Raw genomic sequence first — 57671 nt, 5'->3', positions numbered from 1 at the left:
AAAGCCAGTATGCGCGCATGATGGTTGCGAGGCGCAGTTCGAGTTTGCGGTAGTACCGGCAGGGGTGGCTTGATGGGAGGGCGTTCAAAACCCGTGGAGCTGGCGACGCGCTGCTTCGAAAAGCAAGGCGACGCCACGGCTTTCTTCAAGGCCATGCTTAACCGCTACCGGCCCGGAGAGCGGGTGAGTGACGAGGATGGCCTCGACGTTGCGGCCCTTCTCGAACGCCACACTGAATATGTCACCAAGGTGGGCTGTGGCGTCAGCCATTTCCAAGTCATGATGACCGAGCATGGGACGCAATGCTTCCGGATCATCCGCAGGGATGGCAGCGGCACGGATTTCTCCTATCCACACTGCATCTCCCAGCGACCACCAAGCCGTAAGCAGGAGGTCGCCCAAGCCTTTCGACGTACGGTGCGCTTCGATCTCTACAAGGCCCGCGATAATTTCTTCGCTATCCGTAGCGGTTCTGACGGTCTGGTTTCCTGTGCCGTTACGGGCGAACGCATCGCGCGGGACGAGGCGCATATGGATCACCGTCCGCCAATGACCTTCGAGGTCATCGTGACGACGTTTCTCTGCGGGCGCGGCCTGTCGCTCGATGATGTGCCGCTCACGACAGGCAAGGATGATCAAGTCTCGCCTGAGGTGACGGATGACGCCTTGAGCGAGGCGTTCCGAGCCTACCACGCTGGGATCGCGCGGCTCGATTTTGTGCGGAATACGGTCAATTTGGCCCAAGCCAGTCGGCATCGGCTGAAGGACGGTCGGATCACGCTGACAGGATAGCCACTACCGGCCACGAGAGTTTCGCCGCGGTTTCTTGTCTCATCGGTGCACTGAGAAAATACGAGGTCGGGCGACGACGGTGTCGCCCAGCACTTCTCGGCCAAGCTTCGAGAAGGACGGTAATGGGCGAAACTTGGGGATTTCCAAGCCAACGATTTGTGATAAAACCTCTGCTATATATTTCTTGGTCAGAGGAAACGTCACCGTCCATGCCATCCACCAGCGGCCAGCGGCTTCGTGCGCTCGATCTCCTGAAGACCCGGGGAATGCTCCGGCTGAAGGACTTCGTCGCCGAAGGCATTGGCCCGGAGACACTGGCCCGTCTTGTCAGGGAGGAGGTAGTCGTCCGCCCGGCACGTGGCCTCTACCAACTCCCGGACGCCCACGTCGAGGCTGCTCATACACTGGCTGAGGCGGCGGTTCTGGTTCCAAAGGGTGTAGTCTGCCTGACCTCAGCCCTCCAATACCACGAACTGACGTTGCAGATGCCATCGGCTGTATGGATGGCGATCGACCGTGTCGCCTGGCGGCCCAAGATCGATTATCCCGCTATTCGATTCGTGCGCTTCACTGGATCGGCTCTGACCGAAGGAGTTGAGCGTCACCGCATCGAGAATGTTGACGTTCCCATCACGAATCCGGCGAAGACAATTGTCGATTGTTTTCGCTACCGGACCAAGATTGGCCTCGACGTCGCGATGGAGGGGCTGCGCGAGGGTCTCCGCCGTCGCCGATGCAAGCCGGATCAGCTCTGGCGTTACGCGCGCAAGGCGCGGGTCTGGTCGGTCATGCGCCCTTACGTCGAAGCAATGGTGTCCGATGGCGCGTGAGCCGCGCAACATCGGCGCATCAGTGCGAGCGCGACTCCTCGATCGGGCACGTGCCGAACGGTCGGATTTCCAGATTCTGCTGACGCGCTATGCGCTTGAGCGTCTGCTCTATCGGCTGAGCGTGTCACCACACCGCGACCGCTTCATCCTCAAAGGTGCGATGCTCTTCGTGACCTGGGTCGCCGATCCGTTTCGGCCTACGCGCGATCTGGACCTGCTTGGCAATGGCGACAGCGACGCCGAGGCCATTGCCGAAACCTTCCGGGCCATTTGTGCGCAACCCGTCGCCGACGACGGGGTGGCGTTCGATGTCGCCGCGCTGATGGCGGCCCCGATCCGTGAGGAGGTGGAATATGGTGGCGTGCGGGTCCGCACAACGGCAACCATCGCCGGCGCGCGTATTCCGATCCAGGTCGACATTGGTTTCGGCGATGCCATTACACCCGCGGCGGTCGAGATCGACTATCCCACCCTGCTGGACGCCCCAACGCCGCACCTTCGCGCATATCCGGTCGAAACGGTGGTGGCCGAGAAATTCGAAGCGCTTGTAACGCTCGGCGTGGCCAATAGCCGGCTCAAGGATTTCTATGATCTTTGGGTGATCTCCCGAACATTCGAGCTTCGCCGGGCTGCCCTTGTCGAGGCAATTCAGCGGACCTTCGAAAGACGCGGAACGGTCCTCCCATCCGTTGTGCCGGTGGGTCTGACCGATGAATTTGCAGAAGCATCGGCCGCTCAGTGGCGCGCCTTCCTAGGCCGCGACCGTATGGCAGCAGCACCAGACGTTTTCGCCATTGCCGTCGCCGATCTTCGCCTCTTCTTGATGCCGCTGGTCGTCGGCTTGGAGGAAGAACGAATTTGGCCGCCGAGCGGGCCGTGGTCGCCGGGAGCAGCAATCGATGAGGCGTAGCGGGACGATAGAATTCCTCCGTTCCGCATGGCGCGATTGACGAAGAAGAGCCGTGATCGCGGTTGGGGGACGTATGGATAAGAAGCACTTTTATCGCGTGGAGGTGGACGAATTGCCTGATGCGCAGTGGCCACAGTCGGCAGATCCAGATTTCTGGAACGTTTGGACGCTGGCCCAAGAGCGGAGCGTCGATTGGGATGCAGTTTCGAAAGCATGGTCGGGTGCTGCTCCGGCGCGACTGCTGGAGGAAGAATGATCCGTATTCTGCACACGGCTGATTGGCATATCGGTCAAACTTTACGCGGGTTCTCTCGAGAGCATGAGCACCGCAAAGTGTTTGAGCGGCTCGAAGAGATCGTCGTAGAGCGGGATGTCGATGCTCTCGTCATCGCCGGCGACGTGTTTGACAGCCAAAATCCCTCCGGGGAAGCGCAGCAGCTCTTCTATAATACGCTCGTGCGCCTGAGCCGCGCGTATCCGCGCATGGCTATGGTGATCGCTGCCGGCAACCATGATGCAGCTGGTCGGTTGGAAGCGCCGCGGCCTCTGTTGGAGGCATTCAACATCCGCGTCGTGGGCAATGTGCGGCGGCGTGAAGGGCGGGTCGAGGCCGCACGTCATCTCGTTCCTATCGCTGACACAAGCGGTTCGGTGGCTGCTCATGTGCTTGCAGTCTCCTACCCAACCGCAGCCTGCCTTCCGAACTTGACGCGGCTGGATGATGAAGCAGGCTCGCCCGTCATCGCCGGCGTGCGGAGCCTCTATGCCGAATTGGTCGATACGTTACGGGGACCGATAGATGGTCTACCGTTCGTTCTAACGGGACACCTCCACGTCGCGGGCGGCATCGAGTCGGAAGGCGCGGAGCGAAGAATTCTGGTCGGTGGCCAGCATGCCGTGCCGCACGACGTGTTCCCGGCGGAAGCAAGCTACGTGGCGCTTGGCCACTTGCATAAGGCTCAGGCTATCGGTCGTGATACCGTCCGCTATTCTGGTTCACTGATCCCTTTGTCGGCGACGGAGTTGCCTTACACACATGGGGTCACTCTTGTGAGCCTCGACGGCACAACGGTTCTATCCGAACATATCTCGATTGACCGGCCAGTCCCCTTCGTCCGCCTTCCTGAAGCGGGCGACATGCGGTTGAGCGAGTTTGGCGATCATCTGACAGCAATGGACCTCTCATCGGACCTGCCGGTTCATGAACGGCCATTCGTCCAGGTTAGGCTTGCCCGCGAAGGGCTATCGCCTGGGTTCAGAGAGGAGGTCGACCGCATCGCCGAGAGCTTTCCGGTGCGCATCGTCGATACCCGTGTCGCGGCAATCCCCGGGGCGTTAAATGACGTGACTCTCGCCGATCCTATGATCCGGCTAGCGGAAGGAGATCCCGAGGATCTGTTCAAGCTTGCATTCGAACGCGCCTTCGGCGTGGCCCCGGGTGCCGCGCATCTAGATGTCTTCCACCGGGCACGGGCGGAGGCATAGCCATGCGGATCTTGGCCATCCGCGGCGAGAATCTGGCAAGTCTTGGTGCTCCCTTCGAGATCGATCTTGGCGCAGAGCCTCTTGCCGGTTCCGGCCTCTTTGCCATCACTGGCGAGACCGGCGCCGGGAAATCGACCATCCTCGACGCGCTCTGCCTTGCGCTCTATGGCGAATATCCGCGCGTCTCAGTCGGTCGGCGGGAGAATGCGCCCGATCCCAGCGGGGAGGCGATTTCAATTCATGATGGCCGGGCGATCCTGCGCCGAGGCGCCGGCAGCGGATATGCCGAGGTAGACTTCGTCGGGCAGGATGGCGAACGCTACCGCGTCCGTTGGGAGGCCAATCGGGCGCGGGGCCGAGCAAATGGACGGCTTCAGAATGAGCAACGCTCGCTGTATCGACTTGACGACGGCAGCGCGGTGGCGACTGGCAAGACTCAGGTCCGTGAGGCGGTGGAGACGAGAACCGACCTCACATTCGATCAGTTCCGGCGAACGGTGCTCCTCGCTCAGGGCGAGTTCGACGCCTTCCTGCTCGCCGCCGAGAGCGAGCGCGCGGAATTGCTGGAGAAGATCACAGGTACTGAAATCTACGCAGCGATCTCGATCCGCGTTCATGATGGCACGGAGGCACGACGAAGAATTGTCGAGCAACTGGAGCAGCGCCGAAACGACATCGGGCTTCTTGATGACGAAGCCATGCAGGCGCTGCTGGGCGAGCAAAGTCAACTTGCCTTAACCGTCGCCCAAAAAGGCGCGGAGCGCGATCAACACGGCGAGCGGTTGGATCATTTCAAGCGCGTCGCAGCAGCTCGCAGCGATCTCGCACGGGCCGAGGCTCAGGCGGTCGCAGCGCGTGCGACACGCGACGCAGCCGCTGATGAGTATCAATCCCTTGCCGAGTTCGATCTCGTCGAGCCGCTTCGTCCGCTAGCGGGTGATTTGCAAAACGCACGGCGGACGGCAGCAGAGGCCAAGACCCGTCTCGACGGTTTGCTTGTTGCACGCGAGGAAGCGCGGACACTGGACGCGACGTCTACAATGCAACTGGCGGACACAGTAACTGCCAATGTAGCGGCAGAAGGCGTCCTCAAGAACTTCAGCCCCCTTTGGAGCGAAGCCGAAAGGCTTGACACCGAGCTGGCGACAGCCCGGATCGAGTTTAATGATGCGATAGAAATATCGCAGCAAGCGGAAGCGACACTGCGCGATAAGGCCGATGCGCTGGCCAGGATTGATCTGACTCTCAATCAGACATCAGAGTTACACCGTACGACGGTTGCGCAGCTAGACAGTCAATCAGATCGCCTTCTGCTCGTTGATCGTCTTAGCGATGCGATGGACTTGTTGGCGAAGCGGGGAGCGCTCAAACAGGAGCACGCCGCAGCCACGTTGGCGGTCGTTGGAGCGGAAGAAACAGCTACGCGATTGCAAAGTGAAATTTCCGTGCTGTCGGAAAGGCTCACCGAGGATCGCGAGCGAAAGGATGGCCTAAGTCGTGAAATCGGTGATCGTAGAGGCCGTCTTGCGGGCATCGACGAGGCGGCGTTGGACGAACGGGACATCAGTCTGCAACGCGCGCTTGAGACTCTGCGTGAGGCAAGTGCCGTCTGCGAACAGCACAATCGGGCGTCGGCAGATCTAACGCGCCGGCTGACCGAACACACGCTAGCGACCCAGGAGGTGAGCGCGGCGAAAAGCCAAATCGTTGAGGCCGAAGCGGACCAGCTCCGTGATCGGACTGCGCGTGCGGAAGTTGTTCCAATCGCAGAGCTCGCCGATGAGGCGGTCTCATCTGTGGCCATCCATCTGCGCAGCCTGCTGGCCCCAAATTTGGCCTGTCCGGTGTGCGGCAGCACCAATCATCCGCACCTTGCACACCCCAACGCACTAAACGAAATGGCTGCCAGGCTTCGCCGCCGGCGGGAAGAGCTTGATACGGCGCTGGCTGCAACTGGCCACCGTTTAGACGCGGCCACGCGCGCGCTCTCCGCCGGAGAGGCGCGCCAGGCGGAGACCAATCGCGGAATCGATATGGCGCGCGGACAAGTTCTGGCTGCCAACAGCGCTTATGGCGAACAGTGGTCATCGCTGAACGATCTCTGCACGAAGGCTCAGATCGAGGGGGGTGCACCTCCCGTTCTCGATGACCAGACTGTGTCGAAACTGGCTGCCCTCATCTCAGTTGCGATCGCAGAACGGCTGGCCGTTGCGTCTCCGATCGCAGACGCCCGGCGTCTTCGGACAGAGATCGACAGTTTGCAGCGGGAGCATGACGCGCTCGGTGAGGCGATCGAGACGATTACGCAGTCCATCGACCAAAGACGTTCTGAGTTCCACGCTGCGGAATTGAAGACAACTGAGTATACGGTCCAGACGGCGGGCCTTGCTGAGCGCCTCATTTCAATTCGCCGCGAAATCACGCCGTTTCTTGCTGCCGCGGGTCTGGCAGTCGATGATCTCGATGTCGATGCCGCCGCTGTTGGCGTTACGTTATCAACAGTCGCGGCGGAGTACGCCCGCCTGCGCGAACAGGTTGGCCAACTTGAAATGACGCTCCAGCATCTGGCGCCCGAGCGTGCAGCGGCGGGCGCCTCGCTTGAGCACGCGCGGGCACAGGTGACGGCAACCGCACTTCTTCTCGATCAACGTCGCATGGCCGAGGGAGAGAAGACGCGTGCCAGAGCTGAACTCCTCGATGGCGAGGCGACAGCGAGCCACCGGGCTAGGATCAATGAGGCTTGCCGGATCACTCGTGAGGCGCTCGCTCGCGCGCGCGAGACGAGATCTGCCACCGATGCAGCGTTCCAGGCGGCCGGGGCTCGTTGCGACGAAGCCGCTACTGGATTGGAGATCGCCAACGGCCGTAACGCTCTAGCCGAAGAAGCATTCAACGCGGCCTGCCTGAATATTACTCGCTCGTCGGATCAGGTTGCCGCGCTGATCGCAATCGACCCATCATTCGGCAGAGCGTTGCGGCTCCGAATTCAGGAGATCGACCGAGGCGTGAACGATGCCGGCATCGCAGTGCTTACGCGCCAGAATGACTTGCACCGGGCGTTGGAAGGGTTCGACGCGACTACTGATGCCGAGGCGTTGACCGCATTCATCGCGGCGTTGGCAACTGAAATCGGAGACTTGCAACAACGGACCGGCGTACTTGCCGCTGCGCTCGCGCGAGACGACGAGGCCCGCCGCGCCGCGGCGAGCCTATCTGCGGAAGTCGACACTGCGAAAGCGGAGCTCGCAATCTGGCAGGCTGTCGACGATGCTGTCGGCTCGGCCAGCGGTGATCGTTTCCGTCGCTTGGTGCAGGGCATCACGCTCGACCACATGGTGCAATTGGCGAATGATCACCTCCATGCATTGACCCCGCGCTATTGGCTCGCGCGGGGGGCCGCATCCGATCTCACGCTGCATATCATTGATCGCGACATGGGCGACGAGGCCCGCGCCTGCAAATCGACGCCAGCGCGCCACGCCTTACGAAGGGTGTCGGTGGCGGCCCCGACCATGCCTGGCAGCGATTTCAGGCTATCAAGCTCGCCCAGCACGATGCTCGGCAGAATCGCCTGAACGGTGGAACGCAGGGTCTCGTCATCGACCGGACGCGCCAGACCGCCCGCGAGGCGTGCGGCGACTTGTTCGAAGGTCATGATCTGGAGGCCGTGATGGCGCTCGCGTGCGGCGGCGAGTCGAAGCTCTCTCATCGCCAGCCGCCCGTGGGCGATAATGGTCCGCCTTCCTGATACTTCCATCGGTCCCCAGCCCCGTGCGCGCAAATCGCCAACTTTCTTAGAAGGAGCCCGTGCCCCTGGCGCCGCCGCCGCTTTACGCGCTTGACCCAAACGCCCCTCACGAATAGAAAATGTATGGGTCGTAATGATATGTCCAGATAGTTTCTATCTGCATCGTCTTGGAGGCGAGCTTGATGGCGCAGGCCGGCGCGGGACTGAAGTGGGGAGTGGAGCGACGGCTCGAATTCATCGAATTCCGGCTGTTCTGGGAAGGCGGCGTCAATCGCGCCGACATCATCGACATGTTCGATGTGTCGGTGCCGCAGGCCTCGAAGGATCTAACCCTTTATCAGGAGCGCGCGCCCCGTAACGCAATCTATGACAAGAGCGCCAAGCGCTATGTCGCCAGCGAAAACTTCACGCCCTGTTTCCTCAAGCCCGATCCTGACCGGTATCTAAGTCAGCTTCGCTCGGTCGCCGACGGCATCGTTGACCGCGCCCATGCATGGATTGGTCACTTCCCATCGTTTGGAGTGACACCCAGTCCAGCGCGGGGGATTAGGGCAGAGGTGCTTCGGTCGGTGCTGTCTGCCATCCGCCAGTGCGAAGCCGTGGAGATACGCTATCAATCTCTGTCCACCTCCGAGCCGAGATGGCGCTGGATCACGCCGCACGCGCTCGGCTTTGACGGATTTCGTTGGCACGCGCGGGCGTTCTGCGGTGCTGATCGGACATTCAAAGACGTTTTACTGTCTCGCATATTGGAGACTAGAGCGACGAAGCCCGGCGAAATCGAGGCTAGCGCCGACATTGATTGGCAAGATGAGGTCACGCTTGAAATTGGTCCGCATCCGGGCCTTTCCGACGCTCAGAAGAAGGTCATCGCGCTGGATTACGGCATGCGCGACGGAAAGGTGCGGGTGAAGGTACGCAAGGCCCTTCTTTACTACACACTCAAGCGACTGGGATTGGATATCGATCCGAACTCACGCGCTCCACAAGATCAACAAATCGTCCTTCTGGAACCGCTGGCTACTCGCAGCGGGGGCCATACTAACGGGCTGACGGGGACAGTGAATGCCTGGGCTTAATCTCAGACAGGAATTTAGGGGGCGGCATCAAGGTCGGTCGGTTGTCGTTATTGGCGAGCGCGGCCTCGGCAAGTCGCCAATTACACGGGACCGCATTGTGCCGGTAAGGCCCCGCACTGTTACGACTTGGGCAACGATCCTGGGTGATAAACGGACCTCAGACAGTGCCCGGCCAGTCAGTGCTCACGCGGCACGTAAGCTAGCCGGATTCAACATCATCCGCGCGCGATTGCGATGCCGCCGCTCTTCGATGTCCACATCCGGTTGTCAATCAGCGGCTTGACCGACGGGCTTTCCACGGAATCCGCATCATCGACATGCCGTACCGGCTCTGCCTGCGCGAGAACCAACTGGCCGTTCATTGGTCGAGGGAATCATCCGTAAATCCCCGACGCCGATCATGACCGCTGCCGGGGGCGGAAGTGTTTAACCGGCATCATGCCCAACAAGGACGGTTTCACCACATACCTCCAACCAAAGCCAGCGGATGAATGTCGTGAGTCGACAGAGGTTCACGAATGCTCCTAAGATGTCGAGGAAGTAAGTTCGCGGAAGCCGGGTACGGGTGGGGCAGTGAACTTCCAGGTGACGGTTCTCAAGGTGCTGGTTAGCTATCCAGACGGGTTCGCCGCCATGGCGGACCTGAAGCGCGATATGGCGATCCTAGCGACCAGCGGACGGGACTGGGCCGAACGCACGAAGCGATTGGCGGCCCGTTTGCCCGACCTGGATATCTTCTCCCAAGGTCTCGTCGAGCGGATGAACGGCGGCTGGCGTATCACCGACAAGGGACGCTCGGTTCTCGAGATCATGGAGGCGCGGCCCACACCCGCCCAAGCAACGGAGCTGCCTCCCATCCGCGCGGTCGAGGAGTCGACGCCGGCCACGACGCTGCCACCGATGCCTTCGATAGCGCCAGTTCGAGGCAAACGGGAACGAAGGCGGCGCCAACGCGACGCTGCCCGGCGAAGACAAGCGAGTGCGTCGTAACAAACCTCGGCTAGGGGCCAACCAGCGAGTTTCGGTTTTCGTGAATAGGAATATATTCCACAATCTATGTTATGCGAAGTGTAATGCTGTCGGCGCTACAATGGGATATAGTCTACATATTCCATAACTGTCTTCCAGAAGTACGCATGCGACGAAGGCCGCCCGATTGACACATGCGCGCGGGGGCCGGGTCGGCTATGATGGCGCTGCGTGGAGGTTAGGCAGCTTGCTGATCGTTGGGTTCGTCGGCTTGGCGCGGGAGCTTCCATTCCCAGGGCAGCAGTTCGTGCAGACGCGATGCGGGAAGATCGGCGATATGGGCGACGATATCGGCGAGCCAGGCCTTGGGATCGACGTCGTTGAGGCGACAGGTCGTGATCATCGTCAGCATGATGGCGGCGCGTTCGGCGCCGCGCAGGCTGCCGGCGAAGGTCCAATTGCGCCTTCCCAAGGCGATGCCGCGCAACGCTCTTTCGGCGGCGTTGTTGCTGAAGGCAGATCCTGCCATCGTCGAGGAAGCGGGCAAAGTCGCCCCAGCGCCTGAGCATGTAATTCATGGGCTTCAGGACCTCGGAGGAGCGTGAGAGGGTTTCTCGCTCGCGCAGCAGCCAGGTGTGCATGTCGTCGAGCAGCGGCTTGCTTCTCTCCTGGCGTACGGCGCGCCGCTCGTCGGCGCCGCGGCCGTTGATGGCGCGCTCGATCTCGAACAACGCATCGAGGCGTCTGACCGCCTCCAACGCGATCGGAGAGACCGGTTTGCCCCTGGGGCCTTCCCGGGCGTTCTTCTCGATGTCGGCCAGCTCGAAGAAGCCCCGCCGCGCATGGGCGAAGCAAAACGCCGGCGTAATCGGCAGCACCTTCTTCTGCGGATCGAACAGCGGCTCGAAGCCGTTGTAGCAATCGGCTTGCAGGATACCGGCGAAGGCGGCCAGATGCTTCTGTGGATGCTCGCCTCGACGGTCGCTCGAGGCGTAATAGACCGCCGCCGGCGGCGCAGGTCCGGCGAAGGGCCGGTCATCCCGCACATATGTCCAGATCCGACCGGTCTTGCACTTGCCCTTCGCCAGGATGCGGATGGTGGTGTCGTCGCCATGCAGGCGCTCGGCAGCAAGCACATGGCGTTCGATCAAGTGGAAGAGCGGCATGACGGCGAAGGTCCCGTGGCCGACCTGGTCGGCCAGTGTCGACAACGGCAGGTCGATCCCCTCGGCCTTAAAGCGCGCACTCTGGCGATTGAGCGGGATGTGCATGCCAAACTTGTCGAACAGGATCGTCGCCAGCAATTGTGGGCCGATGAAGCCGCGCGGTGTGGCATGGAACGGCGCGGGCGGCTGGCTGATCTTCTCGCAATCGCGGCAGGTGAACTTTTCCCGCACCGTCTCGACGACCTTGAAGCGACGCGGGATCTCCTCCAGCGTCTTGGTCACATCCTCGCCGATCTTCGCCAGCCGCGATCCACCGCAGCAGGCACAGGTCGTCGGAGCCTCGATAACGACGCGCTCGTGTTCGATGTCATCCGGCCATGGCTTGCGCACCGGCCGCTTGCGCATGAAGGGGCGGACGTTCTGCGTCTTCGCCGCTGCGGCCTGCGCGGCAAGCTCATCCTCGCTCGCCGTGGTGACGAGTTCTTCGAGCTCCAATTCCAACTGCTCGATCAGCCGCGCCGTGCGCTCGGAGCGCTGCCCGTACAGTTCGCGTTTGAGCTTCTCGATCCGCAACTCGAGATGCGCGATCAGCGCCGCGTTGTCCGACAGCTCCGCTTGCGCGCTGGCAGCCATCGCCTCGGCTCGCAGCCGGGCCTCACGCTCGGCCTGCAGCGCTGCCAGGGCACTGACAAGATCCGATGGAAGGTCGTCCGGCTTCGATATCATGAAGCTATTGAATCAGATCAAGCAGCAGATTCAAACCCAAAACGGCTATCCGACCCGCGTCGGACGCTGGGTTTCTTGCGGGTTGCGCCAATCGATTCCGGACAACAGGTAACTCATCTGCGCCGGCGAGATCGTCACTGCATCGCCCGCAACCGAAGGCCAGATGAACCGCCCTCTCTCCAGTCTTTTGGTGAACAGGCATGCTCCCTGGCCATCGTGCCAGATCACCTTCACAAGATCGCTTCGGCGACCGCGGAAGACAAACAGATGACCGCTGAGCGGGTCCTTGCGCAGCACCTCCTGGACCTGGAGTGCCAGCGACGGAAAGCCTCGGCGCATGTCCGTGTAGCCTGTCGCAAGCCACACTCGTGCGCCCGTCGGAACCGGGATCATCGGCGTACCAAAGCATCGAGAACGCGACGTAGTGCGTCTCCATCAACGTCGCCATCGACCCGGATGCGGTGCCCGCTACCAAGATCTATCTCGATAATGCCCAGGCTCTTCCGTCGACGCGCCGCTGTCGTCGTCAGTGGCGCTTCGGCCACCTCCCGCGCCGGCACAGACGGCCCAATCTCGACCGGCACGAACGGCGCTATACTCGCTTCACCGTGCTTGCAAAGCTCTTTGCGCCACCTGAACAGCTGGCTTACATGAAGGCCAGCCATGCGAGCCACCTCGGAAACACTGGCTCCGGGCTCGAGCGATGCTGCAACAAGCTGTTCCTTCTCATCCTGCGACCACCGGCGCCGCCGCTCGACCGATGTGATCACCTCCGCCCTCGAAATCGTCATAGCGCTACAATTACCCCAGGACCTGCAGCGTTCGCGTCCGTCAAACAAGGCGGCCCTCAACGGAGGAATACTTCCAGAAGACCTCTCATCAAGCGCACCTCGCTCTTGAGCAGCGTGCGATGCCGCACGACCTGGTGCCGCCTGCAGAGTGGCGAGCGTGCCAGCATCGATCTTGTCGGCTCTGACGTGAGGCTGGGCCCTGCCTTCACCTACAGGGGATGGGCGATCATCCCCCGCGCCAGAAACAGGGCCAGAACCCGCGACACCGCCATGCTGTTGGCAGTCGCTTCGAGCACCACCTCATCACTGGCCCAGCAGAGTCTTGCCAATCCCTCGAGCGCAGTCCGTGTCATATCAACCCGGCCCGCATGTCGGAGCTTGCCGTCTTCCCAAAACACCACCCCCCGAAAGTTCGGTATACTTCGATGCCAATCACCCGTCGTATTTGCACCTCCTGCTTGATATGACGGGAGCTGCGGGTGACACGACAACTACGGATCCGCGCTTCCAGCGCAACCGGGCGAGTCGCAGAGGCGGCCAGCTACTAACTCGAGCTCTCGGCTCATCGTATGCATCGGCCTGCCCGCACATCGTGCTCCCGGTGCCTCTGTCCCGATGGTCGCACCATACGCCACGACGCAGAACACCGCAGCGGAACGTTGGCGCCGAGAAATCTCATCACCAACCCCATCGAAAGCACCTTCGCCACCGTGCGCCACCGCACCATCCGATCGAAGGGCTGCCTGTCCAACAAGACGGCACTCGCGATGGTCTTCAAACTGCTCGAGGCCGCGCAGAAAAGCTGGCGTCGTCTCGATGGCCACAACCAGTTGCCAAAACTCGTTCTGGGTGTGACATTCAACGATGGCATCGAGGTCATCGCCAAGCCGACGACCGTCAGCCCATGACCGCCGCTTCCTGACCGGCTCCGGCCATCACCAAAATTTAGCGATAGCTCTCGACATGATTGCGGCGCGTCTGAGAGATAGAGGCTTCGTATTGCGGCGGAGAGATGGACATATTCTTGTTCGTACGGCTAAAGTACACCCGACCTTGCCGTGAAGCCGATCGATGCAGGCTGCTTACTCTCGAATTGAACTCGATGCCATTTTGCATTGCTGCGCTTCAACGCACTTCCGTCCATCGCCTTCATTCGAACTACCAACTTTGACAGGTTGTCGTCCGGCGTTTCACATGAGAGAGCTTGTTATGTGGCTCGACAAAGCTCTCGGTCACTTCCTTCGGCTTTTTCTGACGTCTAGGATGTCAAGACACCATGCAAGTGTGTCCACTCAGGAACGGTCTTGAAACTCACCGGCCCCGGACGGGACCGCGTTTTCTTGCGTAGGATCGCATCCGTGACGGAGACCTCAGGATCCTGCCTCACCAACGAAACCAAACGACGGAGCAACAGACATGGCCGATCTACGCCAGGACGAAAAGTCCGCCCAAAAAAAGGAAAGCGCCGGCGAGAAGACGGCCGAGCAGACCAGACAGGCCGGCGAGGAAGTCGCCCAAGCCAGCACCGATTTGCTGCAACAGAATTTAGAGTTGGTGCAAAACTCGTGCCGTGTCGGGGTCGAGGTGGCGACCGCCATGATGGGCCGCTCCACTGACCAGCTTGGTCGCACGTTCGGTTTGTTTGAAGCGCAACGAGCGACGGAACGCTCGGCCCGAAACGTCGGAGCAATCATGTATTCTGCGAGTGCCGTCGCCAAAGGGATGAACGGGGCCTCGCGCGAGTACTTTGAGTTCGTTCGACAGCAGATCGATAGGAGCATGGACAGAATGAACGAACTCTGGCGCTGTCGAACTCCTCACGATTTGGCAGCCGTGCAGACCGATTCGGTGCGCGACGCAATCCGCAGCGCAATGGAAACCAGTCGCCGGATCGCCGATATGTCCCTCAAGGTAGCGGACGATGCGGGAAACCACATAGCTCAGAGTGTCGAACGTATGCAGCGCGCTTCATAGCTGAGCCTCTCGCCACGAGGGTCAACGTGAGCTGGGCGGCATCTGAGCCGCTCACGGAATTGTTGCGCCGATACGCGGAAGTCCGAAATGGCGGCCGGGTGCGGCTGAACAAGAACCCAGCGGGCGCGAACTGTCTCGTACTGCGAGCACGCGGCCCTCGCACGTTGCAAGCGCGATCTTCTGGGCCACATGACGTCTCCGATCGGCAGATCGCCCTGCGGCAGGAAACATAGGCCAACCTTCGGTTGATCGGTTTCGTCGACTGCGCAGACGTTTGTCGCGGATCCCGTATAGAACCTGTACCGGTTGCCGGTGTCGCCGGCGCCAACGAGGTCTGGCGCGGCACACGCCTCGCTAGGTCTATTCCGCCACGAAACCGACCTGGCTTGAACGTCGCGAGCCGCGCGGCGCCTGAGCGCGGCCGCGTTCATCCGGCTCGCGTCTGCATTTCGTGCATGCCGACAATGATCGGTGAATTGAGGGAACGGTCACATGAAAAGACAGGCTCACACCAAGCACGGTAGAACATCGATCAGCTCTTCCGCGAGAGCTCTGGGCATCGCAGCCCTGGCCGCAATCGCGATCCTATGCGCGGCCCGTGGGGCGCGAGCGCAGACCTGCAATGAGATCCTCGGCATGCCCTGGAGCGAGGCAATCAAACATCTCTATGCGGTGCACGCCATCAACAAGGGAGGGTTGACGATCGACCAGATCTTTACGGCGCGCGGGACCATCGCCTCCCATATGAACTTGGGGCCGATCGAGGTGAGCACCACTGGAAAGTACCCCAATGTGGAGCCCGATTTTCGCGACCGGCCGACGTTGCACATCACGTGGAACCATCTGGTCCAGTCACCCGGCCCCGCCGGCACCTGGGAGAACGCCGAAATCGTGATCCTCGAGCCCCTGCAGGACTTCGACAACGAAATGTGGGCCGCCACGCCCTACGACACCATCACCCTCGGGCCCCACCAACTTGGGGCCAAGACGTTCATTCTCGCCAACGGCGACACCCTTGCTGGCGATATACGCAAACGCATCACCGATAATGCTGGCGTCACGGTGGAGGCCTTCACCGGCACCGGCGCCCGCGCGACGCGCGATACCGTCGACAGGAAGCTCGCCACGATTGCGGGACTCTGGCGGCTGCACGACGCGCAACCGTCGTCATCCAATCTCAAGGCGACTGATCTATCGAAACAGCAGAAGACCCGAGCCAGCATGCCGGTATGGGTGACGTCGACCGGCTGCACGGCCGGCGTGCAGATCCTCGGGGACAAGGGTGCGCAAATCAACTTTGCCTCGCGGGCCAATCCAGAGCCGCAGTTCATGAGAGAGCTCTGGTATCGGAACTTGTACTTGGGGCTGCACATGGGAACAGCGGTCGAGGCGCTGCACGGCGCACTGTCGCCAGGCGGCGAAGCCAACGGCCTGTGCGCGCGGCTGAGCCTTTGCGCCCAGTCATATCCCGGCAATCTCGACCTTCCCGGTGAGTGGGTGATCGATCCAGACAATGCGAAGTATGTGGAAAATCCCGTGACACATGAGTACGACGAGGTGATCCCTATGAAACAGGAGACGATCCGTTGCTCGAGCTGGGTCGGCGCTAGTGCGTCGGCAGCGGTCGCAGCGCGCCTGACGTGTCGCGCTCTCTGGACCAAGGACGAGATCGTGAGCCGCACGCTATCCGACTATGCCTGGCAGCTCGCGACCCATATCCTGACCTATGCGATGTACGTCCATGCGCGGGTCGCCAACGCGTCTGAGGACGGGCTCACTCCCATGCGGATGGGAGGGCGTCTGTGGTGGAACATCTACGGTCCGCTGGCCGCGAACGCGCACAAGAAGCCAAACGAGATCGCCTCCAGAAATCCGGAAGCGCTGGCGCGGAAGGCTTGCGCTTTGACGGCGGCGTCAACGCACTGGAACGCGTATATCAACGCCCTCAAGCCGCTGATGCCCAAATCGTGAAACGAAGTGCCGCCCGTGTCGGTCGTAACAGCGACCGTTGATTCAAAATCGTGATTCTGATCGAACTCTGCGGCGCGCGTTCACATCGCGCTTCACGTTGGCTCAACCCGTGAACTGGTGCCCCTGTCCGTAAGGACGTGGGCCATGTCCTCCCCATGCTCGACGGTTACGTCGCCGCGATCGTGGCCGGACCAGTGTCGATGAGCCCGCTCGACTGGATCTGTCCCTGCTCGCCATCGATGCCGATGCTTTCAACCACGGCGGCACTCCGGAGTTCGCAGCGATCTCCGCCGTCGCGCTGCGCCACAACGAGATCAGCCAGATCCTTTCGACCACGCCCAGCCAGTTCGAGCCGATGCACCGGCGCAAAGCCAATGGCGACGTCGATCCGCGACCCTGGTGCCAGGGATTCTATGCCGCAACGCGGCTCAGGCCGTCGGCGTGGGCGCCGTTGCTGGACGCCAGCAACGTCAATCATGGCCTGCTTCTGCCCATCCTGCTGCACTGTCTGTCGCGACGATCAGGGCCGGCCGCTGCTCGGACCGCCACGAAGCGGGCGCGAGACCAGGGATTTTCTGCGCAACGCCCACGCCGATCTTCCAGCGGCCGTCGAGGCCATGCGCCAATACTGGATGCCGATCCGCTACGCTCGCGCCCGCTGATCACCGCAGACGTGGGAGCTCATACCGGTTACCTTCTAGCGGCGCTCACAAGACTGCGCACAAACAATCTGAAGGGCCTCAGCACCACGCTTACAACGATTGCGCTTCATGCTCTGGTCCTCGTCTTGGGCAGAACTAACTTCAAGCTGGATTAAGCCCGTGGGGCAAGGTCACCTGTACTGCGGCAAGACGCTCCTAAATACGGACAAATGGCTGCACGCCCTCAGGTCCTCAGGGAGCAGGGTCGCGTGGTGCCTCCGGCCAGCACCGTCGCCAGCGGACAAAACGTCCGTACCTCATGACACAACTCCAGCACACGGAGCACATGCATGGAATAACCTGTGATACCGACCAACATCGGGATCGAATTCCATCAGCGCGCTCTCTAGAGATCCGCGGCGTGCAAACGAAGATCCTGGATCTTCACCTGATGGCGAAGCTACATGGCTCTCGATGCCAAATATTCCAAGGCGAGCGGTTCTGCAATCGCGCCTAGATCACCCCAACCGATCATCTCATTTGTTGATGAGATACAGTAGCAAGATATCCATTCTTCACTCCTGTCGACCGTGGACCGAGCACAAACTCTCCGACGGCACCCTCCCGATAGTAAGGCCGGCCGGAAGCCTCTGCGAAGAGATCCGAGTCTCCCCCGCCAAGCGCACAGCTCGCCAACCCCATTGCTGTAGCGGTGAGATACATGGTCTGATAAAGCACACCAACGTCCTTGAGCACGAGGGCATAGCCCATGGATTCGTATTTCCAGAACACCCGGTCGAAGCGGGCCGTGATAAGGAATAGCACGGGAGGGTGTCCAGCCTTTCCCAAGGTGTACCACGCCGATTGAAGTAACCGCTCTGTCGCTGCGTTAGGCGCCTGCACCAGGCACAGCTCGTGCCTTTGCGGATGATAGTAATACAAACCGGATGATATGCCTTCGCACTGCCGTATCAACGGATATACTTCCAGTTCATGAACGGCCCCTCCTCCGGGCGACGGTCTTAGCGCGGTTTGCCATTCGCCCGCTTCAGATGAGACCGCTTTTGTCCGGCAGGACCGGAACAGAAACTCGCCAAGCTGTTCAAGTCTGAGCGGCGCATCACCAAACTGACGGATTGACCTTCGATCTTCCAGAACCCGCGCGAACGGGGGGTCGGATTCCCGGAGATGATCGATGTTAGGCCGCGGGAGCGAGACTCTCTTTTCGTAGGCGATAGGCATGACCGCGTCCGGCGCCGGATATGACCCGATACCTCGGAATGTGCCCCCGTAACCATAACCATGCCTACCCAGCCGGCTGCGGCTGTGGAACAGCAGGTCGTGATAGTCCCAAAGCGATTCATCGCCCGGATCGTCTTTGTCAACGTCGTGCAAAATCCCCGCGAAGGCGAGCGTCGGCAGAAGCAATCGGCTGCACGATCTTTTAGACAACGCACGTAACTCGCGTCCGGAATGAGGCCGAACAAGCGTCATCACAAGACGAAACGTCTCTGGGTCGTGTAGGACGACCGATGTGTTGGAAAGCGGGCTCTCAATACGCCATCGTCCGCCCTCTGGACGGATGATCACGTACGCTGACAACACATATTCAACGACATCATCCAGCAGCTTATCCCAGTTATCTGTCTCAAGAAAGTTGGAGGGAAATGGCTCAACCGTCACCAGCGGCGAACCGCCAGATGCCTGTTCCGTGCCAGCTATCATCGAACGGGTGCAAAGCCGTTCAAGGATGATATCCAGGACAGGCATCCCAGCAATGCCGTCTTTCTCCCAACAGATGGCGCGCAATGACTCAATGTTGGCCTCTACGCCTGCGAGCTTGTCGATCGCTCCTTTCACACCGAGGGGGATCGACGGATCGGAATTGATCTGATCCACAACGGCTTTGCGCGCGGCGTGGTTCGCTTCACCAGAGGGAGCGGGGCCTCTGAGTTCCAGATTCAGGACCGCCACGGAATCCGCGATCACCCCATCAGAAAAAGATGCCATAGGGATTGAGTTCTTCCTCTTTGAGCACGCGACCTGTCCAATTCAACTCCGCCGGCACGTCAAACAGCCGACCGGGCCCGAAACGCTTCCAAAAGTGCCGCATACCAGGAACCATCACTTTCACGACGGACAATTCGACGTCTGGCTGAGACTGATCGAGGAGCAATACTTCGAGGAAGCGATCGTGAATTCGCTTTAAGACGATTTCGAGTGTTTGATCGAGGCTGTTCACCTCAGGGTGCCCCAGATCGTCGATGCTGCGCGCAGGAACAGCTCTGTTGGGGCTAAGGTACGACTGTTTCTCGACCGTTGCGGTCTTCCACCATTTGATGGCTTCCCGCTCCGGGAACCAATAAAGCGTTTGGCCTTTGGCATCCTTCTTCGCGACCGAAGGTAAAAACTGATTTAGCTCCGCGATGGCTCGCAAAGCAGCCACCTTTGCGTCGAGATGCGCCCCAAAGCCGATGATAATATCCTGGGCTGCACGGTCGCGCGCGCGAGAAATCGCCGCCACCACGGGGATTCGAAAGTCGCTCGTGATGTCAAGAAGCCAAATATCGCGGCCCATTTCAGAGTAATGGTCGTGAAGTTGATCGACATAGCTGTCGCGGAGAGAGGACAAGACAATCTCGGGCCTTCGAGCATAGTTGTACCACCACATGGCGACGGCATCCCGCTCGACGAGTTCAAGCAGCCCCTGAAGGATCGCCTCTTCCTTTGAGTTTCCGGCCGCGTTGCCGTTGGAGTCGCAACTACAAAAGAACCGAGTTCGCAAGTCAGGATGACCGAAGTAGCAGTACGCGCTTGGAACATGAACGAAACGATCACGCGTGAGCGAATATGCGGGCGACCAGTCGATCAAGTCGGTTTCCCGGAACGGAACAGGAACGCGATGAAATCCCGACGTGTGCTCGTGATTCCATTGCTCCCGATCACGAAATTGCGCGGCACTAAACAGCATTAAATCGTTGGGCAATATTGCTGGTTCGGCCAACCCTTCAAAACTGCTTCTGATGCAAGGCTCATCGCCACGGTAGACGCCCGAGTATCGTTCGATCGCCTCGCAAATCGCGCCGACTTTCGCGTCGATATCCCGGGCTCCCTTTCCGCCGCTTCGGCCACGTAAATTCAACAGAGCGAAACGCAAGTCATGCTGCATCATCGCGAAGCTATGCCCAGACGCATAACTGTGCGTTAAGCCGTTTCGAACCCCTACAGGCTCCAGCGTACGAACAACCCCTGTGAGGTGACTCACATGCTTTTTCAAGCGGTCATACGTGATCTCGGCAGGAAATATCCGACTCCCGGTTGCATAAACGGTTCCGGAGCCTTTGGAGAAAAGCGCATAGTCCATTGCCGATCGAGCAGGCAGCGCCCCAGTTCCGCACACTTTGCATTGCGGTCTCTTCACTAACGCGTGCCTGCGGGTTACCATCGTGGTTGTCTCAATGGCGAGGAGTTCTCCAGAGAGATCGTGGGAAGGACCGATCGCAATGGCTTTTAGGATCTCATGCGCCGATATCGCCGCAGCCAAACCAAGTGAAGCGGCGTGAAATGCAACCCCACTATTTTTGCTCTGCGCCAGATTTGCGTTCTCCAGGAACGCTTCGATCTGTCGGTTCGATTCCAATCGCTGCGCAAGGCAGGCCCAGCATCCGCTGGTGGCAGGACGGAAGATCGGTCCTACAAAGATCTCCCGGCCGCGCAGCTTAAGCAGCATCCACGGATTGTTTTTCGCCAAAGCCTGGCGATTGAACTCCGGGATAATGGGGTCGAGATAGTCACCAACAACGACAATTTGGAAATCCGCGCTGCCGTCGTTTGCAATGCCCAATTTTTGCAAGGCTTGAATCATCTCGCCCACTGCTTTGTGATCAGACCCGGTGACGTACACTGGACGTGTCGAGATAGCGTGCTGGGCGCGCTCGGGGTGCGCGCCGTATTGATGCCAAAATGCCGCTACGTCGCGAGAGGTGGAGGTTGCTTCGGCAAGTAACCCCTTCTCATTAAGGTAATCCAGGACATATGAAATTTCCGGCGGGCTGACCGTATCCTGCAGCTCATCGAAGAACTGCCCAAGAGTTCGGCCGTGATCAAGGAGCGGTGCCAGCAAAGGGAGATGACGTCCGGTCATGACGTCGCACTTGTCGCCTTCGATGACTAGGAGCGTCTGATGATCGACAATCTCTACGCGCAGGCAAGCCTTCCATTGAACGGCCCGTCCAGCCTCCAGAAGCGCATTTAGTCCATTTTGCATTTGATTAAATTAGGGTTCGGAACTCAACAGGGATGTCTTTTTGAAGCCAAAGCGCTACATCTTCGCAGCGCTTTGGGACAATGTCGGACAGCAGGAGCAGGCGAGAAGGGAGAAGGCAACAACGGCAGGGTCCCGAGGGCGAACCGCCCAATTCCGGCTGGGAGAGGGATATAGAATGTTATCGCATTCTGGACCGCGCCTTCCATCTGCTGGCGGCTGACATGCTCGGCTGAAAATACACAGGCCAACCGGCAGCTTACCGAAGAAAGTATCCGCTCCCGGCACAGCCGTTGGTTAACCACAGCAGGAGCAGCAAGGGGGGCAGCAGCAGCAGCAGGCGGGGCGGCTACCCTGCTCGGGGTCATCAGACGAGCCCGGCGCAACACCGAGACCTGGCTTCGGAGGGATGTAGAATGTTACGCTCTTGTGGGTGGCATCGTCCATCTGCTGGTCGTATCCAGCGATGCTTGGCTTGCCACTCGCGTCCTTGAAGCTGACCCAGCTCGGCACGTCTGAAAATCCGTAGGACTTCAGCAATGCTGGATTGCTTTGGATCTGCGCCTGCAGCCCGGGATCTGCCCACACGGCCCGGATCAATTTCGAGTATGCGACACGAAAATCACTCATTCTGTCGTTCTCCTTTTGAATCGCCTATCGATCTCCCTTTGGAAAGCGCATCACGTCGAACCTCATTCATTCACGCCAAACTAACAATCGCCACTATGTTGTTCCGCTGGACTCGCTACAGCTTGGAACGTAGACGCGCTCCTTCTGAAGACGAGTAACCACGGCGACACCAACAAGCGCATTGTTATGATAAAGAGAAAGGGCCGTGCCATGATACGCTGGCACCGTCAGTACGCGCACTAGAGGATCGTCCTCCGCATTCTTGCTAATCGAATCCGACGCAGCTTCGAACCGTAACGAGAGATCCGACGGCGACACCGAAGTAACGGTTGGATTGTCGTCCGCGGTCGCCATAGGGGCGACTGGACCGGCCGCCGCTTCCGACCGCACACGCCCGACCGCCACCGGAGGCTTACCGGGACGGGCACCCAGTGTAGGATGGTCGTTCGGGGCCTGAATTATCGTTAGGTTCAGCTCGGTCGAGTTTAACGCGCCCGCTGCCGCTGCCCTGGATTGAAGCGCGTCGAGCGTTAGCATTTCCTCGCGAAGAGAAGATCCCAGGATCAACTTCTGCGCCGGCGCACCCAATCCGACGCTATCGAGCTTTTGTTGCAACGGAGCCGCTTCGCTAGCAATTCGCTGGCGGGCGGCGTCCGAGATGTCATCCAGCTTTATCAAAGTGCTAATTCCCCACAGTCTTGATATCAGTCCACGGGTCGACTCAAGAGCCAAGTCCATAACCTGACAGGAGCTTCGAGAGGGACCGCGACTGGTCCAATATCGGGCCAAGGATCATTGATGTCTACGCTCTGTGTCTGCTTATCGACGCCTTGCGCTACCACAAGATGGCGACCGCCACCGATCATCTGAACTCCACCTCGACAGGATGTCCCGATCCCGCAATTTGATCATGAAGCTGATCAAAGTTATCGTGTCTCCAGCATGCCGTCGATTGCATCCCGAGCATTTCGTGAAGCTGCTGCACCTTGGAAGCCGTGGAGGTGCGATTACAAGTCGGATTATCCCAATCGTCGTTGAAGCGTCCCTCTGGTGGGGCTCCCGTGCAGCAATTTCCATCGGGAATGAGCGCTGATGCCGCCTGACAAAGTTTCAAATGACCTTTAGCGTGAACCGAGCGAGCATCGTCGCGCACGCAGCCCAGCACCAATTGCGCCGTTTGTCCGACATAGGGTACTCCGAGGATGAGCTTGTCAGGCGCACCGCCCACTTTGGGCTTAACAGGGCGACCTAGTTCACCAGGAACTATAAGTTCAAAAGGATGCTGCGTCATCGGAAGTGTTCCCCCTGTCGCTAGTGCAACCACCTCGCGCTGTGGCGGTCATAGAGAGTGCCCGGTTGCGTTTTGAACTTGAAGTGTGACCTATTTTGTTAAACGTAGTCAGCATTGATGTCATGAAAACAGGTCCTCCGGCGCAGCCCATTTATGCGGGACACCAATCGTCAAGCCACCATCGAGGACTATCTCAGCACCGGTCATGTAGCTGGAGTCGTCGCTAAGCAGGAATGCGATCGCCTGAGACACTTCCAGCGGATCGGCTGCCCGTCCCATTGGAATTGGAAAGAGAGCGGGATCCAAGTTCTCACTCATGTCCGTGGTGACCAGACCAGGATGAACTGAATTGACACGGACTCCGGAGGCGGCGCCCTCGAGCGCGGCAGATTTGGTGACTCCCCGCACACCGAACTTGGAGGCGACATAAGCATGAAAGCCCGGGCTGCCTAGCAGCCCCTCGACCGATGAGACATTGACAATAGAACCTCCCCCCGCGCGCCGGATCGCCGGCAGGGCGGCTTGAATGCCGAGGAATACGCCAGTTAAATTAACTGCTAAGGTCCTGTTCCATTGGTCGAGTGGAAACTGCTCGATCGGAGCCATGCTGGCGATACCCGCATTGTTGACGAGCCCATGCAGGCTACCGAAGGTGGCCTCTGCTGCCGCGATCACCGTCGCCCACGATTTCGGCTCGCTAACATCCTGGTGGACGTAGATGGCGGCATTGCCCAGTTCGGAAGCGAGAGCCTCACCCTCTTCATCAAGGATGTCGGTGACTACAACTTGAGCGCCCTCCGAAACGAGCAAACGGGCATGGGCCGCTCCCATCCCGCGCGCCGCACCAGTCACCAGAACGACTTTTTGGTTTACACGTCCCATGACACAGTCCTCGCCCGGGGCTTCGATCAGTTCCCACTGCAGACGGTGCCGCGCGCCGGGCTGCCCTTGGAGAGCTGCGAAACGCGACGCGCAAATTCGCGGACCTGGCGGATGATGGTGATCGCCGCCATCAAGCTGGCGATATCGGCGAGATGCCTATTGCAAGTAACTGTCGGCTCTGCCCGATTCCAGAAGGAGACACGAAGTTCATGACGTTCTCGGGTGGGATGTTGAAGATAACGCTCGTTTTGACCAACCAATAGGCGGCCAGAACAAATTCGAACTCGACGCGATGCCCCCAGCAGAGCCAGTGCAGCTCTCCAATAGAGCTTCGGGGGTTCTGTCGCAATATAGGATGTCTTTGCCATGCTCTACCGCTCTTCACTTCTTACCGTGGCACGGCGCTGCCCGCGATCGTGCAACAAACTAATACCTGCAATGCGCGTGCCAGGAGCAGGCAGGCTGTCTAAATGACTCTGGCAACTACATCTGGCGAGTCACGGCGATCAAGTCGGCCATCGTGTGAGATTTCCAACGTTATGGTGGCAACCGGACGTTGGTTGAGAGGGAGCGACAAGCGAAGGTGAACTGAAATGGACCCGGAGAGCGGGACCGGAGTGAGCTGCAAGCGTGCCCCGTTCTGCTGCATGCTAGATAACGAGCTGCTCATGCACCGTTGTGATCTTAGTCGATCTATTTGCACAAACCTCGCGGCGAAGACCGTGCGCGAATGCGATCACCGCAGCTCGCATACGTGGTTCCACTACGCAGCGCCCCGGGCGTGTCACATGGGGATGTCCCGATCGCTGTTGAACTAGGGTCTGTTTGGATTCATCTTGAGTTTGTCACGGCGGCGGTCAGATTGATCATTGCTTCGAAGCTCAAATCGGTTTTGTCGGCGCGCATGGCGATCCGCTTGAATTCCTTGAGCTTGCAGAAGAAATTTTCGATCAGATGCCGCCATTTGTACATTTCCTTGTCGATGGCGAGAGGCTTGGCGCGACGTGGGTGCTGGGAAATGACCACCTTGGCGCCGCGCTTGTCGAGGTCGGCGATGATGGCATTGCTGTCGAACGCCTTGTCTGCGATCAGCGCATCGAAGGCCAGCCCTTCGATAAGCGGCGAGACGCCGACCGTGTCGAAGCGCTGGCCGGGCAGCAGCACGAAACGCACGAGATTACCGAGCGCGTCGGTAAGTGCCAGGATTTTGGTGGTCATACCGCCTTTCGAGCGGCCGATGGCTTGGTTTTGCGTCCCCCTTTTGCGCCCTGTCCGTGGCGGTGGACTTTGACGATGGTGGCATCGACCATGACGTATTCCATGTCCGGCTCGTCCGAGACCGCATCGAACAGACGCTTCCAGACACCTGCCTTCGCCCAGTCGCGGAAACGCGTGTATACGGTTATCCAGTTGCCGAAGGCGCGCGGCAGATCGCGCCATGGGCTGCCTGTCCGGGCGATCCACAAGACTGCTTCGACAAATAGCCGGTTGTTCTTGCCGCTCCGGCCGGGATCAGCCGGCTTGCCAAGACAATGTGGTTCCATCTTCGCCCATTGGGCGTCAGTCAAAACGAATCGGTTCATCCCAAGCTTGAATCACAGCCAAGCCCAAATGAGAATCCTGAATCCAAACAGGCCCTAGGTCGGGCCGACGTTGCCGGAATGAATGTTACGCGGCCCTCGTGACGTGGGCAACGGACTTGATTGTCATGCGATCGTGGTGAGCTTGAAGGGCCGCACGCAGAACCGACAATTGCTTATGCGCCTTCAATCGTCGGAAGCCCTTGTTGGCCTCGATCATGCCGGCCGCGACCCATCGCAAGGCCATACCAGCATCCCGCCAGCGTTTGACGTTGCGCGTGACGCGGCGAATGGTGCCCATCATGTTCTCGGCGATGTTGGTACAGGCGAGCGATCGACGAAGCTCCTTCGGCAGCTTCAACCGGACGACGGTCAGGATTTCGTCGAGGCCTTCGAGGATGCTCGTCGTTACGCCGGGCCATTGCTGGTCGAGTCGACGCGCGAGATTGCGGATCAATTTTTCAGCCTTGTCGGCGTCATCGAGCTCGCAGGCGTGGCGCAGCACCCGACGGGTGGCCGCATGATGCTCTTTCGGCAGGCGTTCCATGATGTTGCGCGCCTTGTGGATCTGGCAGCGCTGGATCGCAGCGGCCGAACCGAAGGTGCGGCGGATCGCCTTCGACAATGCTTTCGCGCCGTCGGCGATGAACAGTCTTGGCACCCCCGGGTCGAGCCCGCGCGAGACCAGGTTGTCGAGCAGGGCCTGAACCGTTGCGGCATTCTCGGTCGCCCCTTCCACCAGCGCCAGCGGATGCTTGTTGCCTTCGCCGTCAACCCCGATCGCGGCGACCAGCACGAGATCGTCGCCGAGATGCAGCCCGTCGATTTGGACCACCAGAAGGTCGAGCGCGGACAGATCGGCAGCCATGAAGTCGGCCAGCCGCGCCGCCGACAGCGCGACGAACCTCCGCGAGGCCGCCGACTTCGAAACCCCCGATCCGGGCGGTGCCGGCACGTCACCCTCGGGCAGCCGGACAGCGCGGCCGAACCGGCGCGTCGACACATTGATCAGCATCAGGTTCATCGCCCAGCAACCGAGCCAGTCCTCCTGCGCCGCCGTTTCCCAGCTCGGGATCGTGACCTCGCGGCCGTCCACGCCCCGGACCCGCGGGCGCTCGACCTCGATCTTGCCGCCGTGGAAGCCGATCCGTCCCCGCGTTGGCCCCAACGTGCGCCCGCCGCGCCGCACCCCGAGCCTACCGGCTCAAGGTGGGCAACGCCGACCTCTTTAGCATTACAGTTGGTGCGCCGGGAGACCGGCAAGGAGTAGGTGGTGGAAGTCCACTACGATGAAGGAGTAGCGATCCACATCGGCCCCGAGCCGTGCGTAGGCATCCGTGAGGGTGTCGGCGAAGCGTCGGCAGGGGAGTGCATAGGCCAGCCATTGAGCCGCGAAAGAATGTTTTCCCGAGAGCCGACGCTGTCAACTGAGCGGAAGGCAACACGAAGGGGTGCGATATCGCGAGCGCCCAGTCGTTTCGGCGTGGTCGCAGACCCTGGCATGTGCAGAAGCTTCTTGTACGGGAACCGGGAGCTCTCTCGGTCGGCCAGATGCTCACTGAGCAGCCTGGTCCGCGGCGGGAAGGCGAGGAGCCGTAGCCGCTGATGCACGATCCAGAGAAGTCTGACTCCGGCATAGTAGCAGCGAAGCCGGCGAACAAAGCCGGGCGACCGGTGGCGGAGCCGGCGGAGCCAAGGCCGGGGACCAAGGGGAACGAGGGCCAGCAAAGCACGCACCGGGCACAGTACCGGGCTCGCGTGACCCAAGCGCTGGACCGCGTACGGAAAGCTGCAAGGCTGAAGAAGAAGGAACGGTTCACCGCACTTCTCCACCATATCACTGTCGATACACTCCAGATGGCGTTCTATGCGCTTCGGCGCAAAGCCGCCCCCGGCGTGGATGGCATGACGTGGCAGGACTACGAGGCCGACCTTGAGCCCCGGCTCAGGGAACTGCACGAACGGGTCCACCGGGGAGCGTACCGGCCGCAACCGTCACGCCGGACGTACATACCGAAGGCGGATGGGAAGCAGCGGCCGCTGGCGATCGCGGCTCTGGAAGACAAAATCGTCCAGGGCGCGACCGTCATGGTGCTTAACGCCATCTACGAAGGCGACTTCGTCGGCTTCTCCTATGGGTTTCGACCCGGCCGGGGGCCACACGATGCGTTGGACGCCCTGGCGGTAGCGATCACCACGCGGAAGGTGAACTGGATACTTGACGCCGACGTGCAAAACTTCTTCGGAAGTGTGAGCCAGGACTGGCTAGTGGTTCATCACAGTGATTTTGACTCTTTAGCGGTGGCTGGATAAGCGCGGCCGAGTTTGGCGCGGGCTTTGTCGGTTGTGAACATCCATTTGATGCTGGCTCGGGTTTTGTTTCGCCGCCGTTGCCATGCTGCGATCTCGTTTCGGAGCCTTTTGGGGTCGTCGATGCGGCGGCCGAGACACTGGCGCTGCAGCACGCTGATCTCGCACTCGACCATGTTGAGCCAACTGGCGTGTTTCGGAGTGAAGTGGAATTCGAGACGGCGCAGGATGCGTCGGGCCTCGGCGGGCGCGAAGGCCTCATACAGCGCCCCAGGTTTATGGATCGACAGATTGTCCTGCACGACACGGATGCAGGCGGCGTCGGGATAATGGACGTCGACGAGCTCACGCATGCATTGGGCGTAATCCACGGCGGCGCGGCGATCGGTGACCTTGACGTTGCGCCAGCCGCGATGCGGATCGAAGGTGACGAAGAGATTGACGGTGCCGTTGCGACGATACTCGTAATCGTATCGCTCGCGCTGTCCCGGTTGGGCCGCGACAGGCTGGCGCACCTCGCCGATCAGTTGGACGGGGGTCTCGTCGAAGCAAACCAGCGGCCGGGCGGGATCCGGCGTCTCGGCGTAGAGATCGAGCACGTCCTCCATGCGGGCGACGTATTCGCCATCGACATGAGGAATGCACCACATGTCCCTGCGCCATGGCTTGAAATCGTTCTCGGCCAGCCGGCGGCGCACGGTCTCGCCCGACAGGCTGTCGTGATCGGTGAGCTTGACCATCGTGTCGGCCAGAAGCGTCAGCGTCCAGCGTTTGTGGCCGGCGGGCGGCTTGGCGCATGCGGTCGCCACCAGCAGGGCCTCCTCCTTGCCGGTCAGCTTGCGCTCTGCGCCCGGACGCGGCTCCTCGCTCAAGGCCCGCTCCAGATTGCCTTCCACGAAGCGGCGCTTGGTCCGGCCGACGGTGGAGAGGCTGACTCTCACGGTCCGGGCAATCTCCTCGTCGCGGCCGCCCCTATCGGCCGCCAGCAAAATCTGCGCCCGCTTAAGCTTGCGGGCGGCGTGTTTGCCGCCACCGAGCATCGCCGTCAGTTCATCGCGCTCGGCTTGGCTCAATTCGACCCGATAACGTACATTCATGCTTTGCCTCCTTGTCGGAGGCCGGGACGAATCCAGCGATGAGTCAAAAATCAGGCGCGCACTTCACCGAAAAGCAGGGACATTACCTGGCCTTCATCCATACCTACGCCTACATGTTCGGACGCCCACCCGCCGAAGCCGACATCCAGCGCCACTTCCGCGTCAGCCCGCCTTCGGTCCACCAGATGATTGTCACCCTCGAACGAAACGGCTTCATCCGACGTCAACCCGGCGTCCCCAGAAGCATCGAAATCCTCGTGCCGCCCGAAAGCCTGCCGATCCTCGAATGGCTCGGCTCAAAACGTCAAAATCACTGTGATGAACCACTAGTCCAGTTTTTGGAGCACCGCATCGGTGACAAGCGCATCATCCGCCTGATCCGTAAATGGCTGAGGGCGGGTATCCTCGAAGACGGGGTCGTAACCGTGGACGACAGGGGCACGGGGCAAGGATCGGTGATTTCGCCGCTGCTCGCCAACGTTTACCTGCACTACTGTTTCGATCTTTGGGCCGAACGCTGGCGACGGCAGGAGGCCCACGGCGATATGATTATCGTGCGCTATGCGGATGATCTGGTGGCCGGCTTCGAGCATGAGGACGACGCTCGTCGCTTCCTTGATGCGATGCGTGAACGGATTGAGGCATTCGCGTTGACGCTCCATTCGGACAAGACCCGCCTGATTGAGTTCGGTCGCTATGCGGCGACCAATCGCAAGACACGCGGGCTCGGCAAACCGGAGACCTTCATGTTTCTGGGCTTCATCCACATCTGCGGTAAGTCACGCCGGGGGAACTTCCTGCTCGAAAGGAAGACCCGTCGCGACCGTCTGCGGACGAAGCTTCAGGACATCAAGGCAGAGCTGCGGCGTCGAATGCACCAACCGATCCCCGTCCAGGGTAAATGGCTGAGACAGGTCATCACCGGCCACTTCGCCTACTATGCGGTTCCTGCAAACGGGCGGGCGCTCTCAGCGTTCCGCTATTATGTGACCGACCTCTGGCGGCGAACGCTTCGGCGCCGCAGCCAACGAGCCGGCTTCACTTGGGATCGTATGACGAAGTTGGCGGATGACTGGCTTCCTCAACCCCGTATCCTCCATCCCTGGCCGCAACAGCGCTTCGCCGTCACACACCCAAGGTAGGAGCCGGATGCCTTAATTGGGCTCGTCCGGATCTGTGCGGGGGGCGCTCAGCAATGAGCGTCCCTACCGCGATCCCTTTCGGAAGATTTCTGAATCCATGGGCAACCATGATTCGAAGATCGTGGGCGCAGGCAGCGTCGATTGAAGAGACGCTTGCGTTGTGGGCTGCGTCGCTTCGGGAGGTTAAGAAGCGGATACGTCCGTTGTTCGGGCAAGAACGTGTTGCGAGGAACGCAGGGCTGTTTCTTGAAGGTCTGCTCGGCGATGAGCAACGCAAGACCGGCTGGATGCGCGCGGAGGCGGCTGGCGATCCTGGTCCATGGCGGCAACAGGCTATCCTGGGTCGCAGGGATTGGGATGCCGATGCCTTGCGCGATATTGTCCGCGACTATGTCATCGAGCATTTGGCAGATGACGATGCGGTTCTCGTGATCGATGAGACCGGCTTTCTCAAGCAGGGCGAGGCGTCGTGCGGCGTGGCGCGGCAATACACCGGTTCGGCAGGCAAGATTACGAACTGCCAGATCGGCGTTTTCGCCACCTACGTTTCGCGTCATGGCCATGCGTTCATCGATCGTGCGTTGTATCTTCCGAAGGAATGGGTCGACGATCCAGATCGTCTGGAAGCCACATACGTGCCTGCCGACACGGGCTTTGCGACCAAACCGAAGCTTGCGACTGCAATGATTGCACGCGCGATAGTCGCGGCTGTGCCATTCAAGTGGGTGGCCGGCGATACGGTCTACGGTGTCGGAGATATCGAACAGCAACTACGCCAGGCAGGCAAAGGCTATGTGCTCGGAGTCAGCAGCGCTCATGTGTTTCGATCCTGGGGCAAGCGGCGATCAGTCTCTGGCACCGCCGCGGACATCGCCTCGACGCGGCGTTCGTCCGACTGGAAACGCCTGTCGGCAGGGGACGGAACCAAAGGACCGCGGCTGCATGATTGGTGCTATCTCGAACTGGCCGATCTCGATGCCGGGCAGTTCAACAGCGCAAATGACGGTTTGTGGACACGCGGTCTGCTGATCCGTCGTCGCATCGCCGATGATGACCTCGCCTTCTTCACCACCTGGTGCCCAGCAGGAACGGCCATTGAAACGCTGGTCGCAGTCGAAGGCCATCGCTGGGCGATCGAGGACAGTTTTGAGACTGCCAAGAATGAGTTCGGGCTTGATCACAACGAGAGCAGATCCTGGCATGGCTGGCATCGCCACGTCTCTATGGTGATGCTCGCATTCGCCATGATGGCGGTGATCCGCCATCGCGCCAATCCGCCGGCGCCCAAAAAAACGCCGCGCCGAACCACGGCAAAAGCACGGCCGCCACGTCATTGATCCGCTGGTCAATTCAGGAAATCCGCCGCATCGCCATCAGACTCGCTCGAAAACGAATCCAACCCGCCCAAGTCATCGCATGGTCACTCTGGCGCAGAGCTCACCAGGCGATCGCCCGGCGTACGCACCTCAAAGCAAAACGGCAACTGTAATGCTAGTTCAACAGCGATCGGGACATCCCCATGTCCGCTTTTGCTACATCATTGCGGAGCCAACACCGGACATCGACCCCAATCCCAATCTGAACGTTTCCGCGCTCTATACGTTCGCAGCGTCAGGTGTTAAGATCGGAAGATGCTTCAAATCGACAATTAGCCAAAAGACTTTATCGAGACAGCTATGCAGGTTCAGGGACTAATCATTGCCGGTCCGCGCATGGTGGAAAGCCAGCGATTATCGGTTCCCGACCCCTGTGAATCCGACGTCATAGTGCAGGTCGAGTTCTGCGGTTTATGTACGCCGGAGCAACGCGTCTATCGCGGCACCCGAGCGACGTATCCCTATTGGGGTGGTCACGAATTGTCGGGAGTGATTCACTCTCTGCCGTCAAAGCCAGAGGTCGCCGCGCGGATTGGTGACCGGGTTGCCGTGCTGCTGATGCGGCGATGTGGCCATTGCCACGCCTGCCGGGCTGGCTTGGACAATCACTGTGCGTACCTGCAACCGGAAACCCGCCCGGGTCTGCCGACTGGTCCTGGCGGGCTGACCGATCGAATTGTGGTACCTGCCTACAAGATTTTCGCTGTGCCGCCCGATTTACCTCAGCATCTGGCCGCAGTGGTCGAGCCGACCGCCTGTGTGGCACGGGGCGCGGCTCGGGCGCAGCCGCGGCGCGGGGAATTCGCGGCAGTGATCGGCGGGGGCACCATGGGTTTGATCCACGCGCTGTTGCTGTCGCTCAAGGGTTGCCGTGTTTTCGTTTTTGATGACGACGAGGCGACTTATCATGCTGCGCGGCAGGCCGGCGCCTGCTTTGCCGGGCCGCTCGCTGTGCTGTCCGATCCGCAGCAGCGCAAGGCCTGGACCGACGGATGGGGCTTCGATATCATCTGCTGTACGCGCTTTGGAGCTGCCGCGATACGCGCCGCGCTAGAAATTGCGGCTCGCGGGGCAAGGATCCTGCTTTACCAGTCCAATCCCAATGAGGACACTGTAACGCTGGACCCCAACCTGCTGCATTACCGGGAAATTCAATTGATCGGGACGGTGGCGCAGAGCAAGCTGGATGTTGCCGAGGCGGTTCGGCTATTGACCGGGAATGCCGGACGCTTCGATGCCTTGAACATCGAGATTATTTTGGCGTCCCGCGCCCGCGAGGCCTTCGAGCGGGCGATTGACCCACGGGTGAACCGCGTATTGATCGATCTGCGGTCCTCAATCCCAAATTAGCCGAGACGCATTACCGAAGCGATCTCCTCGCTGATTGAGACCGTCTCAACGCCGGCTGGAAGATACTCGCGGCGGCCGATGCTATCTGCCACGATGATCCTGTCGATCGACGAATTCTGCCACGTCGCCGCCGCCTCCGGTGTAAAAAGAGAATGTGCAACGGCCAAGCAAATGCCGGTTGCCCCGCACGCCTTAAGCCGGGCGGCCGCCGAAAACACAGTTCGCCCACTATTGATCTCGTCGTCGATCAGGATCACGGCGCGCCCGGATACGTCGCCCAGCACGTCTTCACTATGCGTCGTTTTGTTATGGCGATGCTTTCGCATGATTCCGACCGGGCAGTTCAGTGTGGCGGCAAGTTGTTCCGCCCGTTTGGCGCCGCCGAAATCGGGGGAGACGACGACAACGTCACCCGGGAGAGGAGTCAAATATCGCGCCAGTGCCGGTGCGAATTCGATATTGGTGACGGGTCCGCGAAATATCCCGCATAATTGCGGCGCATGAAGTTCGAGGGTGACAAGCCGGGCAAGGCCAGCCTGCTCGAGCAGGGATGCGACAAGGCGCACCGGCACCGGGCCCTCCTGCATAGCGGGTCGATCCGAGCGCGAATAGGGTAGGTAGGGGAGCACGGCGGTGATCTGTTGCGCGCCTCGCGCCCGCAACAGGTCCAGAGCCAGCAGGAGTTCGAACAGGCGATCATGGACCCGGTCCGGGAACGACTGGAATAAGGCTACCTTGCTTTCAAACAGGATGTCCGGCGGACCGCAAACCTTCAATTGTCCATTGCTGAAGACCTCGGTATTCAGGGCAATCGGAGGCGGGACGCCGAGGATTTCGCCAACAGACGCAGCTAGCGGCGCGGTAACCTGCGTGGTGATCAGTTGCATTGCGGGGCCCGCACCTCAATTGTCCGAGGCGGAGCAGCCACAGCCACATCCAATCATCGGGCTGGTTCCATGTCGGCGAGCGCGATATCTGCCAGATGCGGAAGCGACAGCAATTTGGGCAGCACATCGCCCCAGTCGTGCTGGAGCGGAATCTCGGTCTGCTCCGGACGCACCAGCGTCAAAAACTCTTCGGGCACGTCGATCTGACAGAGCCGTCGCATCTGGGCTAGGACGTAGTAAATGGCCGGTCGCATCTCGTATTTATAGGCGATCGCCGCCACTTCAGCCCAGTTAACGCTGGCTAGCTCGCGATGCAGCACCGCGTGCAAATCGCCGAACATCAGGAACCGAAGGGAATTGTACAGGAAGGCCTCGTGATACAACCGCGCCGACAGGAACCAGACGGCTCCGGTGACTGACTGCACCCTGGCAATTCTGCCGAGAGTTTTGGCCAGCGTCACGCCCGACCAGATATCCTGGACGTCAATTCCAACCGACAGGTTGACATGCAAATCGATAAAGATCGGCATGTGCATGACCCTTGCGCGATCGATATGAACCTTGACATGCCGATTGCGCAGCTTGCGCGGCACCTCGTGGGAGGCAAATGGTGATTGCAGAGACTCAATGCGGACGAAGACCGGAAGCGCGTATGTCTCACGAAACAAATCCGGATTGATTCGCTCCTGTTTTTCCGTCCAGCTTCCATTGGTCGGATCGAAGATGCCATGGCGATAGCCCAGCTCAAACATGACCTGCTGGGCCCGCGCCGCATCCGCCGGGTTGATCATGATATCGACGTCGGTCATCGGCCGCAGGAATGGGTCGGGGTAATATAGCAGCGCGATGTCCGGGCCCTTGACCAGAAACCAGGCGATCCCGGCGCGATCCAGCGCATCCATGATCTCGGTCAGATTTCGAAACTCGAGAACCGAACGCAGCCGGGAAAGCGTGGTCCAGCGCTGCTGGTATAGCCTTATCTCGGTCGGCAAGGCATCCAGCAACCCCAACCGGCGAAGATGATAATCGAGCAGGGGGATGGTGCGGTTATTCTCGGCACGCCACGTGACATAGGCCCAGTTGACGGACTGCGCTGACCAGCGCCGAATCTGTTCTTCTTCCTGCGGCTGAAGGTAGGCTCTGCTCGTGGTGAACAGGATCGAATCTTCGCGAGAGAGGCGGAGCATTACCGTCACTCCTGATTGTGGCCATGCGCCTATTCTGAGCTCGCCGGCTTGCTAAGCTCCGTAATCGACTCTCTGAGCTCGGCAAGTTGCTGTTCAAACGATGTAAAGCTCTGGTCTACGTTTTGCCCAAGCAGTTCCTCGAGGCTCAATGGTTCTTCCTCGGGTTTGTCGGGGCCTGCCATGAACTTGTAAAGCGAGCTCGCCGGCAACAGCTCGGCCAGCATTTGTCCGCCCTTGCCGAGCTGTGCGCTCTCACGGATCTGCCGAATGCAGCTCTCCGCCAGGATGCCGTCGATCGTGATGAGCAACTTCCCCTCGTCTTCATCCACGGCGTAGCCGAATAGTCGGGACTTGGTCATGGCCACGCTACCTCCTCGCCTTGAGACCTTCTAACTCGGTCCGTAGCTTTTGCAGCTGGGATTGCGCCGACAAGAGTTTCGCGAACGCTGCGGTGACCGCCTTTGCCGATTGGCCATCCGCAGAGGTCATCCGGACCGGCCCGCGGCCGACACGACGTCCGACCAGCCCGGTGTCCGCCGCGCGGAATCCGCCGGAGCGCGGCCGGTCCCGGCCACCACCGGTGATCTTGACGTAATATCCGGCTTGGTCGCCATATCCGGCTTGGTCGCCGCCGTGACCGCCGCCGCCCCGCGGCGGCGGCCTGGTTTGTCCCTTGACCGCCTTCTGCAGCTTGAGAAGCGCAGCCGTCAGCTGCTGTCCCTCCATCTCAAAACCCTTCTCGAGGCGCGCCAGGCCCTTGACCATCCTGGCGACGATCTGCGCTTGCCGCGCGGCCTCCATATTTCCAGACCGTTGTGCAACGTTAACGAGTGAATGCGCAACATTTGCTGCACCTCTGAACACCTTGCTCATTTGGTTCACTCCGATATCAAAATCCCAAACACGTATTCGATGTAGCTGGTTCGATGCAGCTGGTTATCCCAGTGGCCGCCCGGCGCCCGCTTTCTGCTCCTCGGGCCGCAGGAAGTTGTATCGGTCGGTCGTGTTCACGGGTTTGCGCTTCGCCGCGATGGTGCCTTTACGGTAAGTGCAATCACGCGCTTCATCGATCAGCGCGTATTTCGGGAAGCTTCCGCTGTTGTAGATTTCCTGGCACAGCGGATAGGGCGCGTCCTTTTCTCCGTAGTGCGACCAGCTGCTCATCTTGCAGACTCCGCGACAGACGGAATAAAAAACGCAGTTGCCACAAACTCCCTTCACATCGCCATGCGCGACTTCGCGCAGCTGGTGGAAGAACGGGCTGTCCCGCCAGATGTCCATCAGCGGAGTTTCGAACGCATTTCCCCCGATCATCTCGGGATCGTCGTACGATGCGCTGCACATCGATATCTGGCCATTCGACAGAATGCCGAGCACGCTATCGCCCCAACCGCAGGTATGGACTCCCGTCAGGTGCTTGAGCGGCATCAGAGCCGGCGGCAGCGTCATATAGGCGCGACCGCTGTCGAAGTGCGGCGACTTGAGCAAATTGCCGATCAGGACTTCGCACTCGTCCAGCGTGATGGCGTTGTCGAGTTTGCTTCGCACGTTGCCCATCGGGTGGATATTAAGCAGGGTGCGGTGCTTCGCGATACCCCATCCAAGGATCAGTTCCACGATCTGTGGAATATTATCGTAATTGTTACGGTACGCCGTGGTCGTCACCACCGTCGCGATGTCGGTCGTGCCCAAGTCCTGGAGCACGGCGGTTGTCTTGGCGTAGGCTCCCGCCTTGCCCCGGAATTGATCGTGGGCGTCGGCGTCGTAGTGGTCAAGGCTGAGAAAAATCGTCAGATTCGGCAGCCGCGCAAGTCGTTCGATGGTCAACTCGTCGAACAACGTACCATTGGTCTCGAGCACCAGTTCCTTGAGGCCACAGGAGCCGAGATATTCCATGAGCGCCATGAATTCCTTGTGGACCATTGGCTCGCCGCCCGACACCTTGACCTTGCGCAGGCCGTGCGGCAGCGCCTGTTCGATCAGGCCGCGGATTGTTTCGAGATTGAAATCGTGGCCTTTGGCCTTCGGCCCGACGCCTTCAATATAGCAGTGCTGACATCCAAGGTTGCACTTGCGGGTCAGGAACAAATAGATCGTCTTGATCTCGTCTTCCGAGACCTTCCGCTTGGACAACTCGCTGCCGACGAGATTCTGAAGCGAGCGACGGACGGTTTGCGTTTCCTGGGTGGTTGATAACCATTCTAGGGAGCTCACATCTGCCTCCTTCAGTCCTGAGGTTTCGCGACAGGGTTCAGACCCGCAAGAGGCTGACCACCGGAGCATCATCGAGCTGTTCGCGGCCCTTCAATGCCTCAATCTCAAGCATAAACGCGTAGCCCACGACGGTCGCACCTTGCGAGATGACGAAGTTGGCAGTAGCTCGCGCGGTACCACCCGTCGCTAACAGGTCATCAACGACCAGACATTTCAAACCGGATTGGATCAGCCCAGCGGTGACCTCGAGCCGGCTCGAACAATACTCGCAGGTGTAATCGAACGACTGCACTTCTCCAGGCAGCTTGCCCGGCTTGCGTACCAATACCAGGCCGGAACGCAGGCGATCGGACAGCGCCGAACCCAAAATAAAACCGCGCGCATCAATCGCGAGCACGGCCTCGGCACCCAACGGCGCTACCACCGGTTCAATGGCGGATACCGCATCGGCCAGTGCAGCCGGTCGGGCCAGCATCAGTGATATGTCTTTGAACAAAATGCCGCTGATCGGAAAATGAGGCACTTCTCGTAACGCCCCGCGCAGCGCGAGGTGGAGTTCTGTGCCGAGGACTGGCCCGTCTACTTCCATTGGAATACACCCAATGATTGAGATCAGCTGGCTCAACTAAAACGAGAGCGCCCGCTGGATTCTTGTTCAGCCGCACCCGGCCGCCATTTCGGACTTCCGCGTATCGGCGCAACAATTCCGTGAGCGGCTCAGATGCCGCCCAGCTCACGTTGACCCTCGTGGCGAGAGGCTCAGCTATGAAGCGCGCTGCATACGTTCGACACTCTGAGCTATGTGGTTTCCCGCATCGTCCGCTACCTTGAGGGACATATCGGCGATCCGGCGACTGGTTTCCATTGCGCTGCGGATTGCGTCGCGCACCGAATCGGTCTGCACGGCTGCCAAATCGTGAGGAGTTCGACAGCGCCAGAGTTCGTTCATTCTGTCCATGCTCCTATCGATCTGCTGTCGAACGAACTCAAAGTACTCGCGCGAGGCCCCGTTCATCCCTTTGGCGACGGCACTCGCAGAATACATGATTGCTCCGGCGTTGCGGGCCGAGCGTTCCGTCGCCCGTTGCGCTTCATCGCCCGTCAAACCGAACGTGCGCCCAAGCTGGTCAGTGGAGCGGCCCATCATGGCGGTCGCCACCTCGACCCCGACGCGGCACGAGTTTTGCAGCAACTCTAAATTCTGTTGCAGCAAATCGGTGCTTGCTTGGGCGACTTCCTCGCCGGCCTGGGTTCGTCTGGTCTGCTCCGCCGTCTTCTCGCCGGCGCTTTCTTTTTTTTGGGCGGACTTTTCGTCCTGGCGTAGATCGGCCATGTCTGTTGCTCCGTCGCTTGGTTTCGTTGGTGAGGCAGGATCCGAAGGTCTCCGTCACAGATGCGATCCTACGCAAGCAACCGCGGTCCCGTCCGGGGCCTAGTGTTTCAAGACCGTTCCTGAGTGGACACACTTGCTTGCTGCATATGACGCTCCCTAGTTTCAGGGATGTTGGACACTTGCATGGTGTCTTGACATCCTAGACGTCAGAAAAAGCCGAAGGAAGGGACCGAGAGCTTTGTCGAGCCACATAACAAACTCTCTCATGTGAAACGCCGGACGACAACCTGTCAAAGTTGGTAGTTGAATGAAGGCGATGGACGGAAGTGCGTTGAAGCGTAGCAATGGAAATGGCATCGATTTCAATTCGAGAGTAAGCCGACTGTCAGTCTTAAGACCAATATCAGCAACTTGACGCTACACACCTTACGGAGTCCCGCAGAACCTCGAACTCTCTTCGGCACGAGGTTTTGCTCTGTTCACGTCATCATCACCAATCGCACTGCGATGTCGGCCCAGCTCCTCGCAAGGGACAGCGCGGCCGGATGCTCTACGGCCGTTGTGACGATCTCGTCGCGGCCCTCCTGCACGGCGAGCGCGGACAGGATCGCTGTGTTGTCGGATTCAGTCGCGCCCGACGTGAAGACGATCTCGTGATCGAATGCCGCGCCAACGAGAGCCTGCAGCTTCCGGCTGCTTGTTTCAATGCGGGCGCAACCTCAACGCCGAATGCATGCGCGGACGACGCATTGCCGAATTGCCCAGAGAAGAACGGCAGCATTGCCGCGACGACCAAAGGATGAGCGCCCGGCATTTCGATGCCTTACCGCTGGCGAGCCGAGAGGCTTGTGATCAAGAGGAGAGTCGCTCTCCAGCGAGGGGCAGTAGTGAGACGGGTGCTAGCAACTAGGCGACGAGATCGTCGCCCGCGATCCCTTGTATTACTCGCGCATGTTTCCAAATCCGTAGAACCTAGCTGGTGCCATCCGAGCCAACGTCCCCGCAATTGACTGGCTGACAAGTTGCTCACTGGGCTCGAAAGCGCTTGCCATAATTTGGAGTTCATCATCCGGCCTTCACTTCTCGTTAGGTCTCTGCGCTCCACATCCGCAGCAGCCACAACAGGATTCCTCCATTGTTCGAACGGCAAGATGTGCCAAAACAGTTGGATCCGAGTGACCTGCTGCGGCCAGAACCAGAACCGTTTCGGCAAGGCATGCCTTTAACGAAGAGGTTCGCTTTGCTTCGGGCACGATGCCGACAGCATCATCCAGAACACCTCTCAATAAAGCACACCGTTTGGCTTGCGGGGTCATGGTGCTAGTCCACAGATGACAGAGATCTCTCCGATCTCGGCTCGGGCCTGCCCAGCCAATGGTCCCGGGACAGCCAAGCGCGACAAATAAACGAAGTATGATTCGGTAATGTGACAGTTCGCGGTTCTGCTTGCCCAATGCCTCGAAGCTTCCACAGCGGGGCGCCCGATATCCGGAGCCACTATCGTTGTTCGCAAAGCTTACCACTCCGGCTTTTGGCCGACGCAGCTTGCGGTGGCTTGACGCCTACGCCTGACGGCCGGCTCCAGAAGACCTACCTCCATCTCTCAAACAGTTCCGCACCTCCGTCCGTCGGTGCGTTCGTGGCACACTCATCAGCATAGTGCACAGTCGCGATGCGCCTGGGCGCGGGGGATGTTCCGGGTTCTGTTGAATTTCTAACATTACAGTTGCCGTTTTGCTTTGAGGTGCGTACGGTGGGCGATCGCCTGGTGAGCTCTGCGCCAGAGTGACCATGCGATGACTTGGGCGGGTTGGATTCGTTTTCGAGCGAGTCTGATGGCGATGCGGCGGATTTCCTGAATTGACCAGCGGATCAATGACGTGGCGGCCGTGCTTTTGCCGTGGTTCGGCGCGGCGTTTTTTTGGGCGCCGGCGGATTGGCGCGATGGCGGATCACCGCCATCATGGCGAATGCGAGCATCACCATAGAGACGTGGCGATGCCAGCCATGCCAGGATCTGCTCTCGTTGTGATCAAGCCCGAACTCATTCTTGGCAGTCTCAAAACTGTCCTCGATCGCCCAGCGATGGCCTTCGACTGCGACCAGCGTTTCAATGGCCGTTCCTGCTGGGCACCAGGTGGTGAAGAAGGCGAGGTCATCATCGGCGATGCGACGACGGATCAGCAGACCGCGTGTCCACAAACCGTCATTTGCGCTGTTGAACTGCCCGGCATCGAGATCGGCCAGTTCGAGATAGCACCAATCATGCAGCCGCGGTCCTTTGGTTCCGTCCCCTGCCGACAGGCGTTTCCAGTCGGACGAACGCCGCGTCGAGGCGATGTCCGCGGCGGTGCCAGAGACTGATCGCCGCTTGCCCCAGGATCGAAACACATGAGCGCTGCTGACTCCGAGCACATAGCCTTTGCCTGCCTGGCGTAGTTGCTGTTCGATATCTCCGACACCGTAGACCGTATCGCCGGCCACCCACTTGAATGGCACAGCCGCGACTATCGCGCGTGCAATCATTGCAGTCGCAAGCTTCGGTTTGGTCGCAAAGCCCGTGTCGGCAGGCACGTATGTGGCTTCCAGACGATCTGGATCGTCGACCCATTCCTTCGGAAGATACAACGCACGATCGATGAACGCATGGCCATGACGCGAAACGTAGGTGGCGAAAACGCCGATCTGGCAGTTCGTAATCTTGCCTGCCGAACCGGTGTATTGCCGCGCCACGCCGCACGACGCCTCGCCCTGCTTGAGAAAGCCGGTCTCATCGATCACGAGAACCGCATCGTCATCTGCCAAATGCTCGATGACATAGTCGCGGACAATATCGCGCAAGGCATCGGCATCCCAATCCCTGCGACCCAGGATAGCCTGTTGCCGCCATGGACCAGGATCGCCAGCCGCCTCCGCGCGCATCCAGCCGGTCTTGCGTTGCTCATCGCCGAGCAGACCTTCAAGAAACAGCCCTGCGTTCCTCGCAACACGTTCTTGCCCGAACAACGGACGTATCCGCTTCTTAACCTCCCGAAGCGACGCAGCCCACAACGCAAGCGTCTCTTCAATCGACGCTGCCTGCGCCCACGATCTTCGAATCATGGTTGCCCATGGATTCAGAAATCTTCCGAAAGGGATCGCGGTAGGGACGCTCATTGCTGAGCGCCCCCCGCACAGATCCGGACGAGCCCAATTAAGGCATCCGGCTCCTACCTTGGGTGTGTGACGGCGAAGCGCTGTTGCGGCCAGGGATGGAGGATACGGGGTTGAGGAAGCCAGTCATCCGCCAACTTCGTCATACGATCCCAAGTGAAGCCGGCTCGTTGGCTGCGGCGCCGAAGCGTTCGCCGCCAGAGGTCGGTCACATAATAGCGGAACGCTGAGAGCGCCCGCCCGTTTGCAGGAACCGCATAGTAGGCGAAGTGGCCGGTGATGACCTGTCTCAGCCATTTACCCTGGACGGGGATCGGTTGGTGCATTCGACGCCGCAGCTCTGCCTTGATGTCCTGAAGCTTCGTCCGCAGACGGTCGCGACGGGTCTTCCTTTCGAGCAGGAAGTTCCCCCGGCGTGACTTACCGCAGATGTGGATGAAGCCCAGAAACATGAAGGTCTCCGGTTTGCCGAGCCCGCGTGTCTTGCGATTGGTCGCCGCATAGCGACCGAACTCAATCAGGCGGGTCTTGTCCGAATGGAGCGTCAACGCGAATGCCTCAATCCGTTCACGCATCGCATCAAGGAAGCGACGAGCGTCGTCCTCATGCTCGAAGCCGGCCACCAGATCATCCGCATAGCGCACGATAATCATATCGCCGTGGGCCTCCTGCCGTCGCCAGCGTTCGGCCCAAAGATCGAAACAGTAGTGCAGGTAAACGTTGGCGAGCAGCGGCGAAATCACCGATCCTTGCCCCGTGCCCCTGTCGTCCACGGTTACGACCCCGTCTTCGAGGATACCCGCCCTCAGCCATTTACGGATCAGGCGGATGATGCGCTTGTCACCGATGCGGTGCTCCAAAAACTGGACTAGTGGTTCATCACAGTGATTTTGACGTTTTGAGCCGAGCCATTCGAGGATCGGCAGGCTTTCGGGCGGCACGAGGATTTCGATGCTTCTGGGGACGCCGGGTTGACGTCGGATGAAGCCGTTTCGTTCGAGGGTGACAATCATCTGGTGGACCGAAGGCGGGCTGACGCGGAAGTGGCGCTGGATGTCGGCTTCGGCGGGTGGGCGTCCGAACATGTAGGCGTAGGTATGGATGAAGGCCAGGTAATGTCCCTGCTTTTCGGTGAAGTGCGCGCCTGATTTTTGACTCATCGCTGGATTCGTCCCGGCCTCCGACAATGACTGGCACGATCCGCCGCCGGGGTTCTGCGAGGTCGACATGGTGGCGCATGGCGTCACATCTGTAGCTGGCTCGTTCATTCAGACGTCGACGATGGTCGACGTCGCGACTGGTTGGACCGAGTGCATGCCGTTGGTGACGCGCGAGGGCGGCCTCGTCGTGCGGGCCATGGAGCGCGCACAGAGCCTCTTTCCCTGGGTCATTCGCGGCGCCGATTTCGACAATGACAGCGCATTCATGAACGACGTCGTCGTGCCCTGGTGTCGCGCGCAAAAGATCGAGGTGACACGCTCGCGCGCCTACAAGAAGAATGATCAGGCCTTCGTCGAGCAGAAGAACGGCGCGGTCGTCCGGCGACTCGTGGGATACGGTCGCTTCGATGGTGTCGAGACGACGTGCGTGCTTGAACGTTTGTATGCTGCATCTCGGCTGCACACCAACTTTTTCCAGCCGTCCTTCAAGCTGAAGGACAAGCGACGCGAGGGCGCGAAGGTGATCAAGCGCTATCATGTTCCAGCCACGCCCTATGAACGAGCACTGGCGCATCCGAGGTTGAGCAAGGTGGTCAAACGGCGTCTTCGAGAGCTTTATCGCACGCTCGATCCCGTGGCCCTGCTGGCCGAGATGAGAGACGCCCAGGCGGAGCTCGGCACGCGCGTCGACGCCCGCGCGGGCAGGCTCGCGGCAGCAACAAGCCCACCGGCGCCGACAAAGACCGCAGCAGCGTTCGCGAAGGGGCTCGGCAATGACCTGCATCTAGGGGAGCAGCGCATCATCCATCGGCGCATGCGCAAGCCATACAAAAAGCGCATGAGAATGCCATCAATGTTCGATCCGCACCTCGCCAACATCGAGCGCTGGCTGACGGCCGAGCCCCGTCTGACCGCGCTGGCAATTCTCGGTCGCCTCGCTGAACAATGCCCCGAACAGTTCGGTCTCCGCCGCCGCAGCACACCATCGTGCAGCGCTTGTTGCGATCTCTCAGACGCAAAGCAGCCGAGACGATCGTCCCGCGCACGGCTGAGGGTGCGGCACTGGCCGGTGATCCCGGGACTGGGGCCGCCGCTGCGTGTAATGGGCACTCCGCGACGTCCCCAGTCCCTCCGATCCTGCAAGCAATGACGCTCGGACCGGCCGACAGTCGGGGCTACATCCGTCAAGCGAAAGTAACATCCTCAGGTGAGGCAATACGGGGGGTCAAATTTGGGCTCTGACGCAATTTTGGTGCATCGGGATCATGTAGGACCGATCAAGCGGGCCTGCAGAAGATCGAGCTTGGCGCGCCCGTACATCTGACGCTTGACGAGCTTGAGCTTGGTAATCTGACCCTCGGTCTGCCCGTTGGACCAAGATGTTTTAATCGCAGCGTTGATGGCGGCCTTGTCTCTGGTGACACCGTTGCGAAGGACCCGACGAGACTTGCGCATGCTCGTTCCAGCCAAGCGTCAAGATCTACGTGAGCCTTCTTGCGGATCATCGTGTGGAAAGCGGTGATGATTTCGCGAGCTTCCACCAGGAGAGGAACGCCTTGCTCGATCGCCGCGATGGTAACGCTCTCAGACTTTGATAGCGCATCGCGGCCATTAGTCGTCAGGCGGGCAATGGTTCTGGCGGACGGCACGCGCTGTACACTTTGTGTATCGGGCGTTTCGGCGCGCCGATGGCGTGTCGCCCACTCTCTAACAACCCGCTCGGAGCCCCTAAAACCCAGCCTCCTGAGACGACGCCACAAGTCGGCACTGTTATGATGACCACTAGTCCACTGGGCATCAAGCCAAGACAGATGATGTTCGAGAGGACTCTCACGCACTCTGAATACATCCGTTCGCTGACCTCGGAGCACCTTGCGGACGAGGCCTCGGCTATGTCCCGTAAGTCGTACGATCGCCTTTATGGAGACGCCCGTCTCCGCCTGTCTGAGGATTGCCGCGTTGGTATCCTCACGCCGTAGATAGCCCTCGTACTGGATCCGCTCGGCGGCCGTCATCAAGGCAGGATTTATTGTGGCGGAGCCGACCGCCACACGAACCTGGCGCATGGATTTGCGGACCGCATCGAGAAATGCGAGGCTGGCATTCTCCATCAAATGCCAGCGGTCAGCTACCTGGGTGGCCTGCGGAAGCGCCTTGGCTACAGCAAGGGCGTAACCACCGCCGCGATCGCGCGCGACGACAGCAATTTGCGGCTGCCCCGAGAGCCATGCCTGGAGCTATCGCCAAATTTTGGTGACGGCCGGAGCCGGTCAGGCGGCGGCGATTATGGGCTGACGGTCGGCCGGCTTGGCGATGACCTCGATCCCATCGTTGAATGTCACACCGAGAACGAGTTTTGGCAACTGGTTGTGGCCATCGAGACGACGCCAGCTTCTCTGCGCGGCCTCGAGCAGTTTGAAGACCGTCGCGAGTGCCGTCTGGTTGGACAGGCAGCCCTTCGATCGGATGGTGCGGTGGCGCACGGTGGCCAAGGTGCTTTCGATGGGGTTGGTAACCGGTATGAGAGTTTCTCGGTGCCGATGTTCCGCTGCGATATTCAAGATCGTAGCGTATGGTGCGACCATCGGGACAGAGGCACCGGGAGCACGAAGGTGCGGGCAGGCCGATGCATTCGATGAGCCGCGAGCTCGAGTTAGTAGCTGGCCGCCTCTGCGACTCGCCCGGTTGCGCTGAGAGCGCGAATCCGTAGTTGTCGTGTCGCCCGTAGCTCCCGTCATGTGGTCTGATTGGCAGGAGGTGCGAATGCGACGGGTGATTGGCATCGACGTCCACCGAACTTTCGGAGAGGTGATGGTTTGGGAGGATGGCAGGCTTCGACATGCGGGCCGCATCGATATGACGCGGACTGCGTTGGAGGGATTTGGCAAGACCCTGCTGGCCAGTGATGAGGTGGTGGTCGAAGCGACCGGCAACAGCATGGCGGTATCGCGGGTTCTGGCACCGTTCGTGGCACGGGTGATTATCGCCAATCCGCTGCAGGTGAAGGCGATCGCCCAGGCTCACGTCAAGACCGACAAGATCGATGCCGGCACGCTCGCCAGTCTGCAGGCGGCTGGGTACCTGCCGCAGATCTGGACGCCTGACGCGGAGACGGAACGCAAGCGTCGGCTGGTGGCGCGGCGCTACCAGGTCGTGCGGCATCGCACGCGGCTCAAGAACGAGGTGCATTCGATCCTGCACGCGCACCTGATCCCGAAGTGCCCGCATGCCGATCTTTTCAACGGCCGCGGCCGGGCGTGGTTGGCCGCCCAACCGTTGCCGGACGATGAGCGCGCGGCGATCGATCGGCACGTCCGCGAGCTTGACCGGCTGGCGGAAGATCTGGCCCTGCTCGACCGCGAGATCGCGCAGGACGCCATCGACGATTCCGCGGTCAACAGATTGATGACGATCACCGGCGTCAACTTGGCGGTCGCTGCCGGCATCATGGCGGCGATCGGCGACATCAGCCGGTTCAACAGCCCGCAGAAGCTGGTGAGCTATTTTGGGCTGAACCCGCGGGTGCGGCAGTCCGGACTGGGCGCCGCCCATCACGGCCGCATCAGCAAGATCGGCCGCAGTCACGCGCGCGCCATGCTGGTCGAGGCGGCCTGGGCAGCGGCCAAGGCGCCCGGTCCGCTGCATGCGTTTTTCGTGCGCATCCGCGCCCGGCGTGGCCATCAGATCGCCGCGGTGGCCGTGGCCCGGAAGCTCACCGTGCTTTGCTGGCATTTGTTGACGAAGGGCGAGGATTACCTATGGGCGCGCCCGGCACTGGTCGCTATTAAGACCCGCGCGATGCAGCTTCAAGCCGGACATCCGCAACAGAAAGGCAGCCGGCGTGGGCCAGCGTATGCCTACAACATCAAGGCATTGCGCGACCGCGAGATGTTGATTGCCGCACAGGCGGAGCAAAGCTACGAGCGCTTGGTGACGCAATGGAAACCACGGCGGCCAAAAACCGGCGCGCGGGCGCCTCAGCTCGGCAAGACAAAATAGGGCAGCCTGGTGGCGCTTGCAGCCGATGCGCCACGCTTCGCCACGAGGTCGCCCGCGCCCACCCAGGATAATCCCGCCTGACGGCAAGTGCCAGCCAGGAATGCAGTCCCGTTCCACGCCAGCATGCCGCCGTGCTCGGGCCGGTCAAGGCCAAGCCTTGCGGTGGCTGCAAACGCGGCCAGCCTTGACCGCCCCTGCGCGCGGCGGCTGCGAGATCGATGGCCGGGACGGAAGAATGGCCCGCGGCGCAGCCGAACAAAAGAATGGACGTACGCGATTTCTGCAATCGTCATCTCGGTCATGAAAAAAATCGCTTGTCCATCTCATCCGTCGTCCGCAAGTGTTTCCAGTGTTCGGCCGGGAAGTCGTAGAACGCCAGTAGCGTGTCTCGATCCTTGCTCAGGCAATCGGCGGCCTTCTCGTACTTCAGCGCGTAGCTCTCGATGAAGGCGTCGAACGCCAGCTCGGCGGCGAGCTTCGTTTCAGCCATCCAGATCTCCTGCAACGCGCGTTTGGCTTTCGGCTGCTGGCTCTTCGGCAACTTGGCAAGCACGTTGGCGGTCTTGTGCACCCAGCAGCGCTGCTCGCGCGTTTTCGGCCAGACCTCGCCGGCCGCCTTCCAGAACCCGAGTGCGCCATCGGCGATGGTAAGCTGCGGCGCCACGTCGAGCCCGCGCCGCTTCAGATCGAGCAGCAGATCGCGCCAGTCCTGCGCGCTCTCGCGGGCGCCATCGGTGAAGCCGACCAATTCATTGCGGCCTTCCGGCGTCGCGCCGATCAGCACCAGGATGCACTGCTTTTCGTCTTCGAGGCGCGCTTGGAGATGGATGCCATCGGCCCAGATGTAGACGTAGCGCTTCGCCGACAGATCGCGCCTCTGCCACGCGGCGTGCTCGTCGAGCCAGCCATCCTTCAGGCGACCGATGGCGGAGGCCGACAACCCGGCAGCATCCTTGCCGAGCAGCGCAGCCAGCGCCTCAGAGAAGTCGCCGGTCGAGATACCCTTCAGGTAAAGGATCGGCAGCAGCGTCTCGATCGACTTCGACCGGCGCATGTAGGGCGGCAGGATCGACGGCGAGAACCGGATGCGGCCAGGATCGGCGGCGTCCGCTTCGCGATCGCGTACACGCGGCTGGCGGACGGCGACCGGACCGATGCCGGTCATCACCTCGCGCTCCGGCAGGTGACCGTGGCGGACGACGCGCTGGTGGCCGTCCCGGGTCTTCAAATCGGCATGCTGGCCTAGCAGCTGTTGAAGAACTCAGCCGCGTTCACAAACGAAGCCTGAGTCGTCGCCATTGTGTATGTAGAAGTGGCCGACGAGCCTGCCCGCAGTGCCGATCATAACCCATCCGCGACCGCAGGCGGGGTCATTCTCGTCGTGCCCTTCCCATGAGAACTCCGCGCAGGCCGAACCGTCGCGGGTGCCGTAGCGTACGTCCAAGAAGCCCTTGAGAGCGCCGAAGGCAATTTCGCCATCGGACTTGCCCCGGAAGGTGAGATGCGCTTCTTCGACGAGGTCGAGGAAGTCGTTATCCCAGACGTCCATCTCGACGATGCGCCAGCGGCCGGTAAAAGCCTTGGCGAAGGCGGGAGCCTTGGCCATCAGCCGACCTGCGCCATGAGTTTCGGCAGCCGCACCAGATTGTAGGCGGCGGCCGCGAAGGCAAAGGCCCATCCGACGCGATCGCGGCCGCGGAACCTGGTCTTTCGTTGTCCGGCGACTGTCTTGATCCAGCCGAACGCCTCCTCAATGCGTTTACGGATGCGCTGACTAACAGCATAGCCGCTGTGCCGCGTCGTGCGCTTATCGATCGCTGAGCTACGGCCGCTCGTGTTCTGCGCCACATGCGGCGTCACCTTCATTGAGCGCAGTTCGTTGACAAAGTCTTCCGCGTCATAGGCCTTGTCGGCGCCGAGCGTGATCGCTGTCGGCCGGTCGGCACGAGGCTCGATCATGTGCAGCGCGGCCACCCGTTCGGCATGCCCATCAGCCAGCGTCAAGCAGGCGTCGACCAGCAGGCCGTGGCGGTTCTCCATCAACCCGTGCCCGATGAAGCACAGCTTCGTCTCCTTGCCTTTGCCCTTGCGGTACAGCCTGGCATCCGGATCGGTGGTCGAAGCATGGGTGTCGTTCGAACGTTTCTGGCCATGGAAGTCCGCTTCGCCATTGCGCCCGCCGCCTTGAGCCAGCGGCTCGCCAGAGCCGTCCTTCGGCTTGACGCTCTTCATCGAGGCCCAGGCCTCGATCAGCGTGCCATCGACCGAGAAGTGATCGCTCGACAGAAGCTTCTTCACTTTGGGCTGCGCCAGCATCGCCGCCAGGAACTTCGCCGCGATGTCGCCTTCCAGCAGCCGGTCGCGGTTCTTCGAGAACACCGAATGGTCCCAGGCCGCGTCGTCGACGCCGATTCCGACGAACCAGCGGAACAGCAGATCGTATTCCAGCCGCTCCATCAGAAGCCGCTCCGAGCGGATCGAATAAAACGCCTGCAACAGCATCGCCCGCAGCAGCTTCTCCGGCGGGATCGACGGCCGCCCGATCGGCGAATAGAGCGCGGCAAACTCGCGCTCCAGCGCAGACAGCGCCTCGTTCACGATGACCCGGATCGCCCTCAGTGGATGATCGCGCCGCACCCGCGCCTCAAGGTCAACGTAGCTGAACAGCTCGCCCGTTCGATTGTCGCCGCCGCGCACGCACCATCTCCGAATCTCGTCGGAGCCAATGAATCACGGTCACCCGTCGGCGGCGAGCGCCTTTTTCAACAGCCTGCTAGAAAGTCTGCAACCTCGGCCTCGACCGCCTGGGCCAGCAGGGCACGCGCTCCATTTCGCAAGACTTCTGTGAGTTGATCGTCGAAGATTCCTGGCTGAATCAGATGGATGACGTTATCGTTGGACACGGCATATCGCTCCTTCGGTGGAGAAGTGGAGGCGTCAAGCACCCCCACGATATGCCGCCTTTCCGATTCCCGCCGTCACCAACTTTGGGCGATAGCTCCCAGGCGTGGTTGCCGTCACTGCTCTCTTCTCTCTCTTCGTCTGTATACGGTGACACTCCGACTGGGCTGAAAGTTGACGCTGGTGGAAACTGCCAGCTAAGAACCTTTCGTGTAACACAGCCAAGCTCGGGTTCCGGCGTTGCAAGGGATGGCAACCATTCCTGGTAGGTGACCCGGCCGGTAGAATGTCGCACGCTCTGCCGTCACCAAACGAGTTCCATGTTACATTGCACTCGTTGTTGGATGTTTGGAAATGTCGGACATGAGCAGCGACTTGAGTGAAACCGCGATGTTCAAGAAGGGTATTCTGTTTTGCGCTGCAACCTGTGTGCGACAACGCAGCGCCACAACTCAGGACCCACTCTCACGACAACGCTTTTCGATCAACACGACCTAGCAAGCGGCTGAGAATAGCTTGCCCTGTAGCGCAGGTGAGTTGGCAGCGATCATTAACCTTGAGCGGCGCGACGATTATGGACAGCCTTTGCGTGCTTGACGGAGGTTCTTCGCATCAGCGCGAGACGTTCGCCGCCGAAACAGAATCGTTTTTTAACGTTCGAGAGTTCACCGCAGCCGCTCATCAGGCTATCGAGCGGCTCGCTGATATGCTGTCGCGTGATGAGGTGGAAGGTGTCCGACTGCAAAGGCCAGTCGACCTGATGGCTAGCTCCCGCAGTCTCATGACGACGGCTGATTTGGAGGGCTTCGACTCGCGCCGCTTCGCCGACATCCTCGAACTTTACCTGGAAACCGGCATCAAGGTGAATTCCCGCGGATATATGGGGCGGCAGTTCAGCTCAGTGATGCCCGTCACCGCCGTTTTCGAAATGGTGTCCGCCATGGCCCCCCAGCCGGCCTCCTACTACGAGGCGGGACAGCTCGCCAACATTGCGGACCGGCTGATCGAAGAGGTGTTCGGCCCTTTCATCGGGTGGCCGCAAGGCAGCTTCGAGATGGTGACGACGTCCGGGGCCTCGCTCGCTAACTTGACTGCCGCATTAGTAGCCCGTAATCGTCGCATTTCGGGAAGCTGGAACGGCGGACTTGCAGTTGGCCGCGCGAGCCGGCCAGCCATTGCCATAGGTGAGGATGCGCATTTCTCGGTCTCCCGCATTGCCGGTATCATTGGCATCGGTCAGGATCAGGTGATACGGCTGCCGCTGAACGAACGACGGCAGATCTGCCCAGAACGGGCGCGAGCGATCATGGACGGAGCGGCGGTCCAGGGCTTGGACATTTTTTGCCTGATTGCCTCGGCCGGGACGACCGCAATTGGCGCTAACGATCCGTTGCCGGAGCTTGCTGCCTTAGCCAAGCGGCACGGCGCCTGGCTCCATGTCGATGCAGCGCACAATGGCGCATTTCTGGTTTCCGACCAACTGCGGCCACGCCTTGCGGGACTGGAGCTGGCGGATTCTTTCTGCCTGGATGCCCATAAGACTCTGTTCGTCCCGGCCCTTTGCACCTTGCTGTTCTATCGCGAGAAGGGCTTTGCGGAAACAGCCTTCCCGCAGAAAGACAGTTATGTATTCGACCCGTTCGAAGATGAGATGACTGCCGTACAGAGCGGCGTGAAGAACTTCGAATGCACAAAGCGCCCGACAATCCTCAACCTGTGGTTAGCTTGGTCGCTATATGGCCGCCGAGCCTTCGCTGATAAGTTGGAGCAGTTAGTGAAGATAACCAGGGCGGCGTACGATTACTTCGTCGATCAGCCGGACTTCATCGTACCGTACCAGCCTGAGTCCAATATCCTCTGCTTCGTTCATCAGCCTCCGGGCCTGAGCGGTTATCGCCTCTCCAGCCTCCAACTTGAGTTGCGTAACCGCGTACGGGCGGGCGGCCGATATCTCCTATCCAAGGTCGATCTCAATGGACAGACGATGCTCCGCATCGTTCTTATGAATCATAGGATCGGCCTGTCCGACATCGCCGGTATGGGGGCGGAAATCCGACGCCACGCCCGCGACATTCTTGAAAACGACTCCACAAAGGGCGGCCAAGACCTCCCCTTTGGGTTCCAGCCTGCGGAATGACTATGGGCCACTTCGCCTCCCCGCTAGACAACTTCGACTACAAGGTGCTGCCCGACACGGTGTTAAATCCGTGCACTGTGGATCACGTGCTAGCTCTGCCCTCCTTCTTGACCACACTCCTGTCCGCGCAAGCGCATGCCGGCTGTCGGATCGATGAAATGAGCTTGGAAGCGCAAGCCGTCATCGTCCAGCGCAGGGTGTCGCAGCTCGCCTCTATTGCCCGCATCAACCCTCTGTGGCGCCGACGCATCGATGATGCTGTAGGCGTCGGTCCGGTGGATAGTTTCGACCGGTTTCAAGCGCTGCCACTGACCGAAAAAGAAGACTTCCGTCAGATGTTCACGGGGAGGCGGCCGGGCATGGTCGTGCCCATCGAGCGCTGTGGCTTTGAGGTCGTGGCGAGCGGTGGCACTAGCTCGGGCAAACCATCGGAAACTGTCTATCCGCTCGGTGAGCTGCAGGAGACATACGGCTGGGCTGGGGATTTCATGGGCCGACACATTATGGCGCGCCATCTTACCGGCGGTGGTGCCAAATGGGTGGCCACTACGCTCGCCGACTATCAGATGTGGAGCAGCGGCACTATGGTGGGCGGCGTGCTTCAGAAGATCCCCGGCGTCAACTATATCGGAGCCGGGCCGATGAGCCGTGAAGTCTTCGAGCTGATGATGTCCTATCCGGGGCCGAAGGCGATCATGGGCATTACCCAAAGCATCGCGCTGCTCGCGAGCTTCGCCGACGGCCTATCCCGCGAGGCGCGGCACAGCTTCCGCGTGGCCCTCTATGGCAGTGGCGTGCTGACGCCCAAGGCGCGGGCGGATCTAAGGCAGGCCTATCCGAACCTGATCGTACTGAGCTACTTCGCGGCCACCCAAGCGGAAACGATCGGCCTGCAGCTCGATCCGGAAAGCCCCGTCCTCACGGCGGTACCCGGCCTGCACTTGGTGGAGGTGGTCAGGCCGGACGGACAATGGGCGCCGATAGGGGAGGAAGGCGAGCTGGTGGTCACCCGGCTGTTCGGTAATGCGGCCCCGGTACTGCGCTACAAAATAGGCGACCGGGTCATCCGCCGCCCGGATCTGCGGTCGCCCGGTCTAAATGCCATGCAATTTGAGTATGTCGGCCGCAGCGGCGACTTCATGCATATCGGCGACACACAATATTCGGCGTCTCAGGCCCTAGCGGCCATCATTGCCGAATTCCGCCGGCGACAAGTTCTGGAGATCGACCGTGTCGCCACTGACATGCAGTTTCAGATCGACCGCGCGAAGCGCCAGTTGCGCTTGTTGCTCGGTACGCCGGAAGCCACATCCCTCTCGGCGCACGTCGCCGCGCGGCTTGCGCCGGAAGGCTCCTCGCCGTTGATCATCGCCGGGTTGGTCCGATCCCTGTCCGTCTTTAACGCGCTGGAAGCGAATGAGGCGAGCCTGCTGAGCTCCGGCTACAGCTTTGCCATCAGGTTTGTAGATCCAAGGGGGACTGACTTGGTTCGCACGGCAGTCGGAAAGGTGCCCCTCGTCGTCGACCGTGCTTGATACCGGAAAAAGGGACCGCCGCCGGAGGAGGCAAATGATGACACCACTCAATATCCGAGTTTTTGTCGATGTCGTCGCCCTGCTGCTTGGCAATTCGGCCGACGGCAATATCTTTTTGTTTGACGATAGCCTCTGCGGCGGGCAGGGCTCCGGCACCGCTAAGCTGGCTAGTCCGGTCTGGCCGGGGCAACTGGTCCGCTGGAGCCTGACGCCGCTCGATGTCCAGGCCCCGGCTTGGTTGACGGGCGTATCGTTCGACGGAAACGCGCCGCCGGCCGCAGGCCCTCCAGCTCCCTGGGCGGTGCGTTGGGAAGGACACGTCCCTTGGTGGCTGGCTCCAGGCTCGCGCCATGTCTACCGGCTGACGCTCGTCACGAGCGGCCTGGCCGGGCGCACCATCACAATCGACGGGCCGTCCCTTCTATTCATGCCTCCACCGGCAGGGCAACCGATTCCGCCTCAGGCCTCACCGCCTATCTGGGCGGTCGCACAATCCGCTCCAACGGGAGGATGATAAGATGCAGATTTCGATTGTTACCGTAATCGATATTGTGACGGCTCTGAAAGAGGGCACTCTGGACGGGAATGCCTATCTGATCGACAATACGGGCCCATTCGCTCCGCCAGCCGGCCCCCGCGTCACGAATGTACCCGGTGTCTATAATGCCGACGGTTCGCAGGCGACGGAGGCGGTCCTGAACTGGATCACCGTCGGGGTCGCCGATTTGCCACTGACGCTGCCCCGCAGCTATCGCCACCGCTACAACACGGCGAACACCGAACACCGGCTGGTGGACGCCCTCCGCAAGGCGACCCGGGATGGTAGAGCCAAGCTGCTTTCTGATCCGGAAGCCATTCGTATGCCAAAACCCCTGCTGGTTCGCCGCAACAGCGTGGTCCAGCCTTATGACGCCCCCCTACTCAACGGTGCTGGCGAGGTGCTCGAGCCTGACGACCCCGCCGCCGAGGCCAGCGCGCCCCCGGTTGTCACCCACATCAGCGGTCCGGCGGTGGAGCACGGTGTTCTATATCCAGCTCTTTACGGTTCGCCCGACCTGCTGGCGGATGGCTGGTACTGGAGCGCTACCGTAGATACAGCCAAGGTCGGCCGCCACGAATATCAGATGGACGTGACGCTTTATCAGCAGGTTCAGGAGAACGGCGAGCCGGTGTGGGAGCCGAAGCTCTTCAGCCTGACATGCAGCATCCAGGTTGGTACCGCCCCGAGCGTCAACGGCTTCACTGGCGGCTTCTTTCCCGGCCTCCTGCCGATCCTACCTTCTTGTCTGACGAGCGCTGCGGGAGAGGCGATATGAAAACCATCAATGTTCGAATGGTAGTGGACGTCGTCGGCGCGCTGGAGGCCGACACGCTCGCTGGTCATCTCTACATGATCGATGACAACCGTCTCGGTGGATCCCGCGATCAGGCGACCGCCGCACTCGCTACTGCGACGACGCCGGGAGACCGGATCATCTGGACCTTGCTACCGATTGAATGCGAAACTCATGCGGCGATCGGGGCAATCGAACTGCCGGCGCAAATCTGCGAGGTTCGTCGGGAAACCTATCCCGGCTCAGATATCTGCTACTGGGTCGGGCTGGTGAAGCAGCCAGTCGGCGACTTACTCTATGGCCTGACCTTAGAGCTCGGCAGCCGGACGCGGACGCTTAACAAAGGTGCCGATGCACGCCTCATTAATGCTGCTCTCCAAGCTTCCCACGACGCAACCTGAAACGGGAGTTCATGATGCAACCCGTCACTCCGGCATCTCAGAAGCCCCCCAGCATCCCGGCCTTGCCCTCCACCCAGTTGAACATCGTCACCCTCATAGACGTTGCAGGCACACTACGGGCCGGCAGCGTCACCGGGAACACTGGGCTGATGGACAATGGCGGCGAGAGTACCGGCAAAGGCACGAACACGTTGCGCACCGTTTGTCGCCAGGGTCAGGTCCTGAACTGGCTGGTCTATTGTACTGACATGGAAAAGCGCCCCGACGGGAGCTGGCCCCTTTTCGCGCGCATCGTAAACATCGTGTTCGTTCTGTCCGACGACACGCCGCAGTACCGCAAGATATGCAATGATCTGAAGATCTATGGCGGCCCGGACAAGATTCGCAGTCCGTGGACGCCGTCATATTACTACTGGGCAGGGTCAATCGTGCCCGATCTGGAGCCGGGTCTCTATCCCTATCGCCTTGTGCTCGAATGCGACACGATCGATCGAAACCGCAAATGCTATTTCAACTTGGACGGGCCGATCCTGGAGGTAGTTCGGCTGGATGGCCACGCCCAACTCAACGCGAAAGAAAGCCCGCATCAATAAGAAGTGGCGGAGCCGTCGCACGGACAGGCCGGTGCTCCCGGTTTCTTCCGATAGCACCTACTCAGAACTCAGATGCAGGGCACTCGAATTCTGCTGATACTGCGGACGCCAACATCGCAGCAACGCGCTCAGTTCGACCGTGAGTAACACGTCGACAGCTCCCCCGACGAATCCCGATCGGCGGCCTGTCCAACAAGTGTAAAGTGAGATGCCATGAGCCAACGCGCCGTCATCGTCGTCGACATCCAAAACGAATACTTCCCATTTGGGAAGCTGCCCCTGCTTGGCATCGAATACGCTGCTGCCAATGCGGCCAGAGTGATTCAGGGCGCCCGTGCCAGGGGCGATACTGTTATTCACATTAAGCACGAAATCGAGGACCCTCACGCTCCTATCTTCAAGCCGAGCACAAAAGGCGTGGAGATCAATCCAATTGTCCAGCCAATGGAGCGTGAACTTGTCATCATAAAACATCATCCGAACGCCTTCCGCGAGACCGATTTGAAGCAGCTGCTTGACGCCAGGGACGTTAAGGAAGTTGTCATCGTAGGTGCGATGAGCCACATGTGCATCGATTCTACCAGCCGGGCCGCCGTCGATCACGGCTACAAAACCACCATCGTTCACGACGCCTGCGCCACATGCGATCTCAACTTCGGCGGCATGATAGTGCCCGCTGCGCAGGTACATGCGGCCTTCATGGCGGCACTTGGCTTTGCCTATGGCAGGGTCACGACGACCAGCGACTACCTTGCAGCCTGATGCGGCGATTATGCAGTTGATCTACTCGAAAAGAACCGGACGGTTTGAACCGGTTTCGCTCGATTATCCGATCGCGGAGTGGCGGGACTTTTGGCGCAATCCGACACAGAGCTGGCTCCGCAAATTCGGACAGTAGCTTGAGTGGATTTTCTGCCTGACAGCGGCGAGGATTCTTGCCGCGAATCAGGAGCGAAGATGACGAAGAAGAGCCGCCGGACGCATTCTCCGGCATTCAAGGCGAAGGTTGCTTTGGCTGCGGTCAAAGGCGACAAGACGCTGGCGGAGCTGGCGCAACTGTTTGATGTTCATCCGAACCAGATCACGATCTGGAAAAGCCAGCTCCTGGAAGGCGCCGCCGGCGTGTTTGGGCATGACAAGGCATCGGCCGAGACGCCGGTCGATTTGAAGGCGTTACATGCCAAGATCGGCGAGCTGGCGTTGGAAAACGATTTTTTGTCCGGCGCGCTCACCAAGGCGGGCCTGCTGAGCGCAAAGCGATGATCGACCGCGGTCATGATCTTTCTATCGTGCGCCAGGCGAAGGTCCTGAAGCTGGCTCGCAGCACGGTCTACTATGAACCTCGGCCAGTTTCGGCCGAGGACCTTGCCTTGATGCGTCGGCTCGATGAGCTGCATCTCGATTATCCCTTCGCGGGAGCGCGTATGCTGCGATCGTTGCTGCGGCGGGAAGGCGTATACGCCGGTCGCCGCACATCGCGACGCTGATGAAGCGCATGGGGATCGAGGCGGTCTATCGTCGCCCGAACACGAGCAAGCCGGCACCGGGTCACAAGATCTACCCGTACCTGTTGCGCGGATTGAAGATCGAGCGGCCCGACCAGGCGTGGGCAATGGACATCACTTACATTCCGATGCGGCGTGGCTTCGTCTATCTCGCGGCGGTCGTCGATGTGTTCAGCCGACGGGTCCTGGCCCATCGCGTCTCGATCACAATGGAGGCGGCCTTCTGCGTCGAAGCGGTCCAGGAGGCGTTGGCGAAGCACGGCAGGCCCGAGATTTTCAACACGGACCAGGGCAGCCAGTTCACCAGCCTCGAGTTCACCGATGTGCT

General features: G+C 60.4%; 50 protein-coding genes and 9 pseudogenes (2 of these 59 only partly in view). 27 read left to right on the top strand and 32 right to left on the bottom strand.

Annotated elements, in window-relative coordinates; translation table 11 throughout:
* From IVB23_RS14120 to IVB23_RS14085, 8 genes are all read left to right on the top strand, one after another.
* Positions 1 to 73 carry the final stretch of an AAA family ATPase gene (locus IVB23_RS14120; protein WP_247803939.1) on the top strand. 2411 nt of this gene lie to the left of the window's left edge, so the window shows 73 of its 2484 coding nt (coding positions 2412-2484); its start codon lies off the left edge, out of view; its stop codon occupies positions 71 to 73.
* A gap of 20 nt (positions 74 to 93) precedes the next feature.
* Positions 94 to 792, top strand: a complete 699-nt coding sequence (locus tag IVB23_RS14115; protein WP_247803938.1) for a DCL family protein — start codon at positions 94 to 96, stop codon at positions 790 to 792.
* Between the two features lie 209 nt (positions 793 to 1001).
* Positions 1002 to 1622 (top strand): type IV toxin-antitoxin system AbiEi family antitoxin domain-containing protein, encoded by a 621-nt coding sequence (locus tag IVB23_RS14110; RefSeq protein WP_247320962.1) that lies wholly within the window; start codon positions 1002 to 1004, stop codon positions 1620 to 1622.
* The gene (locus IVB23_RS14105) at positions 1612 to 2532 is read left to right on the top strand and encodes a nucleotidyl transferase AbiEii/AbiGii toxin family protein (protein WP_247320960.1); all 921 of its coding nucleotides are present in this window, start codon (positions 1612 to 1614) and stop codon (positions 2530 to 2532) included. The genes IVB23_RS14110 and IVB23_RS14105 overlap by 11 nt, the downstream gene beginning before the upstream one ends.
* A gap of 73 nt (positions 2533 to 2605) precedes the next feature.
* Positions 2606 to 2788: a hypothetical protein gene (locus IVB23_RS14100; protein WP_247320958.1), complete on the top strand. Its 183-nt coding sequence runs from the start codon at positions 2606 to 2608 to the stop codon at positions 2786 to 2788.
* Positions 2785 to 4017 carry an exonuclease SbcCD subunit D gene (locus IVB23_RS14095; protein ID WP_247803937.1) on the top strand — a complete coding sequence of 411 codons (1233 nt, stop codon included), beginning with the start codon at positions 2785 to 2787 and terminating at the stop codon, positions 4015 to 4017. Before IVB23_RS14100 ends, IVB23_RS14095 begins: the two co-directional genes overlap by 4 nt.
* A 2-nt stretch (positions 4018 to 4019) precedes the next feature.
* Entirely contained in the window at positions 4020 to 7592 is a 3573-nt protein-coding gene (locus IVB23_RS14090) for an AAA family ATPase (protein ID WP_247803936.1), read from the top strand.
* 355 nt (positions 7593 to 7947) lie between these two features.
* Entirely contained in the window at positions 7948 to 8844 is an 897-nt protein-coding gene (locus IVB23_RS14085) for a WYL domain-containing protein (protein ID WP_247804863.1), read from the top strand.
* A 215-nt stretch (positions 8845 to 9059) separates the two neighbouring features.
* Here the strand turns inward: IVB23_RS14085 and IVB23_RS14080 are convergent, their stop codons facing one another.
* Entirely contained in the window at positions 9060 to 9206 is a 147-nt protein-coding gene (locus IVB23_RS14080; RefSeq protein WP_247803935.1) for a hypothetical protein, read from the bottom strand.
* A 211-nt stretch (positions 9207 to 9417) separates the two neighbouring features.
* Between IVB23_RS14080 and IVB23_RS14075 the strand changes: the two genes are divergently transcribed.
* Complete coding sequence (locus IVB23_RS14075) at positions 9418 to 9834, top strand: hypothetical protein (protein ID WP_247803934.1); 417 nt, start codon at positions 9418 to 9420, stop codon at positions 9832 to 9834.
* 217 nt (positions 9835 to 10051) lie between these two features.
* Here the strand turns inward: IVB23_RS14075 and IVB23_RS14070 are convergent.
* The 4 genes from IVB23_RS14070 to IVB23_RS14055 form a co-directional block, all read right to left on the bottom strand.
* Positions 10052 to 11705 (bottom strand): IS66 family transposase gene (locus IVB23_RS14070; RefSeq protein WP_247803933.1). Its coding sequence is split into 2 segments (ribosomal slippage): positions 10052 to 10324 and positions 10326 to 11705, totalling 1653 coding nucleotides; the frame shifts between segments, so codons are not numbered across the junction.
* A gap of 45 nt (positions 11706 to 11750) precedes the next feature.
* Entirely contained in the window at positions 11751 to 12098 is a 348-nt protein-coding gene (gene tnpB / locus IVB23_RS14065; protein WP_247356782.1) for an IS66 family insertion sequence element accessory protein TnpB, read from the bottom strand.
* Positions 12095 to 12475 (bottom strand): transposase, encoded by a 381-nt coding sequence (locus IVB23_RS14060; protein WP_247803932.1) that lies wholly within the window; start codon positions 12473 to 12475, stop codon positions 12095 to 12097. The genes tnpB and IVB23_RS14060 overlap by 4 nt, the downstream gene beginning before the upstream one ends.
* A gap of 230 nt (positions 12476 to 12705) precedes the next feature.
* The gene (locus IVB23_RS14055) at positions 12706 to 12849 is read right to left on the bottom strand and encodes a hypothetical protein (RefSeq protein ID WP_247803931.1); all 144 of its coding nucleotides are present in this window, start codon (positions 12847 to 12849) and stop codon (positions 12706 to 12708) included.
* Positions 12850 to 13176: 327 nt separating this feature from the next.
* Here IVB23_RS14055 and IVB23_RS14050 point away from each other — a divergent pair.
* From IVB23_RS14050 to IVB23_RS14035, 4 genes and pseudogenes are all read left to right on the top strand, one after another.
* Positions 13177 to 13418: pseudogene (locus IVB23_RS14050) on the top strand (IS256 family transposase); the annotation flags it as partial.
* A 494-nt stretch (positions 13419 to 13912) separates the two neighbouring features.
* Positions 13913 to 14470, top strand: coding sequence for a phasin family protein (locus tag IVB23_RS14045; RefSeq protein WP_247803930.1), 558 nt, complete (start codon positions 13913 to 13915; stop codon positions 14468 to 14470).
* A 492-nt stretch (positions 14471 to 14962) separates the two neighbouring features.
* Positions 14963 to 16441: a hypothetical protein gene (locus IVB23_RS14040; protein WP_247803929.1), complete on the top strand. Its 1479-nt coding sequence runs from the start codon at positions 14963 to 14965 to the stop codon at positions 16439 to 16441.
* 214 nt (positions 16442 to 16655) lie between these two features.
* Positions 16656 to 17258, top strand: coding sequence for a UPF0149 family protein (locus IVB23_RS14035; protein ID WP_346659154.1), 603 nt, complete (start codon positions 16656 to 16658; stop codon positions 17256 to 17258).
* A gap of 355 nt (positions 17259 to 17613) precedes the next feature.
* On the opposite strand, the gene IVB23_RS14030 is transcribed toward IVB23_RS14035, so the two are convergent.
* From IVB23_RS14030 to IVB23_RS13990, 9 genes and pseudogenes are all read right to left on the bottom strand, one after another.
* Positions 17614 to 19092 carry a SagB family peptide dehydrogenase gene (locus IVB23_RS14030; protein WP_247803928.1) on the bottom strand — a complete coding sequence of 493 codons (1479 nt, stop codon included), beginning with the start codon at positions 19090 to 19092 and terminating at the stop codon, positions 17614 to 17616.
* Positions 19076 to 21349 carry a TOMM precursor leader peptide-binding protein gene (locus tag IVB23_RS14025; protein WP_346659140.1) on the bottom strand — a complete coding sequence of 758 codons (2274 nt, stop codon included), beginning with the start codon at positions 21347 to 21349 and terminating at the stop codon, positions 19076 to 19078. The genes IVB23_RS14030 and IVB23_RS14025 overlap by 17 nt, the downstream gene beginning before the upstream one ends.
* Positions 21350 to 21643: 294 nt before the next feature.
* The gene (locus IVB23_RS14020) at positions 21644 to 21976 is read right to left on the bottom strand and encodes a hypothetical protein (RefSeq protein ID WP_247803926.1); all 333 of its coding nucleotides are present in this window, start codon (positions 21974 to 21976) and stop codon (positions 21644 to 21646) included.
* A gap of 93 nt (positions 21977 to 22069) precedes the next feature.
* Positions 22070 to 22654 carry a hypothetical protein gene (locus tag IVB23_RS14015; RefSeq protein WP_247803925.1) on the bottom strand — a complete coding sequence of 195 codons (585 nt, stop codon included), beginning with the start codon at positions 22652 to 22654 and terminating at the stop codon, positions 22070 to 22072.
* A 184-nt stretch (positions 22655 to 22838) separates the two neighbouring features.
* Positions 22839 to 23267: a hypothetical protein gene (locus tag IVB23_RS14010; protein ID WP_247803924.1), complete on the bottom strand. Its 429-nt coding sequence runs from the start codon at positions 23265 to 23267 to the stop codon at positions 22839 to 22841.
* 120 nt (positions 23268 to 23387) lie between these two features.
* Entirely contained in the window at positions 23388 to 24149 is a 762-nt protein-coding gene (locus IVB23_RS14005; RefSeq protein WP_247803923.1) for a glucose 1-dehydrogenase, read from the bottom strand.
* A gap of 26 nt (positions 24150 to 24175) precedes the next feature.
* Complete coding sequence (locus tag IVB23_RS14000) at positions 24176 to 24517, bottom strand: hypothetical protein (RefSeq protein WP_247803922.1); 342 nt, start codon at positions 24515 to 24517, stop codon at positions 24176 to 24178.
* Between the two features lie 463 nt (positions 24518 to 24980).
* Positions 24981 to 25693 (bottom strand): annotated as a pseudogene (locus IVB23_RS13995) (IS5 family transposase).
* A 124-nt stretch (positions 25694 to 25817) separates the two neighbouring features.
* Positions 25818 to 26888 (bottom strand): annotated as a pseudogene (locus IVB23_RS13990) (IS256 family transposase); the annotation flags it as partial.
* Positions 26889 to 27334: 446 nt separating this feature from the next.
* On the opposite strand from IVB23_RS13990, the gene IVB23_RS13985 reads away from it, so the two are divergent.
* Positions 27335 to 28042 carry a reverse transcriptase domain-containing protein gene (locus IVB23_RS13985; protein WP_247803921.1) on the top strand — a complete coding sequence of 236 codons (708 nt, stop codon included), beginning with the start codon at positions 27335 to 27337 and terminating at the stop codon, positions 28040 to 28042.
* Here IVB23_RS13985 and IVB23_RS13980 read toward each other — a convergent pair.
* The gene (locus IVB23_RS13980) at positions 28006 to 29136 is read right to left on the bottom strand and encodes an IS630 family transposase (protein WP_247803920.1); all 1131 of its coding nucleotides are present in this window, start codon (positions 29134 to 29136) and stop codon (positions 28006 to 28008) included. The two genes, IVB23_RS13985 and IVB23_RS13980, sit on opposite strands and share 37 nt — an antisense overlap.
* Before the next feature lie 38 nt (positions 29137 to 29174).
* Between IVB23_RS13980 and IVB23_RS13975 the strand changes: the two genes are divergently transcribed.
* The 3 genes from IVB23_RS13975 (at position 29175) to IVB23_RS13965 (ending at position 33004) form a co-directional block, all read left to right on the top strand.
* Positions 29175 to 30278: a reverse transcriptase domain-containing protein gene (locus tag IVB23_RS13975; RefSeq protein WP_247803919.1), complete on the top strand. Its 1104-nt coding sequence runs from the start codon at positions 29175 to 29177 to the stop codon at positions 30276 to 30278.
* Positions 30279 to 30385: 107 nt separating this feature from the next.
* Positions 30386 to 31615, top strand: a complete 1230-nt coding sequence (locus IVB23_RS13970; RefSeq protein WP_247804858.1) for an IS701 family transposase — start codon at positions 30386 to 30388, stop codon at positions 31613 to 31615.
* Between the two features lie 339 nt (positions 31616 to 31954).
* A complete protein-coding gene (locus tag IVB23_RS13965) occupies positions 31955 to 33004 on the top strand; it encodes an alcohol dehydrogenase catalytic domain-containing protein (RefSeq protein WP_247803918.1) in 1050 nt (349 codons plus the stop codon).
* Here the strand turns inward: IVB23_RS13965 and prs are convergent.
* The 10 genes and pseudogenes from prs to IVB23_RS13915 form a co-directional block, all read right to left on the bottom strand.
* Positions 33001 to 33891, bottom strand: a complete 891-nt coding sequence (gene prs, locus IVB23_RS13960; RefSeq protein ID WP_247803917.1) for a ribose-phosphate diphosphokinase — start codon at positions 33889 to 33891, stop codon at positions 33001 to 33003. The genes IVB23_RS13965 and prs overlap by 4 nt on opposite strands.
* 53 nt (positions 33892 to 33944) lie before the next feature.
* Positions 33945 to 35078 (bottom strand): nucleotidyltransferase family protein, encoded by a 1134-nt coding sequence (locus tag IVB23_RS13955; protein ID WP_247803916.1) that lies wholly within the window; start codon positions 35076 to 35078, stop codon positions 33945 to 33947.
* A gap of 29 nt (positions 35079 to 35107) precedes the next feature.
* Positions 35108 to 35437 carry a hypothetical protein gene (locus IVB23_RS13950; RefSeq protein WP_247804860.1) on the bottom strand — a complete coding sequence of 110 codons (330 nt, stop codon included), beginning with the start codon at positions 35435 to 35437 and terminating at the stop codon, positions 35108 to 35110.
* A 7-nt stretch (positions 35438 to 35444) separates the two neighbouring features.
* Positions 35445 to 35879 (bottom strand): hypothetical protein, encoded by a 435-nt coding sequence (locus tag IVB23_RS13945; RefSeq protein ID WP_247803915.1) that lies wholly within the window; start codon positions 35877 to 35879, stop codon positions 35445 to 35447.
* A gap of 135 nt (positions 35880 to 36014) precedes the next feature.
* Positions 36015 to 37292 (bottom strand): radical SAM protein, encoded by a 1278-nt coding sequence (locus IVB23_RS13940; RefSeq protein WP_247803914.1) that lies wholly within the window; start codon positions 37290 to 37292, stop codon positions 36015 to 36017.
* A 37-nt stretch (positions 37293 to 37329) separates the two neighbouring features.
* The gene (locus IVB23_RS13935) at positions 37330 to 37881 is read right to left on the bottom strand and encodes an adenine phosphoribosyltransferase (RefSeq protein ID WP_247803913.1); all 552 of its coding nucleotides are present in this window, start codon (positions 37879 to 37881) and stop codon (positions 37330 to 37332) included.
* Positions 37882 to 38055: 174 nt separating this feature from the next.
* Complete coding sequence (locus IVB23_RS13930) at positions 38056 to 38625, bottom strand: phasin family protein (RefSeq protein WP_247803912.1); 570 nt, start codon at positions 38623 to 38625, stop codon at positions 38056 to 38058.
* A 527-nt stretch (positions 38626 to 39152) separates the two neighbouring features.
* Positions 39153 to 39439 (bottom strand): annotated as a pseudogene (locus IVB23_RS13925) (aminotransferase class V-fold PLP-dependent enzyme); the annotation flags it as partial.
* 1058 nt (positions 39440 to 40497) lie between these two features.
* Positions 40498 to 41727: an IS701 family transposase gene (locus IVB23_RS13920; RefSeq protein ID WP_247804858.1), complete on the bottom strand. Its 1230-nt coding sequence runs from the start codon at positions 41725 to 41727 to the stop codon at positions 40498 to 40500.
* Between the two features lie 107 nt (positions 41728 to 41834).
* Positions 41835 to 43007 carry a reverse transcriptase domain-containing protein gene (locus IVB23_RS13915; protein WP_247803911.1) on the bottom strand — a complete coding sequence of 391 codons (1173 nt, stop codon included), beginning with the start codon at positions 43005 to 43007 and terminating at the stop codon, positions 41835 to 41837.
* Between IVB23_RS13915 and IVB23_RS13910 the strand changes: the two genes are divergently transcribed.
* Entirely contained in the window at positions 43006 to 44088 is a 1083-nt protein-coding gene (locus IVB23_RS13910) for a transposase family protein (protein WP_247803910.1), read from the top strand. The two genes, IVB23_RS13915 and IVB23_RS13910, sit on opposite strands and share 2 nt — an antisense overlap.
* Before the next feature lie 113 nt (positions 44089 to 44201).
* Here IVB23_RS13910 and IVB23_RS13905 read toward each other — a convergent pair.
* Together IVB23_RS13905 and IVB23_RS13900 are read right to left on the bottom strand one after the other, a co-directional pair.
* Positions 44202 to 45139, bottom strand: a pseudogene (locus IVB23_RS13905) (transposase); the annotation flags it as partial.
* A gap of 69 nt (positions 45140 to 45208) precedes the next feature.
* A pseudogene (locus tag IVB23_RS13900) lies at positions 45209 to 45451 on the bottom strand (IS256 family transposase); the annotation flags it as partial.
* 268 nt (positions 45452 to 45719) lie between these two features.
* Here IVB23_RS13900 and IVB23_RS13895 point away from each other — a divergent pair.
* Positions 45720 to 46937 carry an IS110 family transposase gene (locus IVB23_RS13895; RefSeq protein ID WP_247804856.1) on the top strand — a complete coding sequence of 406 codons (1218 nt, stop codon included), beginning with the start codon at positions 45720 to 45722 and terminating at the stop codon, positions 46935 to 46937.
* Here the strand turns inward: IVB23_RS13895 and IVB23_RS13890 are convergent.
* The 5 genes and pseudogenes from IVB23_RS13890 to IVB23_RS13870 all read right to left on the bottom strand — a co-directional run.
* Entirely contained in the window at positions 46916 to 47239 is a 324-nt protein-coding gene (locus IVB23_RS13890) for a hypothetical protein (protein WP_247337951.1), read from the bottom strand. The two genes, IVB23_RS13895 and IVB23_RS13890, sit on opposite strands and share 22 nt — an antisense overlap.
* A gap of 14 nt (positions 47240 to 47253) precedes the next feature.
* A pseudogene (locus tag IVB23_RS13885) lies at positions 47254 to 48183 on the bottom strand (IS256 family transposase); the annotation flags it as partial.
* Between the two features lie 15 nt (positions 48184 to 48198).
* Entirely contained in the window at positions 48199 to 48543 is a 345-nt protein-coding gene (locus IVB23_RS13880; protein ID WP_247803909.1) for a hypothetical protein, read from the bottom strand.
* The gene (locus tag IVB23_RS13875; RefSeq protein ID WP_247803908.1) at positions 48543 to 49634 is read right to left on the bottom strand and encodes an IS5 family transposase; all 1092 of its coding nucleotides are present in this window, start codon (positions 49632 to 49634) and stop codon (positions 48543 to 48545) included. The genes IVB23_RS13880 and IVB23_RS13875 overlap by 1 nt, the downstream gene beginning before the upstream one ends.
* Positions 49635 to 49711: 77 nt before the next feature.
* A pseudogene (locus IVB23_RS13870) lies at positions 49712 to 49840 on the bottom strand (IS256 family transposase); the annotation flags it as partial.
* Positions 49841 to 50394: 554 nt separating this feature from the next.
* Between IVB23_RS13870 and IVB23_RS13865 the strand changes: the two are divergent.
* The 8 genes and pseudogenes from IVB23_RS13865 to IVB23_RS13830 all read left to right on the top strand — a co-directional run.
* A complete protein-coding gene (locus IVB23_RS13865; protein WP_247803907.1) occupies positions 50395 to 51975 on the top strand; it encodes a pyridoxal-dependent decarboxylase in 1581 nt (526 codons plus the stop codon).
* Positions 51976 to 51977: 2 nt separating this feature from the next.
* A complete protein-coding gene (locus tag IVB23_RS13860) occupies positions 51978 to 53510 on the top strand; it encodes a hypothetical protein (RefSeq protein WP_247803906.1) in 1533 nt (510 codons plus the stop codon).
* A gap of 34 nt (positions 53511 to 53544) precedes the next feature.
* Entirely contained in the window at positions 53545 to 54024 is a 480-nt protein-coding gene (locus IVB23_RS13855; RefSeq protein ID WP_247803905.1) for a hypothetical protein, read from the top strand.
* A 4-nt stretch (positions 54025 to 54028) separates the two neighbouring features.
* A complete protein-coding gene (locus IVB23_RS13850) occupies positions 54029 to 54826 on the top strand; it encodes a hypothetical protein (RefSeq protein ID WP_247803904.1) in 798 nt (265 codons plus the stop codon).
* On the top strand, positions 54823 to 55245 hold the full coding sequence (locus tag IVB23_RS13845; RefSeq protein ID WP_247803903.1) for a hypothetical protein: 423 nt from the start codon (positions 54823 to 54825) through the stop codon (positions 55243 to 55245). The genes IVB23_RS13850 and IVB23_RS13845 overlap by 4 nt, the downstream gene beginning before the upstream one ends.
* An 11-nt stretch (positions 55246 to 55256) precedes the next feature.
* Positions 55257 to 55838 carry a hypothetical protein gene (locus tag IVB23_RS13840; RefSeq protein WP_247803902.1) on the top strand — a complete coding sequence of 194 codons (582 nt, stop codon included), beginning with the start codon at positions 55257 to 55259 and terminating at the stop codon, positions 55836 to 55838.
* 213 nt (positions 55839 to 56051) lie between these two features.
* Positions 56052 to 56600, top strand: a complete 549-nt coding sequence (locus tag IVB23_RS13835) for a cysteine hydrolase family protein (protein WP_247803901.1) — start codon at positions 56052 to 56054, stop codon at positions 56598 to 56600.
* 195 nt (positions 56601 to 56795) lie between these two features.
* Positions 56796 to 57671, top strand: a pseudogene (locus IVB23_RS13830) (IS3-like element ISRj2 family transposase); it runs 253 nt beyond the window's last position.

The sequence above is a fragment of the Bradyrhizobium sp. 191 genome, assembly GCF_023100985.1.
Taxonomy (GTDB): Bacteria; Pseudomonadota; Alphaproteobacteria; order Rhizobiales; family Xanthobacteraceae; genus Bradyrhizobium; species Bradyrhizobium diversitatis.
The sequence above is the reverse complement of the archived record's forward strand: the minus strand, read 5'-3'. Positions and strand labels throughout refer to the sequence as shown.

What these genes read in the sequence shown, in the direction of transcription:
- IVB23_RS14110 (WP_247320962.1), top strand. Translation starts at nt 1,002, where the DNA reads ATGCCATCCACCAGCGGCCAGCGGCTTCGTGCGCTCGATCTCCTGAAG.
- IVB23_RS13850 (WP_247803904.1), top strand. Translation starts at nt 54,029, where the DNA reads ATGCAGATTTCGATTGTTACCGTAATCGATATTGTGACGGCTCTGAAA.
- IVB23_RS14030 (WP_247803928.1), bottom strand. Translation starts at nt 19,092, where the DNA reads ATGGCATCTTTTTCTGATGGGGTGATCGCGGATTCCGTGGCGGTCCTG.
- IVB23_RS13930 (WP_247803912.1), bottom strand. Translation starts at nt 38,625, where the DNA reads ATGGCCGATCTACGCCAGGACGAAAAGTCCGCCCAAAAAAAAGAAAGC.
- IVB23_RS13980 (WP_247803920.1), bottom strand. Translation starts at nt 29,136, where the DNA reads ATGAATGTACGTTATCGGGTCGAATTGAGCCAAGCCGAGCGCGATGAA.
- IVB23_RS14080 (WP_247803935.1), bottom strand. Translation starts at nt 9,206, where the DNA reads ATGAACGGCCAGTTGGTTCTCGCGCAGGCAGAGCCGGTACGGCATGTC.
- IVB23_RS14055 (WP_247803931.1), bottom strand. Translation starts at nt 12,849, where the DNA reads ATGACACGGACTGCGCTCGAGGGATTGGCAAGACTCTGCTGGGCCAGT.
- IVB23_RS13835 (WP_247803901.1), top strand. Translation starts at nt 56,052, where the DNA reads ATGAGCCAACGCGCCGTCATCGTCGTCGACATCCAAAACGAATACTTC.
- IVB23_RS13910 (WP_247803910.1), top strand. Translation starts at nt 43,006, where the DNA reads ATGGTGGCGCATGGCGTCACATCTGTAGCTGGCTCGTTCATTCAGACG.
- IVB23_RS14090 (WP_247803936.1), top strand. Translation starts at nt 4,020, where the DNA reads ATGCGGATCTTGGCCATCCGCGGCGAGAATCTGGCAAGTCTTGGTGCT.
- IVB23_RS13915 (WP_247803911.1), bottom strand. Translation starts at nt 43,007, where the DNA reads ATGTCGACCTCGCAGAACCCCGGCGGCGGATCGTGCCAGTCATTGTCG.
- IVB23_RS13950 (WP_247804860.1), bottom strand. Translation starts at nt 35,437, where the DNA reads ATGACCAAGTCCCGACTATTCGGCTACGCCGTGGATGAAGACGAGGGG.
- IVB23_RS13975 (WP_247803919.1), top strand. Translation starts at nt 29,175, where the DNA reads ATGAGTCAAAAATCAGGCGCGCACTTCACCGAAAAGCAGGGACATTAC.
- IVB23_RS14010 (WP_247803924.1), bottom strand. Translation starts at nt 23,267, where the DNA reads ATGACGCAGCATCCTTTTGAACTTATAGTTCCTGGTGAACTAGGTCGC.
- IVB23_RS14025 (WP_346659140.1), bottom strand. Translation starts at nt 21,349, where the DNA reads ATGCAAAATGGACTAAATGCGCTTCTGGAGGCTGGACGGGCCGTTCAA.
- IVB23_RS13860 (WP_247803906.1), top strand. Translation starts at nt 51,978, where the DNA reads ATGGGCCACTTCGCCTCCCCGCTAGACAACTTCGACTACAAGGTGCTG.
- IVB23_RS13970 (WP_247804858.1), top strand. Translation starts at nt 30,386, where the DNA reads ATGATTCGAAGATCGTGGGCGCAGGCAGCGTCGATTGAAGAGACGCTT.
- IVB23_RS13890 (WP_247337951.1), bottom strand. Translation starts at nt 47,239, where the DNA reads ATGACCGAGATGACGATTGCAGAAATCGCGTACGTCCATTCTTTTGTT.
- IVB23_RS13840 (WP_247803902.1), top strand. Translation starts at nt 55,257, where the DNA reads ATGATGCAACCCGTCACTCCGGCATCTCAGAAGCCCCCCAGCATCCCG.
- IVB23_RS14005 (WP_247803923.1), bottom strand. Translation starts at nt 24,149, where the DNA reads ATGGGACGTGTAAACCAAAAAGTCGTTCTGGTGACTGGTGCGGCGCGC.
- prs (WP_247803917.1), bottom strand. Translation starts at nt 33,891, where the DNA reads ATGCAACTGATCACCACGCAGGTTACCGCGCCGCTAGCTGCGTCTGTT.
- IVB23_RS13920 (WP_247804858.1), bottom strand. Translation starts at nt 41,727, where the DNA reads ATGATTCGAAGATCGTGGGCGCAGGCAGCGTCGATTGAAGAGACGCTT.
- IVB23_RS14105 (WP_247320960.1), top strand. Translation starts at nt 1,612, where the DNA reads ATGGCGCGTGAGCCGCGCAACATCGGCGCATCAGTGCGAGCGCGACTC.
- IVB23_RS13965 (WP_247803918.1), top strand. Translation starts at nt 31,955, where the DNA reads ATGCAGGTTCAGGGACTAATCATTGCCGGTCCGCGCATGGTGGAAAGC.
- IVB23_RS14100 (WP_247320958.1), top strand. Translation starts at nt 2,606, where the DNA reads ATGGATAAGAAGCACTTTTATCGCGTGGAGGTGGACGAATTGCCTGAT.
- IVB23_RS14040 (WP_247803929.1), top strand. Translation starts at nt 14,963, where the DNA reads ATGAAAAGACAGGCTCACACCAAGCACGGTAGAACATCGATCAGCTCT.
- IVB23_RS13955 (WP_247803916.1), bottom strand. Translation starts at nt 35,078, where the DNA reads ATGCTCCGCCTCTCTCGCGAAGATTCGATCCTGTTCACCACGAGCAGA.
- IVB23_RS13935 (WP_247803913.1), bottom strand. Translation starts at nt 37,881, where the DNA reads ATGGAAGTAGACGGGCCAGTCCTCGGCACAGAACTCCACCTCGCGCTG.
- tnpB (WP_247356782.1), bottom strand. Translation starts at nt 12,098, where the DNA reads ATGATCCCGGTTCCGACGGGCGCACGAGTGTGGCTTGCGACAGGCTAC.
- IVB23_RS14085 (WP_247804863.1), top strand. Translation starts at nt 7,948, where the DNA reads ATGGCGCAGGCCGGCGCGGGACTGAAGTGGGGAGTGGAGCGACGGCTC.
- IVB23_RS13880 (WP_247803909.1), bottom strand. Translation starts at nt 48,543, where the DNA reads ATGGCCAAGGCTCCCGCCTTCGCCAAGGCTTTTACCGGCCGCTGGCGC.
- IVB23_RS14095 (WP_247803937.1), top strand. Translation starts at nt 2,785, where the DNA reads ATGATCCGTATTCTGCACACGGCTGATTGGCATATCGGTCAAACTTTA.
- IVB23_RS13845 (WP_247803903.1), top strand. Translation starts at nt 54,823, where the DNA reads ATGAAAACCATCAATGTTCGAATGGTAGTGGACGTCGTCGGCGCGCTG.
- IVB23_RS13855 (WP_247803905.1), top strand. Translation starts at nt 53,545, where the DNA reads ATGATGACACCACTCAATATCCGAGTTTTTGTCGATGTCGTCGCCCTG.
- IVB23_RS14020 (WP_247803926.1), bottom strand. Translation starts at nt 21,976, where the DNA reads ATGAGTGATTTTCGTGTCGCATACTCGAAATTGATCCGGGCCGTGTGG.
- IVB23_RS13945 (WP_247803915.1), bottom strand. Translation starts at nt 35,879, where the DNA reads ATGGAGGCCGCGCGGCAAGCGCAGATCGTCGCCAGGATGGTCAAGGGC.
- IVB23_RS14045 (WP_247803930.1), top strand. Translation starts at nt 13,913, where the DNA reads ATGGCCGATCTACGCCAGGACGAAAAGTCCGCCCAAAAAAAGGAAAGC.
- IVB23_RS14000 (WP_247803922.1), bottom strand. Translation starts at nt 24,517, where the DNA reads ATGGCAAAGACATCCTATATTGCGACAGAACCCCCGAAGCTCTATTGG.
- IVB23_RS13985 (WP_247803921.1), top strand. Translation starts at nt 27,335, where the DNA reads ATGCACGATCCAGAGAAGTCTGACTCCGGCATAGTAGCAGCGAAGCCG.